General features: G+C 68.7%; 49 protein-coding genes (2 of these 49 running past the window's edge). 14 read left to right on the top strand and 35 right to left on the bottom strand.

All coding sequences use genetic code 11. From position 1 onward, the window contains the following. The 9 genes from ACFQ0E_RS05560 to arfB form a co-directional block, all read right to left on the bottom strand. On the bottom strand, positions 1-139 hold the beginning of the coding sequence (locus tag ACFQ0E_RS05560; protein ID WP_386822685.1) for an ATP-binding protein. Its footprint begins 1,682 nt before the window's first position; only the first 139 of its 1,821 coding nucleotides appear in the window; its start codon is at positions 137-139; the stop codon falls past the left edge of the window. A 178-nt stretch (positions 140-317) separates the two neighbouring features. Beyond that, positions 318-1,016: a PspA/IM30 family protein gene (locus ACFQ0E_RS05555; RefSeq protein ID WP_386822684.1), complete on the bottom strand. Its 699-nt coding sequence runs from the start codon at positions 1,014-1,016 to the stop codon at positions 318-320. 52 nt (positions 1,017-1,068) lie between these two features. After that, positions 1,069-1,953 carry a hypothetical protein gene (locus ACFQ0E_RS05550; RefSeq protein ID WP_386822683.1) on the bottom strand — a complete coding sequence of 295 codons (885 nt, stop codon included), beginning with the start codon at positions 1,951-1,953 and terminating at the stop codon, positions 1,069-1,071. A gap of 3 nt (positions 1,954-1,956) precedes the next feature. After that, a complete protein-coding gene (locus ACFQ0E_RS05545; RefSeq protein WP_386822682.1) occupies positions 1,957-2,811 on the bottom strand; it encodes an ABC transporter ATP-binding protein in 855 nt (284 codons plus the stop codon). Next, the gene (locus tag ACFQ0E_RS05540) at positions 2,808-3,605 is read right to left on the bottom strand and encodes an ABC transporter permease (RefSeq protein ID WP_386822681.1); all 798 of its coding nucleotides are present in this window, start codon (positions 3,603-3,605) and stop codon (positions 2,808-2,810) included. Before ACFQ0E_RS05540 ends, ACFQ0E_RS05545 begins: the two co-directional genes overlap by 4 nt. Positions 3,606-3,624: 19 nt before the next feature. Then, positions 3,625-5,292 (bottom strand): OmpA family protein, encoded by a 1,668-nt coding sequence (locus ACFQ0E_RS05535; protein ID WP_386822680.1) that lies wholly within the window; start codon positions 5,290-5,292, stop codon positions 3,625-3,627. A gap of 79 nt (positions 5,293-5,371) precedes the next feature. Then, complete coding sequence (locus ACFQ0E_RS05530; RefSeq protein WP_386822679.1) at positions 5,372-6,079, bottom strand: hypothetical protein; 708 nt, start codon at positions 6,077-6,079, stop codon at positions 5,372-5,374. Positions 6,080-6,193: 114 nt separating this feature from the next. Then, the gene (locus tag ACFQ0E_RS05525) at positions 6,194-6,820 is read right to left on the bottom strand and encodes a lysophospholipid acyltransferase family protein (protein ID WP_386822678.1); all 627 of its coding nucleotides are present in this window, start codon (positions 6,818-6,820) and stop codon (positions 6,194-6,196) included. Then, positions 6,820-7,230, bottom strand: a complete 411-nt coding sequence (arfB, locus tag ACFQ0E_RS05520; RefSeq protein WP_386822677.1) for an alternative ribosome rescue aminoacyl-tRNA hydrolase ArfB — start codon at positions 7,228-7,230, stop codon at positions 6,820-6,822. The genes ACFQ0E_RS05525 and arfB overlap by 1 nt, the downstream gene beginning before the upstream one ends. Before the next feature lie 137 nt (positions 7,231-7,367). On the opposite strand from arfB, the gene ACFQ0E_RS05515 reads away from it, so the two are divergent. Beyond that, complete coding sequence (locus ACFQ0E_RS05515) at positions 7,368-7,940, top strand: hypothetical protein (RefSeq protein WP_386822676.1); 573 nt, start codon at positions 7,368-7,370, stop codon at positions 7,938-7,940. Between the two features lie 25 nt (positions 7,941-7,965). Then, positions 7,966-8,490, top strand: a complete 525-nt coding sequence (locus ACFQ0E_RS05510) for a DUF2059 domain-containing protein (protein WP_386822675.1) — start codon at positions 7,966-7,968, stop codon at positions 8,488-8,490. Here the strand turns inward: ACFQ0E_RS05510 and ACFQ0E_RS05505 are convergent, their stop codons facing one another. After that, positions 8,491-9,240 carry a pseudouridine synthase gene (locus ACFQ0E_RS05505; RefSeq protein WP_386824046.1) on the bottom strand — a complete coding sequence of 250 codons (750 nt, stop codon included), beginning with the start codon at positions 9,238-9,240 and terminating at the stop codon, positions 8,491-8,493. It abuts the gene before it with no gap. 131 nt (positions 9,241-9,371) lie between these two features. Here ACFQ0E_RS05505 and ACFQ0E_RS05500 point away from each other — a divergent pair, with 131 nt between their 5' ends. Continuing rightward, positions 9,372-12,182 (top strand): M16 family metallopeptidase, encoded by a 2,811-nt coding sequence (locus ACFQ0E_RS05500; RefSeq protein WP_386822674.1) that lies wholly within the window; start codon positions 9,372-9,374, stop codon positions 12,180-12,182. 45 nt (positions 12,183-12,227) lie between these two features. Here ACFQ0E_RS05500 and ubiB read toward each other — a convergent pair whose 3' ends face one another. From ubiB to oleD, 3 genes are all read right to left on the bottom strand, one after another. Then, positions 12,228-13,886 (bottom strand): ubiquinone biosynthesis regulatory protein kinase UbiB, encoded by a 1,659-nt coding sequence (gene ubiB / locus ACFQ0E_RS05495; protein ID WP_386822673.1) that lies wholly within the window; start codon positions 13,884-13,886, stop codon positions 12,228-12,230. Beyond that, positions 13,883-14,569 carry a ubiquinone biosynthesis accessory factor UbiJ gene (locus tag ACFQ0E_RS05490; protein ID WP_386822672.1) on the bottom strand — a complete coding sequence of 229 codons (687 nt, stop codon included), beginning with the start codon at positions 14,567-14,569 and terminating at the stop codon, positions 13,883-13,885. Before ACFQ0E_RS05490 ends, ubiB begins: the two co-directional genes overlap by 4 nt. Before the next feature lie 141 nt (positions 14,570-14,710). Continuing rightward, entirely contained in the window at positions 14,711-15,703 is a 993-nt protein-coding gene (gene oleD / locus ACFQ0E_RS05485) for a 2-alkyl-3-oxoalkanoate reductase (RefSeq protein WP_386822671.1), read from the bottom strand. A gap of 175 nt (positions 15,704-15,878) precedes the next feature. Between oleD and ACFQ0E_RS05480 the strand changes: the two genes are divergently transcribed. From ACFQ0E_RS05480 to ACFQ0E_RS05470, 3 genes are all read left to right on the top strand, one after another. Then, complete coding sequence (locus tag ACFQ0E_RS05480) at positions 15,879-18,032, top strand: TonB-dependent receptor family protein (RefSeq protein ID WP_386822670.1); 2,154 nt, start codon at positions 15,879-15,881, stop codon at positions 18,030-18,032. Between the two features lie 178 nt (positions 18,033-18,210). Continuing rightward, positions 18,211-18,966: a DUF4197 domain-containing protein gene (locus tag ACFQ0E_RS05475; protein WP_386822669.1), complete on the top strand. Its 756-nt coding sequence runs from the start codon at positions 18,211-18,213 to the stop codon at positions 18,964-18,966. 459 nt (positions 18,967-19,425) lie between these two features. Next, on the top strand, positions 19,426-20,595 hold the full coding sequence (locus ACFQ0E_RS05470; protein ID WP_386822668.1) for a trypsin-like serine protease: 1,170 nt from the start codon (positions 19,426-19,428) through the stop codon (positions 20,593-20,595). 218 nt (positions 20,596-20,813) lie between these two features. Here the strand turns inward: ACFQ0E_RS05470 and oleC are convergent, their stop codons facing one another. Continuing rightward, positions 20,814-22,484 (bottom strand): olefin beta-lactone synthetase, encoded by a 1,671-nt coding sequence (oleC, locus tag ACFQ0E_RS05465; RefSeq protein ID WP_386822667.1) that lies wholly within the window; start codon positions 22,482-22,484, stop codon positions 20,814-20,816. 101 nt (positions 22,485-22,585) lie between these two features. On the opposite strand from oleC, the gene ACFQ0E_RS05460 reads away from it, so the two are divergent. Next, a complete protein-coding gene (locus ACFQ0E_RS05460; RefSeq protein WP_386822666.1) occupies positions 22,586-22,945 on the top strand; it encodes a YkgJ family cysteine cluster protein in 360 nt (119 codons plus the stop codon). A 30-nt stretch (positions 22,946-22,975) separates the two neighbouring features. Here ACFQ0E_RS05460 and ACFQ0E_RS05455 read toward each other — a convergent pair whose 3' ends face one another. From ACFQ0E_RS05455 to ACFQ0E_RS05395, 13 genes are all read right to left on the bottom strand, one after another. Continuing rightward, positions 22,976-23,863, bottom strand: coding sequence for an alpha/beta fold hydrolase (locus ACFQ0E_RS05455; protein ID WP_386822665.1), 888 nt, complete (start codon positions 23,861-23,863; stop codon positions 22,976-22,978). 118 nt (positions 23,864-23,981) lie between these two features. Further along, positions 23,982-25,154 carry a Fic family protein gene (locus ACFQ0E_RS05450; RefSeq protein WP_386822664.1) on the bottom strand — a complete coding sequence of 391 codons (1,173 nt, stop codon included), beginning with the start codon at positions 25,152-25,154 and terminating at the stop codon, positions 23,982-23,984. 42 nt (positions 25,155-25,196) lie between these two features. Then, positions 25,197-25,931, bottom strand: a complete 735-nt coding sequence (locus tag ACFQ0E_RS05445; RefSeq protein WP_386822663.1) for a phospholipase D-like domain-containing protein — start codon at positions 25,929-25,931, stop codon at positions 25,197-25,199. Continuing rightward, positions 25,928-31,228, bottom strand: a complete 5,301-nt coding sequence (locus tag ACFQ0E_RS05440) for a DNA repair ATPase (protein ID WP_386822662.1) — start codon at positions 31,226-31,228, stop codon at positions 25,928-25,930. The genes ACFQ0E_RS05445 and ACFQ0E_RS05440 overlap by 4 nt, the downstream gene beginning before the upstream one ends. Positions 31,229-31,423: 195 nt before the next feature. After that, the gene (locus ACFQ0E_RS05435; RefSeq protein WP_386822661.1) at positions 31,424-32,011 is read right to left on the bottom strand and encodes a DUF4019 domain-containing protein; all 588 of its coding nucleotides are present in this window, start codon (positions 32,009-32,011) and stop codon (positions 31,424-31,426) included. 128 nt (positions 32,012-32,139) lie between these two features. After that, entirely contained in the window at positions 32,140-34,128 is a 1,989-nt protein-coding gene (locus ACFQ0E_RS05430; RefSeq protein WP_386822660.1) for a hypothetical protein, read from the bottom strand. A 76-nt stretch (positions 34,129-34,204) separates the two neighbouring features. Next, positions 34,205-34,891 (bottom strand): hypothetical protein, encoded by a 687-nt coding sequence (locus tag ACFQ0E_RS05425; RefSeq protein ID WP_386822659.1) that lies wholly within the window; start codon positions 34,889-34,891, stop codon positions 34,205-34,207. A gap of 73 nt (positions 34,892-34,964) precedes the next feature. After that, a complete protein-coding gene (locus tag ACFQ0E_RS05420; RefSeq protein ID WP_386822658.1) occupies positions 34,965-35,726 on the bottom strand; it encodes a PspA/IM30 family protein in 762 nt (253 codons plus the stop codon). After that, the gene (bacA, locus tag ACFQ0E_RS05415; RefSeq protein ID WP_386822657.1) at positions 35,723-36,355 is read right to left on the bottom strand and encodes a biofilm formation regulator BacA; all 633 of its coding nucleotides are present in this window, start codon (positions 36,353-36,355) and stop codon (positions 35,723-35,725) included. The genes ACFQ0E_RS05420 and bacA overlap by 4 nt, the downstream gene beginning before the upstream one ends. Before the next feature lie 246 nt (positions 36,356-36,601). Further along, entirely contained in the window at positions 36,602-37,456 is an 855-nt protein-coding gene (locus tag ACFQ0E_RS05410) for a right-handed parallel beta-helix repeat-containing protein (protein ID WP_386822656.1), read from the bottom strand. A 310-nt stretch (positions 37,457-37,766) separates the two neighbouring features. After that, positions 37,767-38,783: a 3-oxoacyl-ACP synthase III gene (locus tag ACFQ0E_RS05405; RefSeq protein WP_137850430.1), complete on the bottom strand. Its 1,017-nt coding sequence runs from the start codon at positions 38,781-38,783 to the stop codon at positions 37,767-37,769. Between the two features lie 147 nt (positions 38,784-38,930). After that, the gene (locus ACFQ0E_RS05400) at positions 38,931-39,260 is read right to left on the bottom strand and encodes a DUF4156 domain-containing protein (protein ID WP_386822655.1); all 330 of its coding nucleotides are present in this window, start codon (positions 39,258-39,260) and stop codon (positions 38,931-38,933) included. Positions 39,261-39,406: 146 nt separating this feature from the next. Beyond that, positions 39,407-42,262: a M16 family metallopeptidase gene (locus ACFQ0E_RS05395; RefSeq protein WP_386824045.1), complete on the bottom strand. Its 2,856-nt coding sequence runs from the start codon at positions 42,260-42,262 to the stop codon at positions 39,407-39,409. 268 nt (positions 42,263-42,530) lie between these two features. Between ACFQ0E_RS05395 and ACFQ0E_RS05390 the strand changes: the two genes are divergently transcribed. The 3 genes from ACFQ0E_RS05390 to ACFQ0E_RS05380 all read left to right on the top strand — a co-directional run bounded on the left by ACFQ0E_RS05390 (position 42,531) and on the right by ACFQ0E_RS05380 (position 44,557). After that, a complete protein-coding gene (locus ACFQ0E_RS05390; protein WP_386822654.1) occupies positions 42,531-43,226 on the top strand; it encodes an SDR family oxidoreductase in 696 nt (231 codons plus the stop codon). Positions 43,227-43,263: 37 nt separating this feature from the next. Continuing rightward, on the top strand, positions 43,264-44,016 hold the full coding sequence (locus ACFQ0E_RS05385) for a hypothetical protein (protein ID WP_386822653.1): 753 nt from the start codon (positions 43,264-43,266) through the stop codon (positions 44,014-44,016). A 73-nt stretch (positions 44,017-44,089) separates the two neighbouring features. Further along, positions 44,090-44,557 (top strand): tRNA (cytidine(34)-2'-O)-methyltransferase, encoded by a 468-nt coding sequence (locus ACFQ0E_RS05380; protein WP_386822652.1) that lies wholly within the window; start codon positions 44,090-44,092, stop codon positions 44,555-44,557. A 186-nt stretch (positions 44,558-44,743) separates the two neighbouring features. Here the strand turns inward: ACFQ0E_RS05380 and ACFQ0E_RS05375 are convergent, their stop codons facing one another. The 3 genes from ACFQ0E_RS05375 to ACFQ0E_RS05365 all read right to left on the bottom strand — a co-directional run bounded on the left by ACFQ0E_RS05375 (position 44,744) and on the right by ACFQ0E_RS05365 (position 47,217). After that, a complete protein-coding gene (locus tag ACFQ0E_RS05375) occupies positions 44,744-45,100 on the bottom strand; it encodes an EF-hand domain-containing protein (protein WP_386822651.1) in 357 nt (118 codons plus the stop codon). 246 nt (positions 45,101-45,346) lie between these two features. Next, positions 45,347-45,670: a thioredoxin family protein gene (locus ACFQ0E_RS05370; RefSeq protein WP_386822650.1), complete on the bottom strand. Its 324-nt coding sequence runs from the start codon at positions 45,668-45,670 to the stop codon at positions 45,347-45,349. Between the two features lie 50 nt (positions 45,671-45,720). Next, entirely contained in the window at positions 45,721-47,217 is a 1,497-nt protein-coding gene (locus ACFQ0E_RS05365; protein WP_386822649.1) for a hypothetical protein, read from the bottom strand. A 154-nt stretch (positions 47,218-47,371) separates the two neighbouring features. Between ACFQ0E_RS05365 and ACFQ0E_RS05360 the strand changes: the two genes are divergently transcribed. From ACFQ0E_RS05360 to ACFQ0E_RS05350, 3 genes are all read left to right on the top strand, one after another. Next, positions 47,372-47,797 carry a SpoIIAA family protein gene (locus ACFQ0E_RS05360; protein WP_386822648.1) on the top strand — a complete coding sequence of 142 codons (426 nt, stop codon included), beginning with the start codon at positions 47,372-47,374 and terminating at the stop codon, positions 47,795-47,797. 149 nt (positions 47,798-47,946) lie between these two features. Beyond that, the gene (locus ACFQ0E_RS05355) at positions 47,947-48,828 is read left to right on the top strand and encodes an ABC transporter ATP-binding protein (protein ID WP_386822647.1); all 882 of its coding nucleotides are present in this window, start codon (positions 47,947-47,949) and stop codon (positions 48,826-48,828) included. Between the two features lies 1 nt (position 48,829). Further along, positions 48,830-50,407, top strand: a complete 1,578-nt coding sequence (locus ACFQ0E_RS05350; RefSeq protein WP_386822646.1) for an ABC transporter permease — start codon at positions 48,830-48,832, stop codon at positions 50,405-50,407. Between the two features lie 16 nt (positions 50,408-50,423). Here ACFQ0E_RS05350 and cueR read toward each other — a convergent pair whose 3' ends face one another. Together cueR and ACFQ0E_RS05340 are read right to left on the bottom strand one after the other, a co-directional pair. Continuing rightward, the gene (gene cueR / locus ACFQ0E_RS05345) at positions 50,424-50,891 is read right to left on the bottom strand and encodes a Cu(I)-responsive transcriptional regulator (RefSeq protein WP_386822645.1); all 468 of its coding nucleotides are present in this window, start codon (positions 50,889-50,891) and stop codon (positions 50,424-50,426) included. Positions 50,892-50,901: 10 nt separating this feature from the next. Next, the gene (locus tag ACFQ0E_RS05340) at positions 50,902-53,370 is read right to left on the bottom strand and encodes a heavy metal translocating P-type ATPase (RefSeq protein WP_386822644.1); all 2,469 of its coding nucleotides are present in this window, start codon (positions 53,368-53,370) and stop codon (positions 50,902-50,904) included. A gap of 155 nt (positions 53,371-53,525) precedes the next feature. Between ACFQ0E_RS05340 and ACFQ0E_RS05335 the strand changes: the two genes are divergently transcribed. Beyond that, positions 53,526-53,729 (top strand): heavy-metal-associated domain-containing protein, encoded by a 204-nt coding sequence (locus ACFQ0E_RS05335; RefSeq protein ID WP_386822643.1) that lies wholly within the window; start codon positions 53,526-53,528, stop codon positions 53,727-53,729. Between the two features lie 19 nt (positions 53,730-53,748). Here ACFQ0E_RS05335 and ACFQ0E_RS05330 read toward each other — a convergent pair whose 3' ends face one another. The 3 genes from ACFQ0E_RS05330 to hemN form a co-directional block, all read right to left on the bottom strand. Then, a complete protein-coding gene (locus tag ACFQ0E_RS05330) occupies positions 53,749-54,165 on the bottom strand; it encodes a SirB2 family protein (protein ID WP_386822642.1) in 417 nt (138 codons plus the stop codon). A 55-nt stretch (positions 54,166-54,220) separates the two neighbouring features. Further along, positions 54,221-55,453: a GGDEF domain-containing protein gene (locus tag ACFQ0E_RS05325; protein WP_386822641.1), complete on the bottom strand. Its 1,233-nt coding sequence runs from the start codon at positions 55,451-55,453 to the stop codon at positions 54,221-54,223. Between the two features lie 185 nt (positions 55,454-55,638). Continuing rightward, positions 55,639-56,341, bottom strand: partial view of an oxygen-independent coproporphyrinogen III oxidase gene (gene hemN, locus ACFQ0E_RS05320; RefSeq protein WP_386822640.1) — the 3' portion only. It continues 689 nt past the right edge of the window; 703 of the gene's 1,392 nt are visible here — the last part of the coding sequence; its start codon lies off the right edge, out of view — the gene reads right to left on this strand; the stop codon is at positions 55,639-55,641.

Genomic DNA, 56,341 nt, shown 5'->3' with positions numbered 1-56,341 from the left:
CCTCGTGCGGCACGCCGTCATGGACATTGCCGTGCAGGATGAACAGCCCGGCCTCGCCGGCGAGGTAGCGACGCTTGAGTTCGTCGGCCCAGTGCGGAAGCGGGGAGCCGCTGGACGGCGTGCCGTTGAGGGTGGTCATGGTGGCTAACTCCTTGGAACGGCAGATGGCGCGGGCCGTGCTTCTCCCTCCCCTTCAAGGGGAGGGCCGGGGTGGGGATGGGTTCCGCTGACGCGTAGCGACTGTGCGCATGAGAACCTTCGACCCCATCCCCACCCAAACCCTCCCCTTGAAGGGGAGGGCTTCAAAACGCTTGCGATCAGATCGTCCGGTTCGCGTCCGATGCCGCAGCGCGATCCTTTTTCATCGCTTCGAGCTTGGCGCGCGCGGTGGCCTTGCTGCTGCTGGCCTTGAGCGCGTTCAGGCGGGTGTCGAGGTCCGACTCGCGCAGTTCGTCGCCGAGCTTGGCCTTGGCGATGGTGTCCTTGATGCCGGTGCGGACGTTCTCCAGCGCGCGCAGTTCGGCGTCGACGGACAGGCCTTCGAGCTGGTCGTTGATGCGGGTGCGCGCCTGCGCGCTCTGCATCTTGGCGAGCATGCGGTCCTTCTCGGCCTTGAGCTTGCCGATCTCGCCCTTCACGTCGGTCAGCGCGGTCTTGGCGGTGTCGACGTCCTTCTCGGCGGCCTCGAGTTCGGCCTGCAGCGAAGCGATGTCGGCGTCGACGGCGTCCTTGCGCTCGATCAGTTCGACCGCGAGGTCGTCCTGACCGGTCGCCATCGCCTGTTCGAGCATCGCGCTCAGCTCCTTCTGCTGCGCCTGCGCCTTCTGCAGGCGATCGGCAGCGTCCTCGCGCAGGCGGATCAGGCCGGCAGTGGCGTTCTTGAGCTTGTTGTACTTCTCGATCATGGTGTTGATCGCGTTCTCGTACGCGATCTCGGGGTGCTGCTGCTCCAGCCCGGTGACGAAGAGCGAGAAGAAGCCGCGCACGAGGTTGGCGAGTCGGCTGAAGAGGTTCATGAGTGTCTCCTGGTTGCAGCTTGGTGTGTTCGGGGGATGGAATGGACGCGGATCATTTCGCCGCCCTCGCCGCCTGGCGGGCGGCCATGGATTTGGCACCGGCGGCGCCGGTCTTGAAGTAGTCGCTGTCGAGGTCGTTCTGCGACAGCTCCAGCTCGATGTCTTCCTCCAGCTGCAGGCGCGACAGCGATTCGCCGAGCTTCGAGCCGAGCGTGCTGGAGTACGGGCTGGCGACGACGAGCTGGTAGACCTCTTCGACCTGGTCGGGCAGCGAGACCAGCGCGGCATCGATCGACATGCGTCGCGCGGCGAGCTTGTCGTGGCGCAGCTTGATCGCGGCGTAGTCGTCGCGCGCCATCTTCAGGTGGCGGTAGCGCGGATCCTGCGCATCGACCTGAGCCAGCGCCTGTTCGGCCTCGCGCAGGCGGCGATCGATGGTGGCTTCCTCGCCACTGCGCAGGCGTTCCTTGATCGTCATCTGCGCAAGCCAGAGCGCGAGGAAGTCGACCGACGCCTTGTCGACGCGCTCGGCGTCGTCGTAGGAGAGCTGGCTCTGCGCTTCGCCGGCGATGCGGTACAGCACGTCGGAACGCTCGACGATGGCCAGGTATTTCTGCCACATGCCCATGCCGACCACGCGCTCCATGCCGCCATGCAGGGAAAAGAGCTCCTGCTGCAATTGCGCGCGGCGCTGGTCGATGGCGCCGCGTCGCGCGTTTCTGTCCACCTTGCTGCGGAACTTCGGCAGGTCCGGGATGACCAGGGCGAGCAGGGTCTGCACCGCGCCGAGCACGACCAGTGCGCCAAGTGCGCCGGCGCCACCGGCCGGGATGGACGCGATGGCGGCGGCCAGGCCGCCGCCGAGCAGGGTCATGACGTTGGCCTGGCTGGTGAGCCAGGCGCGGAGGTAGCTCACGGGCTTCGGCGTGGCTGACATGCGTTACACGCTCACCCGCACGTTGCCCTTGCCGGTGGCCTGGTGCAGGCGGCTGAGGATGCGCTGCTCCAGCGCGGCGGCTTCGGGCATGCGCAGCCAGCCGCTGTCGCGCGGCTTGGGCGTGGCGATGGTGAAGTCGTCGGCGACGCGCGCCGGCTGCGTCGACAGGACGACCACGCGGTCGCCGAGCAGCAGCGCCTCGGTCACGTCGTGGGTGACGAACACGATCAGGCAGGGATGTTCCTGGAACAGCTTCACCAGCAGCTGCTGCATGTCTTCGCGGGTCTGCGCGTCGAGCGCGCCGAAGGGTTCGTCCATCAGCAGGATGCGTGGCTTGAGCACCAGCGCGCGCGCCAGGGCGATGCGCTGGTTCTGCCCGCCGGACAGCTGGCTGGGATGCAGCTTCGCCTTGTCGGCCAGGCCCACTGCTTCGAGCATGTGCATCACGCGGTCGCGACGTTCGGCCGCCGGGACGCGATCGCGCCACAGGCCGAGCCGGAACGGAAACGCGACGTTGTCGTGGACGCTCAGGTCCGGACGGTTGGCGTAGCGCTGGAACACCATCACCGCATCGTCGTGGGCATCGGTGCAGGGTTCGCCGTCGATGTTCACGCTGCCGCTGGTGGGCACCGGGACGTTCATCGGCCGCACGCCGCCCATCATGTACAGCAGCGTGCTCTTGCCGCAGCCGGACGGGCCGAGCAGCATGTTGATGCTCGGACCCTCGAAGCGCAGGCTCAGGTCGTCGACGACGCGGTTCACGCCGCCTTCGGGACGCGGGTATTCCTGGACGATGTGTTCGAGCGAAATGATGGCTGCAGGCTTGGCGGCCGCGCCCTTGCCCTGCGTGGCGGTCATGCCTGGGTCTCCCACGGATAGAAGCGGCGCTTGGCCAGGCGCATCAGCTGGTACGTCAGCAGCGCGAGGGCCATGATCACGATGATCCCGGCGAACACCTGGTCCATCGCGCTGAAGCGCTTGGAGTTCTGGATCAGCTGACCGAGGCCGGACTGCGCGTTCACGTATTCGGCGACGGTGATGTAGGTCCACATCACCGAGACGCTGACGATGATGGCGTCGGCGATGCGCGGCATCGCGATCGGCACCACCGCGTGGCGGATGCATTCCCACGGCGTGGCGCCGAGGTCGCGGGCGCCGACCCAGTGGCTCTGCGGCACGGCCTGGATCGCGTCGCGCACCATCGGCACCAGGTAGACCGCCGCGCCGAGGAACAGGAACGCGATCTTCACCTCCTCGTCGATGCCCAGCCACATCACGAGGATGGGCAGCAGCGCGACCACCGGCGCGGAGCGGAAGGGATCCACCAGCGGCGAGAGGAAGGCGTTCACCTTCGGCGAGGCGCCCATGAGGATGCCGAGCGGCACGCCGATCAGCACCACCAGCAGGCCAGCGATGGCCACGCGACCGACCGAGGACAGGATCGCCGGCAGCAGCAGGCTCTTGCCGTCGCTCCAAGCCAGGTAGCTCAGGGCGTCGAACACCGCGATCGGCGAAGGCAGCTTGTTGCGGCTGATCCAGCCGCTGGCGCTGAGCGCGAACCACGCCAGCAGCACGACCGCGACACCGGCGAAGCCGAGCTGCCGCCGCGTGCCGGCGGACAGCGCGGCGTAGGGATTCCAGGGGCTGGCCATGGTTCCGTGGCTCCCGTGCTTACGGACGCGCGCCGTAGACCGCGATGCGGGTCGAACGGTTCATCTCGCGGCAACCGTCCAGGCCCACGCCTTCGGACTGCGGGTTGTTCTCGTCGCACAGCGGCTTGCTCGAACCGTTGCCGACGATCTTGAAGCGCTCGCGCGGGAACTCCCACTGCCTGGTCAGGTAGTCAACCACGGCCTCGGCGCGCGCGCGCGACAGGCGATCGTTGACGGCCGCGTTGCCGGTGCTGTCGGTGTTGCCGCTGATCTCGAAATAGGCACCGCCGTTGTTCTCGATGAACGGCACCATCTCGGTGTCGATTGTGCGCTCGGCGCGCTTGGTCAGCCCCGCCTGGCCACTGGCAAAGTTCACGGTCACCGGCTTGGTGACTTCGGCCGGCGCGGCCTGCACGGCTTCCTCGCGCGCGGCTTCTGTGAAGACCTCTTCCTTCTTCGCTTCGACCTGCGCGGCGGTGCTGGCGTCGTAGAGCTTGCGGATGAAGCGGGTGTCGAAGCTGTCGGCCGGATTGATCACCGGCGACTTCGGGTTGGCCAGAGCGCCGGCGGCACGGTAGATCTGGTCGAAGCGCTGGTACACGCGGGCGTAGTGGTTGGTGTCGCCGGCCAGGCCGAGGATGCGCGCGTTGTCGGCCACGCCGGTCCACAGCAGGTTGTCGAACAGCTTCTTCACGAAGCCCTTGCCTTCGTCCTTGGCGAGCAGGGTGAAGAATTCCTCGGTTTTCACCAGTGCGTCGACCGCGCCGTCGGGGTTGGCCTTGGCGGCTTCGACACCGGCCATCCAGCCGTTCACCAGCTTCTGCACGGCGGCGGCGCCTTCCTCGCTGTCGAGGACGCGCTTGTCGCAGACGATCACGTCGAAGATGAGGTTGGACGCGGTGCGGGTGGAATAGACCACGTGGCCCCGGGTCGCGCGCAGCGCGAGCGAGAGGTCGGGATCCCACAGCGCGGCGGCGTCGACGTTGCCCGATTCCAGCGCGGCGCGGACGCCGGCGGTGCCTTCCTCGGCGCCGATGAACACGTATTCGATGCTCTGCTTCTTCCGCGCGGACAGCGAGGAGTTGTCGACCGCGTCGATGGTCATGCCGTGCGACGGCGTGAACTGCAGCATCGCGACCTTCTTCCCGGCGAGATCCTCGACGGTGCGGATGGACGGATCCTTGGCGATGATCGCGTCGGCGCCGCGGGTGTTGTCGACGATCATGACGGCGCGGCCGTCGTGGCCGCTGTTGCGCAGGTTCGGCTGCTCCTGCGCCCAGAAATCGGAGGTGCGCCAGACGCACTGCGCGGTGCCGGCCTCGAAGATGGTCGACAACGTCGGAATGTCGTCCTGGATGACGAATTCGACGTTAAGGCCTTCCTTGTCGAAGAGCGAGCCCGGCTTCGTGGTCAGGCTCTGGCCGTTGGCGACCAGCGCCGGGGCATAGCCGTGGAAACTGACGATGCTGACCTTCAGCGGGTTGCCGGACGAGCCCAGCGGACCGTCGCCCTTGCTGCTGTAGGCGGCGGCGCTGGCCGGCTTGCCGTCGGCCTGCGCGGTCACGGCCGGCGCGTCGCCGCCTTCGGCCTTGCGGTTCTTGTAGAGGTTCCAGACGACCGAGCCGGAACCGACGACGACGATCGCGCCGATCAGGATCTTGGCGAAGGGGGTGAGCTTGACGGCCATGTGGCGCTCCTGGGGGACGAAAACGGAGTGGAGACGGAAGTCTGGATGGAGTACGGGATGGAGGCAGGTCGGGACGGCGTCACTTCGCCGGTGCGCGGAACTGGGCGGCCAGTTCCTCCAGGCTCAGCACCTGCGCATCCAGGCGCTGGGTCTCGCGGGCCAGCGCGGCCTTGTTCGATTCGGATTCGGACTGCAGCCGCGCGATGTCGGCCGCAGTGGCGCCGACCGCATCCTGGATCTGCGCCTCCAGGACGGCGATCTGCTGGCGCAGGTCGGCCAGGCGGGCGTCGCGGCCGCTTTCGAGCTCGGCGATCCGCGCCTGGTTCGCGCGCACCAGGGCGTCGGCATTGCCCTGCAGGTGGCGCTGGTGGCCGCGCAGGGCGGCGATCTTGGCGTCGGCGTCGGCCAGCACCTGGTCCATCGACCAGGTTTCGTCGGCGACGTCCATCGCGGTGATGGCGGCGCGGCGGGTGGTGGGGTCCAGGGCCTTCAGGCCGTCGACCAGCTTGATCAGGCGCTCGACCGGGAATCCGGCATCGACCACGCCCTGGCGGGCGAAGATCTCGGCGAAGTCCAGGCCCTCCTCCACGCCGGGGGTGGCGGGCGCGGCGGCGTCATCGGCGGCGGGCATCGGTGGCGGCGACCCCGTGGCGCGGCTCTCGGCCTCGGCGGCGCGGCGGATGATCGCGTCGATGTCGCTGTCCTCGGCCGCTGGCGCCGGCGGGGCCGGCGGCTCGCTCGATTCGATCAGGCGTGCGGCTTCCAGGATCTTCTTCAGTGTCGCCATGCGGTCCCCGGGGAATCTGAATTGCGCGAATGCGTCCAACGCAAGAATAAGGTACCGGGGGGACAAATCCAGCGGTGACGGATGTCACACCTCCGGATGCGCGCGCTGCCGGGCTCAGACCCCGCGATGCTTGCCCCGCCACGGCGCGTACCAGGCGCGGATGCGGGCCATGTCGGCATCCATGTCGCCGGTCAGGTGGAAGGGTTCGCCGATGCCGATGATCTTCTCGGGGTAGTGGAAGTAGGCCGGCAGCACCGGCACGCCGGCGGCGCTGGCGATCTTCCAGAAGCCCGGCTTCCAGCGTTCGACGCGCTTGCGCGTGCCTTCGGGCGCGATGCCCAGCCAGAAGCGGTCCTCGCGCTCGAAGCGTTCCAGCATCTGCTCGATCAGTCCGCGCGCGGCGGTGCGGTCGACCGGAATCACGCCGAGGCCGCGCAGGATCGGGCCCAGCGGCCACCAGAACAGCTCGCGCTTGGCGAAGATGCGGATGTCCAGGCCCAGGGCGACTTTCACCAGCATCCCCCAGATGCCGTCCCAGTTCGAGGTGTGCGGCGCGCCGATCAGGACCAGCTTCGGGATATCCGGGAAGCTGCCGGCCATGCGCCAGCCGCCCAGGCGCAGCAGGCTGCGCGCGATCCAGCGCAACGCCCGGCCCGACCGGACGCGCGGCACCTGCGGCGGCAGCGGGAGGACGACGGGGCGGTCCGCCCCCTGCGAGGGCGCTGCCTCGGGGGCGGCCATCAGTCCCAGTCCTTCGTCGCGCGCTGGCGCTTCACGCCGGATCGCTGGCGCTTGTCGTCCAGCCGCCGCTTCTTGGCGGCCTTCGACGGCTTGGTGGCGATGCGCGGCGTCGGCGCCTTCAGCCCGGCGGCGACGAACGCGGCCAGGCGTTCGCGCGCGTCCTGGCGGTTGCGCTCCTGGGTGCGGAACCGCTGCGCGTTGATGACCAGCACGCCCTCGGCGGTCATGCGCCGGTCGCGACGGGCGAGGAGGCGCTCGCGCACGGGCTCGGGCAGCACCGCCGACTGGGCCACGTCGAAACGCAGCTCCACCGCCGTCGCCACCTTGTTCACGTTCTGCCCACCCGGCCCGGACGACCGCACGAAGCGTTCGATCAGTTCCGATTCGGGGATTTCGATGCCTGCGTCCACATGGCCCTCCGCGGCCGATTGTAACGAGCGCGTGCCATCGTGGCGGCCCGGCGCCGGTTCGATGCCCGCATACCGCACACGTTGACCGTCCGCGCGCGCCTGCCGGATGATGCCAGTCCGCCATGGAGGACCCCCGCATGCTTCGTTCCGCCCTGCCCTGCGTACTCTTGCTGCTGGCCGCCCTGCCGGGCCATGCCCAGGACCCGGCCGCGATCGGCAGCGGCTACGACCCCGCCTTCGTCGGGGGTCGTGCGCGCCCAGCCCCGGCACCGGTCCGCGAAGAGCGCCCGACCTCGATCGCGGCGATGGAGCGCGCCACCGCCGCCGAGGAAATCGAAGCGCTGCTGCGCCAGGTGCGCACCCAGCAGGACGGCAGCCGCGATCCGGGCGACGGCGACGACGGCGACGCCATGGCCGCGATCCAGCTGCGCAACCAGGCCGAGGGGCTCGTCCGCCGCCACTGGAACCAGCTCGGCCCGCTGTCGCGGGACCTGTACGGCTCGACCTTCGACCGCAGCCATCCCGACGAACAGCGCGGCGTCTCGCGCTACAACACCAGCGACGCCAACGACCCCGAGACGCGCCTGCGCACCGGGATGCGCGATGCCGAGCAGGAGATGCGCAACCTCGAATCCCTGCTGCTGCCGATGCTCAAGGACCTGAAGCAGGCCACCGACACGGCGATCGAGCAGGGCGTGCGCCGCCGCTGACCCGACCGTCCCGGAACGATTCCAGATGACCTCTGTCCGCACACGCGCCGCCGCGCTGCTGCTCGCCGTGGCCGGTGCCTTCGCCGCGCCTTCCGCCTTCGCCACCGAACCCAGCGATGCCCAGGTCGATCGCCTGATCGAAGTGATGGACATGCGCCGCGTGCTGGACGAGATGTTCGTGCAGGTCGACACCATGGCTACACAGATGGGCGAACGGATGCTCGGCGAGGACGCCACGCCCGCGCAGCGCACGGTGATGGGCGACGCGATGAAGCAGCAGAACGCATCGCTGCGCAGGCTCATGTCCTGGGAGAACATGGGACCCATCTACCGCAGGATCTATCGTCGGCTTTTTACGGCTGACGAAGTCGACGCAATGATCGCCTTCTACGGCAGCGAGACCGGGCGCGGGATCATGCGCAAGATGCCGCAGGCGATGGAACTGGGCATGCAGGAAATGCAGCCCCTGCTGCAGGCGCATCTCGCGCAGATGCAGAAGGAGCTGGAAGCCGCGAAGCAGGACGCCGAAGCCAGCCCGAAGAAGGACTGATCACGCCGGCGACGCATCGCCGAACAGTGCCAGCGCCTTCGCGAATTCCGCGTCCAGCGGCGCCAGCGCGTCGACCCGTTCGCCGCTGTGCGGATGGATGAAGCGCAGGCGCTCGGCATGCAGCAGCATGCGGTGGATGCCCATCATCCGGAACGCGCGGTTGTGGCGGCCGTCGCCATGGCTGGTGTCGCCGATCAGATGATGCGACAGATGCTTGAGGTGCCGGCGGATCTGCCGGAAACGACCGGTCTGCGGCTGCGCGCGCAGCAGCGCGTAGCGCGAAGTCGGGAATTCGGTGCCCGCCGCCGCCGCCGAGGGCAGGGCCAGCTCGCACGTCGCCAGCCTGCGGAAACGCGTCACGGCCGGTTTCTTCTGCGGCTTGCCCGGGCCGCCGTCGAGCGGATGATCCACCTCGAATGTTTCCTCGGCCGGCCAGCCGCGACAGACCGCGAGGTAGTCCTTCTCGAAGGCATGCGACATCAGCACCTTGCCCAGCGCCGAGGCGGTGTCGCGGTCGAAGGCCAGCAGCAGGCAGCCGCTGGTCGCGCGATCGAGGCGATGCACCAGGAAGATCGGACGCCCGAACTGCTCGCGCAGGCGATCGGCGGCGAAGTCGGTCTCGCCGCGCGCCAGGGCGCTGTCGTGGACCATCAGCCCCGCCGGCTTGTCGACCACCGCCAGCCAGTCGTCGCGATGCAGCACGGCCAGTTCGGCCGGGACCACCGGATCGGGCATCGCCTCTGAGGGCATCGCACCCGAGGACGGGGCATCGGGGAACTCGGGAGACGACTTCTGGGTCATGGCGTGGGCGGTGCGATCTGCAAGCATCCGCCATTGTCCCCCGAAAGCTGCCCCCGAAAGCCCGAACCCAAGGAGTTCCGATGTCGAGCCTGTCCCCCGTCCGTCGCTATGTCCGGCCGCTCGCGCTGGCCTGCGCACTCGCGCTGGCGGCGCCGCTGGCCCTGGCCGGCGACGGCATCGCGCCGCCGAAGGGCGTGGCCGCGGGCCCCTGCGTCGAAGGCATCTGCGAATACACGCTGGGCAACGGCCTGCGCGTGCTGCTGTTCCCCGACGCGAGCAAGCCGACGGTCACCGTCAACATCGCGTACGGTGTCGGCTCGGTGCACGAGAACTACGGCGAGACCGGCATGGCGCACCTGCTGGAACACCTGCTGTTCAAGGGCACGCCGACCCACGGGGACATTCCCGGCGCGCTGAAGGCGCGCGGCATCCAGTCGAACGCCACGACCTCGCTCGATCGCACCAACTACTACGGCTCGTTCCCGGCCAACGACGAGACGCTCGACTGGCTGCTCGCGCTGGAAGCGGACCGGATGCTGAATTCCTTCGTCGCGAAGAAGGATCTCGACAGCGAGATGACCGTCGTCCGCAACGAGATGGAGCGCAACGAGAACAACCCGTCCGGGATCATGTTCCAGCGCCTGCGTTCCACTGCGTACCTGTGGCACAACTACGGCAACAGCACGATCGGCGCGCGTTCGGACGTGGAAAACGTGCCGATCGAGCGGCTGCAGGGCTTCTATCGCACCTGGTACCGGCCGGACAACGCCACGCTGATCGTCGCCGGCCGCATCGATCCCGCGAAGACGCTGGCGCGCGTGCAGGCCCGCTTCGGCACGCTCAAGCGACCGGCGAACGCGCTGCCGAGGCTCTACACCGTCGAGCCCACCCAGGATGGCGAACGCGAGGTGATGGTGCGCCGCTCCGGCGACACCCGCGTCGTCGGCATCGGCTACCGCACCCCCGGGTATACGCATCCGGACAACGCCGCGCTGGACGTGCTGATGGATGCGCTGGGCGACGCGCCCGGCGGTCGACTGCACAAGGCCCTCGTGGAGACCAAGCTGGCGGCGTATGCCGGCGGCGGCAACGGCGACCTGCGCGACGGTGGCCTGCTCAGCCTGGTGGCGGTCACGCCGAAGGACGGCGACCTCGCCCGCGCCGAGGCCGAACTGCTGCGCCAGGTCGAAAGCCGCCTCGCCGCCGAGCCGATCACCGCGGACGAGGTGGCCAAGGCCAAGCAGCGCATCGCCAACGGCTACGAGAACACGCTCAATAACGTCAACGCGATCGCGATGTCGCTGACCGAATCCGTCGCGGCCGGCGACTGGCGGCTGTTCTTCCTGCGCCGCGACCAGGTCGCGAACGTCAGCGTCGACGACGTCAACCGCGTCGCGCGCACCTACTTCAAGCCGAGCAACCGCACTATCGGCCGGTTCATCCCCACCGAAGCGCCAGAGCGGGTGGACATCGCCGCCGCCCCCGCGCCCGTGGAGGCGCTGAAGGGTTACGTGGGCAAGGCCGCCGTCGCCGCCGGCGAAACCTTCGACCCGAGTCCGGCGAACATCGATGCGCGCACCACCACCTTCACCCTCGGCGACGGGCTGAAGGTCTCGCTGCTGCCGAAGGACACGCGCGGCGACACCGTGTCGGTCAGCGCCTGGTTCCGCTTCGGCGATGTCGACGCGCAGCGTCGCTTCCCGCGCGCGGCGACATACGCCATCGGCGAAATGCTGATGCGCGGCACGCAGACTCAGACCCGCGAACAGATCGCCCAGCGGCTCGAAACGCTGAAAACGACGGCGAACGTCCTCGGCTTCGGAGAGCTGGCCGTCGTGTCGCTGCAGTCGCGCCGCGAGCACCTGCCCGATGCCCTGTCCCTGATCGCCGATGTGCTGCGCTCACCGTCGTTCCCGGAATCGGAATTCGAGCAGTTCCGGCTCCAGACCATCACGGGACTGGAAAACAGAAGGAAGGAGCCCTCTTCCATCGCCAACCTCGCGCTCGCCATGCACTTCGATCCCTGGCCGGCGGATCATCCCTACCGTGTACGAAGCATCGAGGAGCAACTGGCCGACCTGCGTGCGCTCAAGCGCGAGGACATGGCGGCCTACCACCGCGAGGTCTACGGCACCGCACGCGGCGAGATCGCGATCGTCGGCGATTTCGATCCGGCGACGATGCGCGCGCAACTGGATTCGCTGTTCGCCGGCTGGCGCAGTCCGGCGCCGTACGAGCGCGTGCCGATGTCCTACAGCGAGGTGCCGGCGCGCACGGCGCGCTTCGAGACTCCCGACAAGGCGAACGCGACGCTGATCGCACGCAGCAATCTCGCGTTGAACGAGAACGACCCTGACTACCCCGCATTGCTGGTCGCCAACGACATCCTGGGCGGTGGCGCAATGAGTTCGCGGCTGGGCGACCGCCTGCGCCAGAAGGACGGCCTGAGTTATTCCGTCAGCAGTTCCGTGTCGGCAGGCAGCGCGCCGGGACGCCGCGACGACAATGGCAGCCTGGTCCTGCAGGCGATCGCCGCGCCGCAGAACATCGACAAGGCCGAGGCGGCGATGCGCGAGGAACTGGCGCGCTTCGTCCGCGACGGCGTCACCGAACAGGAGTTGAAGAAGACGGTCACGGATCTGCTGACCCAGCGCCAACAGAGACGCGCCAGCGACGGCAGCGTCGCCGGCACGCTGGCGCGCAATGCCTACATGGACCGCACGATGGCCTGGACCGCGCAGTTCGAGGCGAAGCTGCAGGCGCTGACGGTCGACGAAGTCAACGCGGCGATCCGCAAGCACATCCGTCCGGAGGCCCTCAGCGTGTTCGCGGCGGGCGATTTCGCGAAGGCGAAGGCCGCAAGCGCGACCGGCGCGCCTGCTGCGAAGTGATCAGCACGGTCAGCCATGCCTCCCGCGCGCGGGAGGCATGGCCCATCAGCGCCTCGGCCAGGCCGCGACGAGCGCCCAGAGACCGCCGACACCGGCGATCCACGCGGCGGCGGGAATGCTGAACATCGACGGCCCGCCGGCTTCCAGCGCATAGAGCACCGCCGCGACGATCAGCAGGCCGGTGCCGAGGATTGCCGAGACGATGCGTCGCTGCATCGCGCGCAGCGTGGTGGCGAGATCGGAGAGGTCGTGCGAACGCATCGACAGCTCGTGGCGGCCGTCGACCTGCTGGCTCAGCCAGGCGTGCAGCAGCTGCGGCATGTCCGGCGCGCGCGTCACCAGCTCGGGCAGGCGCTTGCGGAAGTCGCGCACCAGCCGCTGCGGGCTGTAGCGCTCGACCAGGATCTGCTCCAGCACCGGTTTGGCGACGGCCCAGATGTCGAGCTCCGGATCGAGCTGTCGGCCGACGCCTTCGATGTTCAGCAGGGTCTTCTGCAGCAGGATCAGCTGCGGCTGCAGGGTCAGTTCGTACTTCTGCGCGGTGCGGAACAGCTTGACCAGCACCTCGGCGAGCGAGATCTCCGACAGCGGGCGCGTGAAGTACGGTTCGCAGACCGCGCGCGCGGCGGCTTCCAGTTCGTCGATGCGGATCGTCGCCGGCATCCAGCCGGCCTGCACGTGCAGCTCGGCGATGCGGCGGTAGTCGCGGTTGAAGATCGCCATGAAGTTCTCGGCGAGGTAGTACTGGTCCTCGGTCGAGAGCTGGCCGACGATGCCGAAGTCGATCGCGATGAAGCGCGGGTCCGCCTTGCGCGCCGGGTCGATGTCGACCCAGATGTTGCCGGCGTGCGCATCGGCGTGGAAGAAGTTGTCGCGGAACACCTGGGTGTAGAACACGCGCACGCCCTTCGCGGCGAGCGCCTTGCGGTCGATGCCGGCGGCGTCCAGCGCGGCGACGTCGTCGCTGGGAATGCCGTGCACGCGTTCGAGCGTGAGCGCGCGCTCGGCGGTGTGGCTCCAGATCACCTCGGGCACGTACAGGTCGGGCGAATCCTTCCAGAACCGGCGGATCACCGAGGCGTTCGCGCCCTCGCGCTGCAGGTCGAGTTCGGCGGCGAGCGTGGTCTCGACCTCGCGCACCACTTCGCGCGGACGGATCTTGTCGGCGTTCGGGTGCGCGCGCTCGACCAGCGTCGCAACGCTGTTGAGCAGGGCGATGTCGCCGGCGATCTGCTTCTCGATGTCCGGCCGCAGCACCTTCACCACGACCTCGCGTCCGCCGGGCAGGCGCGCGGCGTGGACCTGCGCGATCGAGGCCGAGGCCAGCGGCGTGGTGTCGAAATGTTCGAACGCCTCGCGGATGTCCTGGCCCAGCGCCTGCTCGACGATGCGCCGCGCGGCCTCGCCGTCGAACGGTGCGACGCGATCCTGCAGCAGCGACAGCTCGGCGGCGATGTCCGGCGGCATCAGGTCGCGGCGCGTGGAGAGGATCTGCCCGAACTTGACGAAGATCGGCCCCAGCTCCTGCAGCGCCAGGCGCAGACGCGCGCCGCGCGGCTGCGCGGCGACCTCGGCCGAGGCGCGCGGCACGAACGGGCGGGCGAGCTTGAGCCAGCGTTCGGCCGGCGTGCCGTCGAGCAGGTCGTCGAGGCGGTAGCGGATCAGGACGCGGCCGATGCGCGCCGCACGCAGGACGGCGCTCATGCGCCGACCCGCTTGTGCAGGCGCGTCACGCGCGCGGCGAGGCGCTCGGCATCGTCGCGCAGGGTGTCGACGTCGTCGAAGAAGGCGTCGAGTTCGGCGCGCGGCACGACATCGCGCGATTCCTCGGTCAGGTATTCGGCGGTGGTCTCGGCGAGCTTGCGCCCGCCCTGCTGCGCCCCGCGCAGCGCAGCGGCTGTGGCATTTGCGATCTGCACGCCGATCACATCGCCGAACACGCGGGTGAAGGGCAATTGCCAGTCGGGGTCGAAGCGTTCGGCGAGGCGCTGCAGGCGCCGCGCGAGTTCGGCATCGCCCTCGATGCGCAGGCGCCCGACCGGCATCGCGTCGGCCTCGTCGGCCGGCGTGCCGAGCAGGCGCGGCAGCAGCGTCCGCATGCCCAGCGACACCACGCTGCCGAGCGTGCTGCGCACCGCGAGGTCGGGCTGCGCCGCGCCTTCGCTGGCGGCCGGGCCCACCTGCAGCCGCGCGCCGGCGACGGTCATGCGCAACGCCAGCGGCTCGGCCTCCCGCCCGGCGGGTGCGTCCAGCGCCAGCACCACGCTGCGGCCATCCAGCGGCTGCAATGCGGCGCGGGTGTCGGGATCGAGGTCGATGGCGCGATTCAACGCCGCTTCTAGCGCGCGGCCGGCCAGCGGTTTCCAGTCGAGGGGGAAGGTACTCATGCGGGCATTCTAGCGGGGATGGCCGGATGCGCCGGGGACGGCTGCATTCGGGCAAATTGCCTCACCTCGCCCTTTCCCCGCACGCGGCGAGGGCGCCTGTAGAGCGGGTCGAAGGCCCGCTGCCCCGTCTCCGGCCTGCGCCTACCGCGCGTACGACGCCGCCAGCCGCTTCAGCCCTTCCTCGATGCTCACCTTCGGCACGTAGCCGAAATCCCGTCGCGCCGGTTCCATGCTGTACCAGTGGGTGGTGCTGAGCTGCTCGGCGAGGAAACGCGTCATCGGTGGCTCGCCCTTCAGCGGCAGCACGGTCCACAGGCCCTCGCAGACCGCACCGATCGCGTATGCGGCGCCGAAAGGCAGGGTCTTGTCGATCTGCGGCGCGCCGGCGGCGTGGAGCAGGGCATTGACGATCTCGCGCACCGGCTTCGGTTCGCCGTTGCTGATGAAGTAGGCCTTGCCGGCGCAGGCCGCGCCCGGCGCGAGGTGGTCGAAGGCGTCGAAATGCGCCTGCGCGGCATTGTCGATGAAGGTCGTGTCGATGACGTTGTCGCCGCCGCCGACGAAGCGCAGGCGGCCGGCGCGGGCGCGGTCGACCAGGCGCGGGACGAGCTGCTGGTCCCCTGGCCCCCAGATCAGGCGCGGACGCAGGGCGACCACCGCCAGGTCCGGGCCGTTGGCGGCGAGGACGGCCTTCTCGGCGATCGTCTTGGTGGTCGCGTACGGCGCCTTGAAGCCTTCGCCGTAGGGCACGGTCTCGGCGGTACCGCCTTCCACCGGATGGGTGGCGCGGTGGGTCACGCTGGGCGTGGAGGTGTAGACGAGCCTGCCGATGCCGTGGGCCCGGCAGGCGGCCAGCACGTTCTCCGTGCCGACGACGTTGGCCTGGTGGTAGCTGTCGTAGCTGCCCCAGGCCCCGGCCTTCGCGGCGTTGTGGAAGATCGCCTCCATGCCGGCGCAGGCCGCGAGCACGGCCTCGCGGTCGGCCAGGTCGCCGCGCACCTGGCGCACGCCGATGGCGGCCAAGTCGGCGTAGTGGCCGCGGTTGTAGCTGGTCACGTCATGGCCGCGCGCCACCAGTCCCCGGCACAGCGCATGCCCGAGGAAGCCGCCGCCACCGGTCACCAGGATCTTCATGCCATCGCTCCGCCCGCAGGCGCCATCGTCATCGGGCGGCCATGATCCCGGATCGGCGCCCCCGGCGACCAGCCCCGCCACAGCACGCGACCCGGATGAAAATGAGAACTTGTTGCATTTGAGAACGCAATTCTTACAATTGAGAACAATTCCTATTCCCTTTGTCTGGCTCGTCATGCCCCCTGTCCGTCACCCCCTGACCCTCGGCATCGCCCTGGCCGTCGCCCTGTCGCCCCTGGCCGTGCGTGCCGACGACACCCCGAAGGACGCCCCGGTCGACGATGCCGGCCGCACCCTCGCCACCATCGAGGTCGTCGGCAACCACCAGGAGAAGAAGACCGCCGAGGGCACCGCGTCGGTGCTGGACCAGAGCGTGATCGTCTCGGGCCGCGCGCTGACCGTGAACGAGGCGCTGCGCAAGGTGCCGGGCGTGACCGTCCGCGACGAGGAAGGCTTCGGCCTGCGCCCGAACATCGGCATCCGCGGCAGCAACCCGACGCGTTCGACCAAGGTGCTGCTGCTGGAGGACGGCCTGCCGGCGATGTACGCGCCCTACGGCGACAACGCCAGCTACTACCACGCGCCGATCCAGCGCTACGATCGCGTCGAGGTGCTCAAGGGCGCCGGCCTGCTGCGCTTCGGCCCGCAGACCATCCACGGCGCGATCAACTACATCACGCCGACGCCGCCGGACGACTTCGCCGGCCATGTCGAGGTCTCGGCCGGCACGCGCGGCTTCGGCGCGGTGCACGCCAGCGTCGGTGCCAACGGCCTGCTGGTCGATTTCGGCTACAAGGGCGGCGACGGCGCGCGCGACAACACCGACCTGGAGCAGGGCGACCTGTTCGCGAAGTACCAGGTCCGGATCAACGACCAGCACGCGCTGGCGATCCGCGGCAACCTGCTGCGCGAGCGCTCGCAGGTCGGCTATTCGGGCATCACCGATGCGGAATACGCGAACTTCGGCGCCGGGTACTACCCGTTCGAGAACGACCTGTTCGACATCCGCCACACCGCGTTCTCGGTGAGCCACGACTGGACGCCGAACGAAACGCTGAAGCTGCACACCTCGGCCTACTACACCGACTTCATGCGCGACTGGTGGCGCCAGTCCAGCACCACCACCGACACCCAGTGCGGCGCCGCCTTCGCCACCGCGCGCCGGCTCGGCCAGCGCGTGAATCCGAACGCCTGCGCGTCCACCCAGGGCCGCCTGCGCAACTACTACACCTGGGGCGTGGATTCGCGCTTCTCGTTGGAGCGCAGCCTGTTCGGCACCGCAGGCAGCAGCGAGGTCGGCCTGCGCTGGCACGAAGAGAAGCAGATCCGCTACCAGCGCAACGGCAGCAGCGCCACCGCGCGCACCGGCACCCTGGTCGAAGACAACCTGCGCACCGCCGAGGCGCTGTCGGCCTTCGCCACCACCACCTTCGATTTCGGCACGGTGCAGCTGACGCCCAGCGTGCGCCACGAGCGCGTCGATTTCGGCCGTACCAACCGCCTGCCCGGCGGCGCGACCGGCAGCGACGACATCCGCGAAACCACCTGGGGCCTGGCCGCGAACTGGCAGGTCAGCGACACGCTGTCGCTGTACGCCTCCGCGCACGAGGGCTTCGCGCCGCCGCGCGTGGAAGACCTGATCGCCGGCAACGGCACCAGCACCGCCGTCGACGCCGAGCGCAGCCGCAACCTCGAAGCCGGCCTGCGCACGCGCTGGCTCGGCATGATCGACCTCGACGCCGCCACGTTCCGCGCCGATTTCGACAACCAGATCGTCGTCGGCTCGATTGCAGGCGGCAGCACGCCGCTGGCCCAGGGCGAAACCGCCTACCGAGGCTTCGAATTCGCGATCGGGGTGAACCGCGACGCGCTGCGCACCCGCGAAGGCGAGGTCTACGCCAACCTCGCCGTCACCTGGCTCGCCGATGCGGAGCAGTCCACCGTGCTGCGCCGCATCGATACCGGCGCCGCCGCCAACGGTAGCCGCGCCGGCAACCGCCTGCCCTACGCACCGGACCTCGCCTCGACCTTCCGCATCGGTTACGTGAAGGGCGCGTGGGACGGCTCGGTGGAAGTGCAGCATGTCGGCCGCCAGTACGCCGATTTCGCGAACAATCGCTACCCCACCGACGGCAGCGGCCAGTTCGGCCAGCTCGACGGCTACGCGGTGTGGAGCGCGACCCTGAACTGGGAGCCGGAGATCACCGGCTGGAGCGCCTACCTCACGGTGAAGAACCTCACCGACCGCGAATACATCGTCGACCGCACCCGCGGCATCCTGCTCGGCAATCCGCGCCAGATCGTGATCGGCGCGCGCTACGCCTGGTAAGGACCGGGCATCGGGAAAAGGCCTGTCATCCCGAGCGAACGCGAGGGACCTGCTTTTCCGCTGCCAGTCGCCTGCTCCCGCGTGCAGTTGCCTCGAACGGCGCCCGACGGGGCGCCGTTCGCATTTCCGCAGTCCCGCGCGACGTATGCTGTGGCGCACCGCCACCGGGAGCCGCGCCATGCGTCGCCATCTCTGCCTCTTCGCCATCGCCGCCGCACTAGGCATCGCCAGCGGCGCGCACGCGCAGTCGCTGGAAGACCAGATCAAGGAGCGCCTGCTCGGCAGCCGCAACGGCGACGCTTCGCTGAGCGAGCGCGATGCCGCCGGCGGCATCCGCGAGGCGCTGGCGCAGGGCGTCGATCGCGCGGTCCGCCAGCTCGGCACGCAGGACGGGTTCTTCCGCGACCAGGCGGTGAAGATCCTCGTGCCCGGGAAGATGCGCAAGGCGGCCGACACCCTGCGCAAGGTCGGCGCAGGCAAGCATGTCGACGCCTTCGAGCTGTCGATGAACCGCGCCGCCGAACAGGCCGTGCCTGCGGCTGCCGGCATCCTCTCCGATGCGGTGCGCCAGATGACGCTGCGCGACGCCATCGGCCTCGTGCGCGGCGGCGAGACCTCCGCCACCGATTTCTTCCGCCGCACCAGCGAGCAGAAGCTGTTCGACGCCTTCCGCCCGATCGTCGCGAAGCAGACGCAGGCCACCGGCGTGACCCGCAAGTACAAGGACTTCACGAAGAAGAACGGCGGCACCATGGCGCTGCTGCTCGGCGGCGATGCCGACGGCGCGAACACGGCCGGCAACCTCGACCTGGACGATTACGTGACCCGCGAAGCGATCGACGGCCTGTTCCACGTCATCGCAGAACAGGAACGCCGCATCCGCCAGGACCCCGCCGCGCGCACGTCCGAACTGCTGCGCCGCGTGTTCCGCTGAGCCGCTGCGGCGCCGGGGCGGAAAGACGCGCGTTTTTCGCACATCGCAAAGCGTCTGTCGGCGATTCGCCGACGACCAAGATGGCACTCGGCACAACGACGTACGCGTCCGTATATATTGCGCTGCACAAATGAGAAATGGTCATGTGGAATGCGCAAAAGTGTGCTCCCGATCCTATTTCGCGGCATTTTCGTCGGTAGGATTCATTCGCGCCTGGCACCGGCCGGCCACGCACCCATGACGTGAATCACATTATGTGACCCTACGCTCGATGGGCGTCTCATCGCACCGACGGCCGATACGCTTCAACGGCACCGCGCCTCTCATTCCGGGGGGAACGACGCGCGGACCGCCGCGTTTCACGGACGGAAGGACATCCGAGACATCGGATTCGAACCATCCGGCATGCACCGCAGTTCCCTTCAACACACAAACGAAAGAGAACAAGGAATCCGCACAATGCAGAAACGTATCAAGATCGCTGCCGGCACGATGGCAGTCGCCCTTCTGGCCGCCAGCTCCATCGCGATGGCCGCCGGTCCGCAGACCAAGGCCAAGCCGGGCACCTGGAAGACCAGCGCCGCCTTCGGCAAGCAGCCGACGGGCCGCATCGTCGGCGGCATCGCCGCCGTGGGCGACCGTTCGTTCACCGTCCGTACGTCGGGCTGTGGCGGCACGATCATCGCCGACAGCTGGGTCCTGACCGCCGCCCATTGCGGCCGCCAGACCACCGTCTACGCCGGCTCGAACAACACCGGCAGCCAGACCGCCTACTCGGTCGCGCAGTACGTCCAGCACCCGAACTACGCCGTCAGCTCCACCGCCGGCAGCTATGCGAACGACTACGCGCTGATCCGCATCAACGGCACGTTCCCGGCCAACCTGATCCGCGCCAAGCTGCCCGACGCCACCGTCATGGGCGCCGTGGCCAAGGCCGGCGATCCGGTCACCGTGCTGGGCTGGGGCGCGACGTCGCAGGGCGGCAGCGGCACCAGCAGCCTGCGCGAAGTGACCGTGCCGGTCGTGTCCGACAGCACCTGCGCCGCGTCCTACAACGGCAGCACCGCCGCCAGCGGCCTGAAGCTCGTCCCGAGCGTGCAGATCTGCGCCGGCCTCGCCGCCGGTGGCAAGGACTCCTGCCAGGGCGACAGCGGCGGTCCGCTGATCGCGCCGTACAACGGCTCGATCTACAGCATCGGCGTGGTCAGCTACGGCAAGGGCTGCGCACTGCCCAACTACTACGGCGTCTATTCCGAAACCGTCGCCATGGTCAACTGGATCACCTCCACCATCGGTGGCGGCGGCGGTGGCACCGGCACGGTCGTGCACAACGTCAACCTGCCGTCGGTCGCGACCGGCGCCTGGTCGTCGTTCTACACCGTCAGCATCCCGGCCGGCACCACCAGCCTGGTCGTCAACATCTCCGGCGGTACCGGCGATGCCGACCTCTACGTCCGCGCCGGCGCTGCGCCGACCACCTCCAGCTACAACTGCCGTCCGTACCTCAGCGGCAACACCGAGACCTGCACGATCAACAACCCGACCGCCGGCACCACGTACTACATCGGCGTGCGCGCATACAGCGCGTTCTCGGGCGTCAACATGAAGGCGACGCGTTCGCCGAACTGAGACACGACACCATAACAACGACTTGCTGATCGGACGGGCCACGGCCTCGATGATCATTTCAGCCGCGGATCGCAAGGTCCGCGGCTTTTTTGCATCCGCAGGAACCACGCAAGCCGCGAGGCATTGCTTCCTGCAGGATCGACGCAAGTCACGAGGCCCGATCCCTTACAGACAGCCACCGTCGCGATTTGCGTCGCTCCCACAAAAGCCGGCTTCGTTCAACGGCTCCGCTTCGCCGCCCAGGCCGCCAGCTTCTCACGGCCGATCTTCGCGTTGTGGCGGATGTCGACCGGGAAGGGCTTCGGATGGTGCAGGAAAGCATCGATCTTCGCGGTATGCACGAAACCCTCGCCGAGGTGGCGCAGCTCGGCCTCGATGCGCGGCCAGTGCGTCGCCGCCACGCCTTCGCGCAGCTCCACGCACAGCACGGCGCGCTGCGCGCCGAAGGCGCCGATGCCGACCAGCGCGGTGCGACGCACGTCGCGATGGGTGTTGAACACCGGCTCGACCTGCTCGGTGCACAGCGTCGTCGATGCCGTGACCACGCGCTGCGACTTGCGTCCGCAGAACCACAGCCGACCTTCCGCGTCGAAATACCCCAGGTCACCCATGCGGTGCACGATGCGCTCGCTGCCATCGGCGAGTGTCTCGCGGATCTTCGCCAGGCGGGTCTGCGCCTCGCGGTTGAAATACAGGTCGGTCGCGCTGGGGCCGGCCACCGTGATCTCGCCGACGATGCCGCCCTTCACCACCAGGTCGTCGGACCAGCCTTCGATCGCCTCGTCGGTAACGCGGATCAGGCGCACCTCGTTCGGCGGCACCGCGCGGCCGACGCAGGTACCGGCACCCTGCTCGGTGCGCTGGCGCAGGGTCAGCAGCTCGCGGCCCTCGATGATCGCCACCGGCAGGCATTCGGTCGCGCCGTAGGGCGTCCAGAAGCGGGCATCGGGCGGCAGCAGCGACTGGATCTTCGCGACCACGTCCGCCGGCACCGGTGCGCCGGCCGACATCACCGTCTTCACCGTCTTCAGCGGCACGCCGTGGTCGGCGAGCACGCGCATCAGCGCCGGCGAACCGAACAGCTGGTCGACGCCAAACCGGTCGATCGCCGCATGCAGCTTGCGCGGGTTCGCCTTCGCCGGCCGCGTCGGGTCCATGTCGGGGATGATCGAGGTCGTGCCCAGCGCCGGATCGAACAGCGCGAACGGCGGGAAGGTCGGCAGGTTCACGCCGCCGGGCACGATGCCGAAGGCCTCGCCCATCATCGCGATCTGCGCGACGAAATGCCGGTGGCGATAGACCACGCCCTTGGGAATGCCGGTCGAGCCGCTGGTGAACAGGATCGCGGCCACGTCGTCGGGCTGCGTGTCCGCGAGCTGCGGCCCGGCGCCGACACCGGCCGCCTCGATGTCCGCCAGTGTCGCATCGGCGAGGAACGCCCGCGTCCCGGTGGTCACGCGGATCCGCGCACTGCGCGCCCAGCGCAGCAGCACGCGCGCGAACTGCGCGAGCGGGATGCCGATGAAGGCCTGGGGCTTCGCCTCGTCCAGGCACTGCCGCAGCGCGCGCCTGTCGATGCCCGGGTCCACCAGCACCGGCACGGCGCCGGCCTTGAACAGCGCGAACATCAGCAGGAAGAACTCCGGCGTCGGCCGCACCATCACCACCGTGCGCGTGCCGCGCGTGATGCCGCGCTTCGCCAGCCCGGCGGCGATGGCGTCGCTGCGCGCATCGAGTTGGGCATAGGTCAGGGCCACGTCGTAGCGGCCGGACGGGCCCGGGCAGCGCATCGCGACCTGGTCGGGGCGCTCGCGCGCCAAACGCGGCAGGCTGGCGGCGATGTTGCAGGCGGTCGGGGACGGGTCGGACGGGCTGGGCGATGCGTTCATGCCGGCATTGTCTCGCGACCGGCGCGGTGCTTGCCAATCGCGGCCGGTCGCGCAGAATCCTCCCACCCTCCCGACGTCCCAGCCGTCCTGGTTTCCCGCGCATGTCGCATCCCTGCCTCACCTGCGGCGCCTGCTGCGCCGCCTACCGCGTCAGCTTCCACTGGTCCGAAGCCGAACCGGACCTCGGCGGCGCGGTCCCCGTGGCGCTGACCGAAACCCTCGGCGCGCACCAGCGCTGCATGCGCGGCACCTGGTCGGACCAGCCGCACTGCGTGGCACTGGCCGGCATCGTCGGCCAGGAAGTGACCTGCACGATCTACGACGCACGCCCGTCGCCCTGCCGCGAGCTGCGGATGTCCTGGGAAGACGGCACGCCGAATCCGCAGTGCGACCGCGCCCGCGCGCGTTACGGCCTGCCGCCGCTGACGCCGGAGGATGCCGCAAGGGCGATCGCGCACTGATGCGGCCGAATCAACCGCGCCAGGCCAGGCTCAGAGCGGATTCGCGTCCAGGAAGCGGCGGATCGCAGGCACCAGCACCTCGTGCTTGTCTTCCAGCACGTAGTGGTGCGCGTCGTGGAAGGCATGCACCTCGGCGTTCGGCAGCGCGCGCTGGAAGCCGTCGAGGAAATGCTGATCGAACACGAAATCCTGCAGGCCCCAGGCGATGAACGCCGGGCGGTCCGCATACGACGGCAGGCGCTGTTCGGACGCCTTCAGCAGCGCCCAGGCCGGATCGCCTTCGGCGAGCGGGATGTCCTGCACGAAGCGCAGCGTGGAAATGCGGTTCGCCCATGAGTCGTAGGGCGCCACGTAACCGCGGTACACGTCCTTCGACAGCTTGCGCGACACGCAGTCGCGCGCAGTGCCGGCGGCGAAGGCGTTGAACGCGCGGATCAGGAACGCGCCGAGCATCGTGTTGCGGCACAGGTTCAGCTGCCACGGCATCGGCTTGGCCGCCGGCAGCGGGAACGCGGCGGTGTTGGTGATCACCAGCCGGCGCACCTGCGCCTGGTGCGACAGCGCCCAGCCGAAGCCGATCATCCCGCCCCAATCGTGCACCGCCAGCGTCACCGGGCCGTCGATGCCCAGGTGTTCCAGCAACCGCGTCACGTCGTCCACGCGCGACTGCAGCGTGTAGGTGTAGCGGTCATCGCCAGGCTTGTCCGACAGGCCCATGCCCACCTGGTCCGGCACGATGCAGCGGTATTGATCACTCAGTCCCAGCACCAGGTGCCGCCACAGGAAGCTCCACGAGGGATTGCCGTGCAGCATGACGACCACCTCGCCGTCGCGCGGGCCCTCGTCGAGATAGGACATCGCGATGCCGGGACGCACCTCGAAACGGTTCGGGGTGAAGGGGTAGTCGGGGTAGTTCATGCGAAACGCAACCGGTCGATGGTGAAGGGAGTTTTGGGCTGCAGGTGGCACTGCAGCTCGCGAAGATGGAATGAATCGGAATTCACGAAGCAAGAGCATCTGGAATCGACGCACCGTTTCATCGCACTTCCTCGCCATCGGCACGCGCGAGCAGATCGAACAGTGGTTGATTGATGTAGTAGTTGTTGCGTCCGACACGGATCTTGCGCAGCACGCCGTCCTCGGCCAGGGCGTCGAGATACCGGGTTGCGGTCAGCCGCGAGACCCCGAGCTCGCGCTGCAGGAACTCGACCCGCGTGTACGGGTGGTTGAACAGGTTGTTGATCAGGTCCTGGCTGTAGAACCGGTAATGGTCGCGGATGCGCAGCTTGGTCCGCTGCAGCAGTGCCTTGATCGCCTGGATGGTGTCGACAGTCTCGGAAGCCGTGATCGCGACTGCCTGCAACATGTACAGCACCCAGCTCTCCCAGTCGTCCTCATCGCGCACCGCCTGCAGCAGCCGATAGTAGTCGGGCTTCGTGCGGACGATGTGCCGACTCAGGTACAGCACCGGGATGTCCAGAAGACCTTCCTTCACCAGATACAGCACGTTGATGATGCGGCCGGTGCGTCCGTTGCCGTCGTAAAACGGATGGATGCTTTCGAATTGATGGTGAATCAGCGCCATCTTCACCAAGGGATCGGCCTCGAATGGCGGCTGATCGTGCATGAAGGACTCCAGATCGCCCATCAACCTCTGCACGTCGTTGGCGTCCTGCGGTGGCTCGTACACCACCTGGCCCTGAGGGTCGCGCAGTGTGGTGCCCGGCAGCTTGCGCAGGCCGGCACGATTGCATTCGAGGCGCTCTTGTACTTCGAGGAGGGTATTGAGCGTCAACAGTCCGGTGTCGCTGACTCGATCGAAGCCGGTCCGCAGGGCCTGGCGATAGCGCAGGACTTCCTTGATGGCGGTGCCGGTGGTCTCGGCAGGCTCTTCTTCGCGGTAGAGATCGTCCTGAGTAGTGACGATGTTCTCGATGGCGGAACTGTCGCGCGCTTCCTGCAAGGTCAAGGTGTTGATCAGGATGCGCTGGTTCGGAATGCTCGCGGCGACGCCCTTGAGTTCGGCCAGACTGCGGCTGGCCCGGTTCAGGGCCTTGAGAATCGGGGCGGTTTCGAAGCGTTCGGGGTCAAGCGCGTGCAGCGGCCGCATCGGCCCACCTGAATATGTATAGAAATCAGCGATATTTATACACGTCGAACGGAAAATGTTCAATTTCGGCGCATTTGTATATGCGCGGTCGGAGGGCATCCGCTGTCGACTCGACAAGCCACCGCAACAGGGGAAACAGGGCTACGCCTGCGTCCCATACCGCCCCCACAGCCGCTCGAACCGCTCGGAGAACGCCCGGACCAGACGGACGTCGTCGGTCACGATCAGGTTCTCCTCGTTCCCTTCCGTGGCGCTGCGGGTCCAGTTGAAGCTGCCGGTGGCGAGGCGGCGGGCGTCGAACAGGGCGAACTTGTGGTGCATGTGGAAATGGCTGGCGTCGAGGCGCACGGGCAGGCCGTGGTCGCGCAGGCGGAGCATGTCGCTGCCGGCGTCGTGGACCTTGTGGTCGTCGCCGATGATGCGGACCGCGACGCCGCGCGCGTGGGCATCGGTGAGCGCGTCGGTGAGCCTGTCGTCGGAGACGGTGTAGACGCAGACGTCGATGCTGCGTTTCGCGCCGAGGCACAGCTCACGCAGCTTGCGCAGGCAGTCCTCGCCGGGCGAGAACCAGGCCTGGGCCTCCACCGGCGGCGGGTCGGCGACGGCGTCGAGCGTGCGCACGACCTGCTCCAGCCAGCGCAGCAGGTCGATCGGCAGGGATGTCGGCGCGAACGCGGGATCGGACCAGCGCTCGCGCACGAGATCGAAGGCACGGTTGCGCAGGTAGCGCACGCGGTCGCGGGCGAGGCCGGCGCCGAGTTCGCGCAGTTCCAGCTTCTCGTCGTCGTCGAGCTGCGCATCGGCCGCGCTCTCGCGCAGCAGGCGATCGAGTTCGGCGAAATCGACGCGATGAGCGTTGCTCAGTGCATCGCTCATCGCGGCGTGCGGCCAAGCAGACGGTCGGAGAATTCCTCCAGCGCCTTCTGCAGCTGCACTTCGCGCTCGTCCGGCGGGACCTGCGTCTCTTCGCCCTGCGCGCGGCGACGACGCGGCGCGGCGACCGGGGTGGCCTTCATCGCCTCGGTCTGCGTGGTGATCCGCTCGGCGATGAGTGCCAGCACCTGCTGCAACTGCACCTGCTGTTCGGCATGGCGTTCGAACCAGTCCGGCGCGGGCGACGGGGGCGTCGGGAGAGACTCGACAGACTGCGCTGCCACGCTGGCGACGCGCGGCGCGGCCATCGCTTCGGCCAGGCGCTCCAGCGAGGCGAGCAGCTGCGGCCACGGTGCCGGCTCAGCCTGCACGACCGGCGTTTCAGGCGCGCGTTCGCCGAGCTTCTCCAGTCCGCGCACGCCGTCGACCAGGTCGGCCAGCTGCGCGACGACGCGCGGACCGACCTCGGCATCGTCCGAGCCCATGGCCTTGTTGCGCAGGAAGTCGCGCTTGATCTGCGCCCAGCGGGCGACCTGCGCCTCGCTCATGACCTCGCGCAGTTCGGCGAGCTTGAGCAGGTTTTCCTCGGCGCCGGTGGTGAGCAGCTGCGACTCGCCTTGGTAGTGGTCGGCGATCAGCTGCTGCAGCTCGGCGGCGTTCATCACCGGCGAGATTTTCTCGGCCAGCTTGTTCATGTTGCGGTAGCTGCCCTGCAGCTTGAACGCCGGCTCCGTACGGTATTTGTCGGCCTGCGCGGCGCTGGCGATGTACTGCTGGTTGACGCGGTAGACGACCTCGCGCACCTGGATCAGGCGCTCCAGCGTCGCGGTGATCTCGTTGATCTCGGCGGCGCTGTAGGCGTGGCTGAGGCTGTTTGCGGAGAAGGGCTTGCCGGCGATCTTGTCGACCAGCTTGTACAGGTCGCTGAGGTCGCGCGTGGCCAGCGGCGCGAGCACCGGGTTGGACGTGAGGCAGTTCTCGACATAGCTGAGCTTGAACGCGTCCTCCATGCCGCCGAGCACGTCGCCGAGGTTGTAGATATCGGCGCGGTTGGCGAGCATGTCCGGAATCTTGAAGACTTCGCCGGACTCGGTGTACGGGTTGCCGGCCATCACCACGCAGAACTTCTTGCCGCGCAGGTCGTAGGTGCGCGTGCGGCCCTGCCACACGCCTTCGATGCGCCGCGTGCCGTCGCACAGCGAGATGAACTTCTGCAGGAATTCAGGATGGGTGTGCTGGATGTCGTCGACGTACAGCATCACGTTGCTGCCCATCTCCAGCGCGAGGTTGAGCTTCTCCAGCTCCTGCTTCGCGGTGGCATCCGGCGCCTGCGCAGGATCGAGCGAACGCACCTCATGGCCCAGCGCCGGGCCGTTGATCTTCATGAAGATCAGACCCAGCCGGTGCGCGACGTATTCCATCAGCGTGGTCTTGCCGTAGCCGGGCGGCGAGATCAGCATCAGCATGCCCATCAGGTCGCTACGCTTGCTCTCGCCGACCGTGCCCATCTGCTTGGCGAGATTGTCGCCGATCACACCGAGATAGACATCGTTGATCAGCTTGTTGCGCACGAACGAGCTCAGCGGACGTGCCTTGAACTCCGACAGCCGCAACGCTTCGCGCTCGCGCGCGACCAGCGCCTGGCGCAGCGCATGGCAGCGACGGAACTTCGGCAGGAACTCCGCGCGATGGCGGCGCAGGCGTTCGGCGAGATCGTCGACGCCGATCTGCAGCGTGCCCGCGGCGATGCGCGAATGCTCGCCGAGCAGGCCGGTCACGCTGGCACGCAGGTCGACCTCGACCACCTTCGACAGCGCCTCGTCGCCGAACAGCAGCAGGGCGACCGCTTCCGGCAGGTAGTCGACCAGCGATGCATGCGCAGGATCCTGGCCCATGGCCTCGAACCAGTGGCGCGCGAGCAGCCAGCGTGCGGCGGGTTGCTCGCGCAGGGACTGCAGCGAAACCTGCAGCGCATCCCACAGACGCTCGGCGACCAGGCGCTGGCGCAGCGCCTCGTGCAACTGACGCGCATAGCGGCTGAACACGAAGGCAGGATGCGTGGCGGCGATCACCGCGACCAGATAGTCGGCCGCCGGATCGCACAGCGCGGCCTCGACCGGAAGCGCATGCGCTTCCGCTTCGGCGCGCATCGCCTGTGCGATCTCGTCGCGCAGGCTCGACAGGCCGCCGCGATGCGCGAACACGCGATCGATGCCCTGCGCGTTGCGCGCACGATCGGCCCACAGCGCGGCCTCGGCGCGGTCGCGCACACGCGTCCAGAACAGGCTGGCCCAGGCGCGCGCGGCGGGCGCATGCGCGAGCAGGCCGGCGCTGTCGCGGAGCGGCAGCAGCGCAGCGAGCAGCAGCGCGGCATCGTGGTCGTGGATGCCCTTCTCGTAACCATCGCGATAGCGCGACGCGGCGAACTCGCGGATCGTCTTCGCCAGCAGCTCCGGCTGCTTCGCCTGCTGGCGCAGCAGGTCGAGGGTCAAACCCTCGCGGCCCGCCTCGGCCGCATCGAGCACTTCGCCGAGCAGGTATTCGGCGCGGTACAGCTGCGGCGACTCGGATTCCAGGCCGAGCGACCAGAAGTCGCGCAGGGCGTCCAGTTCGGGATCGCGCACCGGCGCGAAGAACTCGGTGCCGGTCAGGTGCAGGGCCAGGCCGTCCCCGCGCGGCAGCACGGTCAGGTCGAGTTCCTGAGTGTTGACGCTGAAGCGATGGCGCGGGCCGAGCTTGATGACGTTGCCGCCTTCCTCGAACAGCTCGGTGCGGTCGCGCAGCGCGCGCACGGCCTGGTCGCGCACACTCTTGAGGCGCGCGTCGATGTCGTCGGCCTTCACCGAATCCTTGAGCGCGCGCAGGCGTTCGGCGAGGTCGCGCAGCTTGAGGATCAGCGCATCGCCGGCGAAGAACGCATTCAGCTCGTCCATGCCCGACAGCCGCGCGGTGCGTCGGGTGAGGCCGTCGAGGATTCGCGAGGCCGCATCGGCCAGCGACTGCGTCTTGCGCTGACGCTCGTCGAGCAGCGACTGCTTGTGCGCCTCGAAGGTATCCAGCAGTTCGTCGCGCTTGGCGACGATGTCGCCGAGGAACTGTTCGTGCTCGCCGAACTGGCTCTCCAGTTCCTCCAGCTGGATCAGCAGCCGCGACAGCTCCTGGTCGCAGCGTTCCGGATCGCGGGCCGACGCCAGCGCGCTGGCGATGCTCTGCCCGAACAGGGTGAACTGCGCGCCGAACTGGGCCACGGCTTCGCTCGAACCCAGCGACTTGCGCCGCTGGTCGGCGCGCGCCTTGGCCTGGTTGAGCTTCGCGTAGATCTCGGAGATGGTCTCGACGATCCGCGTGCGCCGCGTCGCATCGTCCACCTTCAGTGTGGCCATCAGCTCGGACAGCACGTCGAGGTCGGTGGACAGCGCCTGCATGCCCTGCAGCGGCGCCTGCAGCGCGGTCACGCTGGCCGCCTTCTGCGCCTCGGCATCCAGCGCCTGCACGCGTTCGGCGAAGGGATGCAGGGCCTTGTCGCCGGCGAGGAAGCCGCTGGTGGCCTCGCCGACGTTCGCCTGCGCGGCGAGCAGCTCGGCCTCCATCGCATCGACCGCCGCCACGTCGACATAGCGCTGCTCGCGCAGGGTCAGCAGGCGCCCGCGCTGCGCGGTGATCGCATTCAGGGCATCGACGCAGTCCTGGACCTTCTCCCAGCTGTCGGGATGCAGGCCGCCGAGCAGCGCCCGCTGGCGTTCCGAAGCGTCGCGCATGGCATCGCCGGACTGGCGGCGGATGCTTTCGACCTTCTCGTACTCGTCGAGCACGGCCTCGCTGCTGGCGACGATCTCGCGCAGCAGTGGCGCCAGTCCGCCGCAATGCCGGTCCTCGATCCAGTGATACTGGTCGAAGAGGCGTCGCGTGGTCTGGGTCAGCAGCTGGTAGCGCTGCGCCGAGACATCGGCAGTGTCGATCTCGCGCGACAGGCTGAGCAGGTCGGAGATGCCGCGCACCAGCTCGGGATTGCCGATGCGGCCCATGAAGGTGTTCGACGGCGGCACCTTCGCGACGTGGTCGTCGAAGGCGAAAGGCGTCTGCCAGACCTGCATCGGGTGGATCTTGGTCGGCTCGTTGTTCTGCGCGGTGAAGATCACCATCCGCCCGTCTTCGAGCCGCGCATAGCCGTGGCCGATCACCGGCGGCTGCATGCCGCGCTGGATCGTGTTGTACACGAACAGCGCGATGCGGCCGTCCTGCGGCTCGTAGAACAGATAGAGCACGTCCTCGCCGTTCGGCGAGCGGATCGTGCGCTTGTAGCGCATGCCTTCCACGGCCTGGTCGAACGTGCGCGTCTCGCCGTTCTGCAGCATGTAGCCGCCCGGGAAGACGATGCCGTGGTCGTCGGGCAGCTGCACGCAGGCCTGGCCGATCGCGTCGATGCGATGGACCTTGCCGGTGATCGTGTTGTACGCCAGGTGCCGCCACGCCTGCTCGCGATACGGCAGGATGCGCAGCAGAACGAGGCTGCCGACTCGCGCGAACTCGATCTGCGCGTCGTCGAGCGACTGTGTCTGGTCCTCCACCGGTTCGCGGTAGATGCCCAGGCCGTCCTCGGTGTTGTTCTCGACCTTGATGGTCAGGTCGCCGTTGACGGTCTCGACGAACAGCGTGTCGAGAATGTTCAGGTGCGGATGCCGGCCGTTGACCGCCATGTCGCGGGTCGCGCGGATCCACTCGAAGTCGTAGGGTGCCGGCAGCGCGATGTCGCGTTCGCCGCGATTGTCGATGTAGCGCACCGCGCCGCCGTCGATCTGCCAGCGGAACACGCGCATGTCCTCGATGCGCTCGCCGATCTGGAACGCGGCCAGCAGCTTGCCGTCGCGCACCACCAGCTGCAGAAGGCGGGTGTTCTTGTAGTAGGCATGCAGCTCGGTGAAGTCCTTCACGAACGCGGCTTCGCCGAGGAAGCTCGACGCCATCGCGACCGGCGTGACGTCGTAGCCGTCGGCACCTTCGACCAGCCGGTACAGCGAGAACACGTCCTCGATCCGCGTCTCCTTCTTCAGCCCGATGAAGACGTTGTAGCCGAACAGCAGGCAATCGCCGACCTGGACGATGTCACGCGCGACGCAGTTGTGCTCGGTGCGGATGCGCAGCCGGCCTACGACCTCCATCCGGGTGCCGCCGAATTCCTCCAGCCGCTGCGCGTTCAGGCCATCGGCCAAGGCGCGCAGCTGCGCGCCCTGGTCGCCCAGCCGCCTGCGCAGCACCTCATAGGCGCCGCCTTCGGCGACGGCCTTGTCGACTTGCGACACAGCGACCGCTGCACCGTCCGTATTCGCACTTGTCGTGGTGTTGTCCGCCATGTCTTCCGATCGTCGCTGTCAGTGGCGCGGCGGCTGCGACCCCGCGCCGATTTCAAGGGAAATGCTTGTTGCCTGCCGGAACTGCAACCATGACCGGTTCGAACGCCATCGGCTTCCACCGTCTACGACGGCAATGCCGGCACGTCACGCCCCCGTGCCGGCCGCTGCCATTTTGTCGCATGGCCCGGACACACCCTGCTTCCGCCTGATCTCATCCGGCCCCATGGCCGCTGCCGTGCCTGATTTGTGGGACGCGGGAACCCATTCGCGCACCTTCTGCTCTTTCAAGACAACGGCATCGACGTACGTGCCGGCTTTCGATTTCGTACAGATGATCACGAGTGCGAATCGCCCGCCACCCATGCCCAGCGCACTGGCATCCATCGCTTCTGCAGATCCGACCTTGCGGACGTCGACCGAGCCTATCGCATCCTTCCTGGCAGCAAGGCGTGCTTCGAAGTCCCGGTACTCGTTCGAGTCTCGATAGGCTTTCAGCATTCCGGTCCAGAGCTGCTCGTACATGGCCTGGTCGGCTGTCTCCACGAAGCGCATCGCCGCGAGTGTCGCGCCTTCCCGCTCGACTGCTCTCAGTGCGACCACCGTTCCTTCGAAGTCAAGCGATTCTTCCTGTCCTGCAGAGACTTCGCCTGCATGGACTTCGCCTGCATCGCCACATCCCGTGACCAACATCGTCGATCCCAGCATCATCGCCAGCATTGCGGTACGAATCATGTTTACCAATTCCTCATGAGATCTGTTCAACGGGGGACGCAGCGGTCAAGACGGATCTCGACCGAATCATCGCCGCGCTCGGCGACGACGATCCGAGCGGAGCGTCGCATCGACCGCCGGGAGCCGGATCAAGCCTCTTCCGGCTCCACGGCCTTCTTCCCGCCGACCTGCATCGACAGCAGCTTCTGCAGCACTTCCTGCACGATCGGGCTCTTGCCGGCGACGCCTTCCACCGCCTTGCCGACCGACAGCGCCTTGGCGAACGAATCGAAGAACGCGCCTTCGCCGCCGACGATATCGATGTTCGCCTTGGCCAGCGCGGTGGACAGGACCTCGGCCTGCTCGCGGGCGATCTCCTTGTTCGCTTCGATCGACGCCAGCGCCTGCTCGAAGTTCTTCTCCAGCTGCATGCGGAACTCTTCGTGCGCACGCGCCTGGTCGCTGAGCGAACCCAGCGCACCGAACTTCTCGGTCAAGCCCTCGGCCTCGGAGCGGTACTTCTCGCGCATGACCTCGGCTTCGCTGAAACCGACGTCCTTGGTGACCTTGGCCTGCGCCTCGCCGAGCTGGGTTTCGCCGCGCGCCTTCGCCGCCAGGTTCTCTTCCAGCACCTTCGCCTCGGCCAGGCCCTTGTCCTGCGTGCCGCGCGCTTCGGCGGCCAGGGTTTCCGCGACCACGCGCGCCTTCGCCAGACCTTCCTTCTCCAGCGCGGCCGCGGTGATCTCGCGCACGCGCGCATCCGCCAGGCCCGGCGCGGCGCGCTCGGCCTCGATGCCTTCGGCCATGCGCTTCTTCGCCTCCGCCTGCTTCGCGGCCGCTTCGAGTTCGGCCTGCGCGATCACGGTCAGCTCCACCGCCTTGTGCTTGGAGGCCTGCTCGTCGGCCTCGGCCTGCTTGACCTGGCGCACCAGCTCCTCTTCGGCCTTGGCCTGCGCGGCGAGGATCGTGACCTGCTTCCTGCGGTCCGCTTCGGACACTTCGCGGACTTCCTTGATGCGTTCCTGCTCCATCGCCACGGTCTTGTCCACGGCGATGCGTTCGCGCACGACGTTGGCGATGTCCTTGCGCTGCAGTTCCAGCGCTTTTTCCTTGTCGATCTTCTGCAGCTCGACCTCGCGCTCGCGGGAGACGATCTCCAGCTCCTTCGCGCGGTTGACCTTCTCGACCTCGATGACCACAGCGCGCTGGCGGTTCTGCTCGGCGACTTCGACCTCGCGCATGCGGTTCTGCTCGCGGATGTCCAGCGCTTCCTGGGTCGTGATCCTGGCCTGCTCGGCCTTCAGGCGCTCTTCTTCCTGCACCTTGTGGGTCTCGGCTTCCTCGCGCGCGCGGATCGTGGCGATCTCCCGCTTCTGGCGGGCCTCGGCATCGGCCTGCTGGCGTTCGAGCGCGAGCATCGCCTCGCGGGTCTCGACGTTCTTCTTGGTGATCGCCAGCTCCTCGTTGCGCGCCAGTTCGTTGGTGATGACGTTCTGCGCAGCGGTCAGCTCGGTGATCTTGCGGATGCCTTCGGCATCGAGGATGTTGCTCGGGTCGAGCGAGTTCTTCGGCGTCTGTTCGAGGTAGTCGATCGCGACGTCTTCGAGCACGTAGCCGTTGAGGTCGTTGCCGATCACCTGGATGATGCGGTCGCGGAATTCCTGGCGGTTCTCGAACAGCTTCACGAAGTCGATCTGCTTGCCGACCGTCTTCAGCGCCTCGGAGAACTTGGCGTTGAACAGCTCGTTGACCGCGACCTTGTCCGAGGCGCGATCCACGCCGATCGCCTTGGCGACCTTCAGCACGTCCTGCGCGGTCTCGTTGACGCGCAGGTAGAAGGCGACGGTGATGTCCGCGCGCATGTTGTCCTGGCAGATCAGGCCATCCTTGCCGCGGCGATCCACTTCGAGGGTGATCAGCGAGATCCGCATGAACTCCTTCTTGTAGATCACCGGATAGACCAGCGCACCGGTGAAATGCACCTTCGGCGTCGACGACATGTCGTTGACGATCAGCGCGGTGCCCTGCGGCACCTTGATGTAGAAGGCCTTGAACAGGCCGACGATGCCGAGCAGCATCACGATGATGACGCCCGTGATCGTCAGCAGCCCTATGAGGTTCGGACCCAGTTCGTTCATTGCGTTTTCTCCTGATCTTTCATCACATTGTTCGTTGCTTGGATGGTCCGCAGAATCCCGGCTTGCGGACTGGGTGTCATATCTCTTCGAATTCCGCCGGCGACGTCACCCGGTAGGCGTTCTGCTCATCCAGGTATTCGATCAGCACGACGCGGTCGCCGCGCACGAAACGGCCGGACACGTCGCAGCGCACCTGCAGGATCAGTCCGGCCCCGCCATCGTCGACCCAGGCGGTGCCGTGCGTCTGCGTGATCTCCGGGCTGCGCACTTCGGCGTAGCGGCCGAGCAGCGGACGCTGCGTCACCGGTTCATAGCGGCGCAGCAGGCGACGCACCGGCGTCAACACCATCCGTGCGACCGGGATCGACAGCAGCAGCCCGCCGATCATCGTCGCGATCCCGGCCAGCATCGCGCCGATACCTTCGGGCATCGCGCTGATCACGTGCAGATCGACCAGAAAGCAGAACGACCAGCCGACGATGGCGATGATCGTGAACACCACCATCACCGGCACGCCATGCAGGCCGAACTTCATCAGGAAACCGCCGAAGCTGCCGTGGTCGCCATGCGAACCGTGCGAACCATGGGCGCCATGCGCACCATGCAGGCCGTCCGTGCCGATGTCGTCGGGCAACAGGCCATCGAGGGCATCGAGTTCGAGAATGCCCATGGCCGAGAGCAACCAGTGCACGGTCACCACCAGCAGCAGCACGCTGTACACGACGGTCGGGAACGATGTCACGACCCTCAGGAACACTTCCATTCCGCCTCCCCTTTCGTTGCGGCGCCGTTCGGCGCCAGCCGCCCCATGCCCTTCTTCGTCCTCGTCTTCACCGTCATTCGTCGCGGCGATCCTTCAGGCGTGACAGCACCGCCTCGGTGCGATCTTCCTCCGCGATGATGCCGGCGCGTCGCAGCCGCGCCTCCAGCGAGGCATCGAGCGCCTCGCCGTCCTCGATCCTGGCGGCGTCCAGCCGGATGTCGCGCTCGGCCTGGCGCCGCTTGATCCGTTCCAGCGAATCCAGCGCGGTGCGCACGCGCCCATCGGCATCGCGTCGGCGCGAGGCCATCGCCGCCTGCGCGCGCTGCACGGTCTCGGTGGCGCGCACGGTGTCGACCTGCTGCTTGAGGCGGCCGATGGTCGCCTCGAACTGCACCACGACCTTGCGCAGATGCGCGACGCCCTCGGTCAGTTCGCCGACCTGGCGGGCATGACCGTCGCGTTCGATCTCGAGCAGGGCGATGTGCCCCGCGACGTCGCGCGCCAGCTGCTCTTCGCCCGACTTCAGCGCCTTCAGCGCGTAGCCTTCGTACTCGGCGAGCTTGGCGTTCGCCGCAGCCAGCCGCTCCTGCGCGACCTTGCAGCGCGCCATGGTCTCGGCCAGCGTGGCGCGCACGCGGCGCAGCTCGGCGTCGTTGTCGCGGATTTCCTCGTCGAGGATGCGCAGCGCCTGGCTGTCGGCGATCGCCTCGCCCAGCCCGGTGACGCCGCCGCGCACGGCGGTGACCAGGCGCCGCCACAGCGCGGACGGCTCCGGCGCGGCAGCGGTATCGGCTTGCGGCTGCGCCTTGCGGCGCCCTTGCGGCTTCGTGCTCACGCAGCCTCCCGCAGATGCCATTCGTATGCTTCGGTGGCGCGGATGACATTGTCGGCTAGGGTTTCGGCTTCGAACAGCACGTCGGCGAGCGAAGACGCGGAACTCAGCGCGCCGAACATGATGTAGACCGCTTCGCCGTCGATGGTTTCGATGCCCAGCGTCGACAGCGGGAACAGCTTGTGGGTGCGCAGCAGCTCTTCGTTGAAACCGACGGGATCGCGGACCTGCGACACCGGCCACAGCATCGCTTCGACGATGATCTGCCGGCCGACCACGGCCATGTACAGCGGCAGGTCGCCGTAGTCGTGCATGGTCAGGTAGAGGCCGGGCTCGGCGCCTTCGATCAGTTCGACGCTGATCGCACCCAGGCGCACGCGGTCGCTGGCCGCGAGGGCGTCGCACAGGGCCGTCGCTGTCCACAGGGTCTTGTCGGGCATCGCTCCGCCTCCTTCCGCTTGCATCGTCGCCACGACGGCCGCCGGACCCCGGGGCTGCCGCATCCGGCGCTCCACCGCCGCCAGTTCGTCGGCGTATTCAGGCAACACCCACAGTTCCTTCTTCACCAGCCCCTGCTCGCGCAGTCGGTCGCGGTGTCGGCGCTGGTAGAAGGCGGAGCTGCGGCGTTCCATGGACGGATCATGAATGTCACATGTGATATCTGTCAATTCATCACATGTGATGTTCCGGACGAACGGCGGCAGCCCGGCCAGCGGCAACGGGGCCAGGTGCGCTTCCGTGGAGGGAAGCGACACCGATCCCGGGTTCGGAAAGGTTTCTCGCCGTCAACGACGCGGCCAGCAGGGCGCACGCCTGCGCTCGCGATACCGCCGACGGAACGAGGGCGCCGCCGGCGAACCGGCGACGCCCTCCATGGCTCACGGCTGCTCGATGTCGTTGACCGACCGGACGCAGGACGCGAAGCCCGCGCTGGTCATGCCGAGCGCGATGTTGCGCGTGCAGAGCGCGGGCGCACCGGCGATGCCGAACTGGGTGCCTTCGCCGCCGCTCATCACGTTGTTGCTCACCTGCGCATCGCTGCCGTCGATCTGGATGGCGACCGCGAAACCGCCTGCGTTCGGCCTGAGCCCGACGATCTCGTTGCCATGCACCACCGCGCCGTTGGAGAAGTCGACGCGGATGCCCCAGATGCGGCCGTTGTCGGCGCCGCCGGACACCAGGTTGTTGCTGATGACGTTGCCGGTGGACGGCGTGCCGGGCTGGAACGCGGACACCGTGATGTTGCGCGCGTAGTCCAGGCCCGTGGCGGCGCGACCTTCGAGGATGCGGTTGCCGATGATCTTCGAATCCCTGCCCCACAGGCTGATGCCGTCGTAGCGGGCGCGCACGATGTCGTTGTTGACGATCTGCACGCGCTCGCTGCCCGGCGAGAACACGATGCCGGTGGCGAAACCGATCAGTTTGCAGTTGCGCACCGTCACGTCGGTCACCGGCCCGAAACCACCGGCGACAATGCCGAAGGCATCGTTGTCGGCATCGACATGACGCACGCCGCGACCGCGGCAATCCAGCGTGACGCCGCTGGCGTTGATGTTGAAGGCCCCGCCGGCCAGGCCGGTGTCGATGCTGTTGCGCAGGCAGTAATGGCCGGGCGCGTTGATGTCGACGGGCAGCGTGTCGATCCACTGCGTACAGGATGCGCCCTGCGCCTGGGCGGGCAGCGCGGACGAGGCGAGAAGTGCGAGGAGGCCGCTGAAGACGATCTTGGTCATGAAATTCCCTGCGATGTGAAAACGTCCGAAAGTGGTCCTGCCGAACCCTCGCGGCCGAGCCGACGACGGCGCCATCGTCGGCATCGGAAGCGGGGCGGGCAGGACATCGGCACGCGATTGCGTCCTGCAGGAACGGGCCTCATGGCCCTCGCGTGCCGATGCGCCATTGTCCCGGGGCGCCGTGTCACAGCCTGGGACTGGGCGGTTTCTCCGCGCTGCAGAAGACGCGCGGTCGTCGTGGGCCCACAAACGAAAACCCCGGCCGGAGCCGGGGTTTCGTGGGGCGCTTGGGCGCAGGCAGCGGGTGCGCTTACCAGACGACTTCCGCCATCGAGCAGTTCAGGCCGGAGCCGATGCCGAGCAGGGCGACGCGATCGCCCTTCTTCAGGCGGCCCATCTCGCGCAGCTTGCTCAGCACGATCGGCACCGAGGCCGGGCCGATGTTGCCGTGCTCGCCGAAGATGGTCAGGACCTTCTTGGGGTCGATGCCGAAGGCCTGGATGAAGGCCTGGGTGTGGACCTTGCTGACCTGGTGGATGACGAATTCGTCCATCTCGTCGACGGCCCAGCCCAGCGCCTGCTTGGCGGCGATGAAGGTCTTCTGCGCCAGCTTCAGGCCTTCGGTGAGCAGCATCTTGGTGTCGGTGACCATGCGATCGAGGTTGCCGCGGCAGAGGGTGTTCCACTGCGTGGCGGCGCGGGTGACGCCGCCGCGGTAGCGCGGTGCGCCCGGGGCCAGCTCGGCGCGGGCCAGGACCATGGCGGCGGCGCCGCAGCCGAGGGTCAGGGTGGCCATTTCGTTGCGGAACTCTTCCTCGGTCGCATCCGGGCGGGTCATGCGCTCGATGGTCTTCTCGTAGGCGAGGTTCGCGGTTTCGCCATCGACGATCAGGGCATAGTCGATCTCGCCGCGTTCGATCATCCGGCTGGCGATGTCCATGCCGTTGAGGAACGCGAGGCAGGCATTGGCCACGTCGAAGTTCTGGCAGGTGTCGGGCAGGCCGAGGTTGCCGCTGACGATGCTGGCCGTGGACGGCTCCAGGTAGTCGCGGCTGACCGAGGTGTTGACCAGCAGGCCGATCCGCGAGGGGTCGATGCCGGCGTCGGCCAGGGCTTTCACACCCGCGAGGGTCGCGGCGTCGGACGCCTGCACGTCGTCGTCCCAGAGGCGACGGGCGTGGATGCCGGCGACGTCTTCCAGGACATTGGCCTTGATGCCGAGACGATCCAGCGTCGGCTTGAGACGGGCGTTGATCTCGGCACTGGTGAGCTGACGCGGAGCGTCGATGTGGGCCAGGCCGGCGATGGCGACGTGTTGGAACAGCATGGGCGAAGGGCCATGAGACAGTCAGGAACCGTATAGGTTACCGCCTTCGATACCCGGGCGCATGCAAAAAAGGCTCCGGCTGTCGCATTTTTGGCCACCGGCAGCGGATTTCGCCCCGGAAAGCAAGCTGCGGGAGGCGGGCAGGGCCTATTTCCGGCAGCGCCAGGCCGCGAAGCGCTGGGCCCCATCGACCGGCGGGGCGAGCGGCTGGACGGTGTCGGCGCCGATGCCGGGGGCTTCGTTGCGGGCCAGGGTCTCCAGCTCGTCGCGGACGCGGAGCGGGTTGCGTTCGTAGGGGCCGAGGCCGTCCTTCACCGAGACTTCGACCTCGCCGCGCTTCTCGCAGCCGGATGGCGGCTGGGCCAGGACCCGCACCTGGCTGGCGCCCGGTGCCATGTGCACCCAGGTGCAGCCGCCGAGGAGCAGGCCGAGGGAGAGGATCGAAGAGGCACGGCACGACGCACGGAACAGGGACATCGGGGACTCCGGGCAGGCGACGGAAACGCGATGCCCGCCATGATGGCGGGCATCGCGTGAACGTCACAAGGCGGGAAGCGATCAAAGCACTATCGATTCACTCATATCAGCCGCCCGCGCGGCCCTGAAGCCGTAGGCGCTCATGGTCACTTGCGGGCGGGCTTGCCGTCGGCGTCGATGATCGAGACCTCGCCGAACTTGAGGTCGCGGACCGGCTTCTCGATCTGCTTGAGATCGCCGACCACCACCCAGGTCAGGGCCTCGGGGTCGATCGTCGCGGCGGCGGCCTTGATCTGGTCGACGGTGAGGCCTTCGACCTCGGCCTTGCGCTGGAAGACGTAGTCGTCGGGACGGTCGAAGCGGACGATGCCGCCCAGGGTGCCGAGCACGGCGCTGGCGGTCTCGTACGAACCCGGCAGGCCACGGATCTCGGTGGCCTGGATCTTCGCCACTTCCTCCGGCTTCGGCGGCGCCTTGCCGGTGGCGTACTCGGTGATCTCGCGACGCAGTTCCTTCAGCGAATCGGCGGTCTTGTCGATCTGCACCGCGGCGAAGGCCATCCACGGACGCTGGCCCAGCGCGCTGCTGGCCGAGCTGTACGAGCCGTAGGCCCAGTGCTTGTCCTCGCGCAGGTTCATGTTCAGGCGCGAGGAGAACTCGCCGCCGAGCACCGAATTGGCGATGTCGAACTTCACCGCGCCCGGGTCCTTGCTGGACGGGGCGAGCTGGCCGACGTAGATGTTGGCCTGCACCGCGCCGGGCTGGTCGATCAGGAACACGCGGGGCTTCTTCGGCAGGGCCACCGTGGGGATGGCGGCATTGCTGCGGCCTTCACCCTCGCCCTTCCAGTCGCCGAAGTGCTTTTCCAGCACCGGGACGATCTCGGCGAGCGTGGTGTCGCCGACGACGACCAGCGTCGCGCCTTCCGGACGCACCCAGCGGGCGTGGTAGGCGCGCAGGTCGGCGGCGGTGAGCGAGGCGATCGAGGCCTCGGTGCCGGTGCCGCTGAACGGGATGGCGTAGGGATGGCCTTCACCGTAGAGCAGCGGCGGCAGGACGCGCATCGCGGCACCGTTGGGACGGGCCTTTTCCTGGGCGATGCCGGCGATCCACGTCGCCTTCACGCGGTCCATTTCGGCCTGGTCGAAGCGCGGACGGCGCAGCATGTCGGCGAACAGCGCGACCGAACCGTCGAGATTCTTCTTCAGTGCGGACAGGCCGGCGCTGGTGCCGTCGAGGCTGGCGCCGGCGCCGAGGTTGGCGCCCAGCACTTCGGCGCGGTTGCCGAAGGCGATGGCGTCGTACTCGCCCGCGCCCTCGTCGAGCATGCCCATGGCGAAGCCCGAGGTGCCCAGCTTGCCGCCCTGGTCGGCGACGTAGCCGCCACCGAAGAGGTAGCTCATCTGCACCACCGGCACGCCGGGGCGTTCGGCGAGGATCACCTGCGTGCCGTTCTTCAGCGTGGCGCGCTGCAGCGAGGGGAATTTCAGGTCGGGGAATTCGCTGGGCACCTGCACGCCCTTCGAGCGGTCCACGCCGGTCTCGACCGTGCGGTACTTCTTGTCGACCGCCGGCAGGGCGAAGGGCTTGGGCGTGGCCGCCGGGTCTTCGGCCAGCGGGGTGCGCTCGCCCGGGAGGACGGTGAGGGTGTGGCTGCCCTTGCCGGTGCCCAGCCAGGTATTGCCGACAGCCTTCACCTGCGCCGCCGTGGTGGTCTCGATGGTCCGCAGGCTGGTGCGGAAGCAACCGGGGTTGCCCGTGTAGACGGTGCACTCGGCCAGCACGTCGGCCTTGCCGCCGAAGCCGCCGATGCGCTCGACGCCACGGATGAAGCCGGCCTCGACCACGGCGCGGGCCTGGTCGAGTTCGACCTGGGTCGGACCTTCGGCGAGCAGCTTCTTCAGCTCCTCGTCGATCGCGGCCTCGACCTTCGCCGGGTCCACGCCCTTCTTCACGGTCGCGACGATCACGAAGTTCGAGCTCAGCTGCGAGTAGTCGGCGCTGGCCGAGACGCTGTCGACCAGCTTGTCGTTGAAGAACAGGCGCTGGTCCAGGCGCGAGGCGCGGCTGCCGCCGAGCACCTGCGCGAACAGCGACAGGCGGTCGATGTCGACGGTGCCGGCCTGGGCCACGTTCCAGACGCGGTAGATGCGGGTCTGCGGCACCTTGTCGGTGAGGGTGGCGCGCGAATCGGCCTTCAGGGGCGCCACGTCGACCTTCGGCTGGGCCATGGTCGGGCCGGCCGGGATGTGGCCGAAGTACTTCGTGACCTTTTCCTTCGCGGTCGCCAGATCGATGTCGCCGGCGAGCACCAGCACGGCGTTGTTCGGGCCGTACCAGGCGCGGAACCAGGTCTTCACGTCATCCAGCGAGGCCGCGTTGAGGTCGGCCATCGAGCCGATGACGCTGTGGCCGTAGGGATGGGTCTTGGGGTACATCGCCTTGCCGAGGAGGTCCCAGACCTGGCCATAGGGCTGGTTCTCGCCCTGGCGCTTCTCGTTCTGGACCACGCCGCGCTGCTCGTCCAGGGTCTTCTGGTCGATCGCGCCGAGCAGGTGGCCCATGCGGTCGGACTCCATCCACAGCGCCATGTCCAGCGCGGTGGTCGGCACGTTCTGGAAGTAGTTGGTGCGGTCCTGGTTGGTGGTGCCGTTCTGGTCGGTCGCGCCGACCAGTTCGAAGGGCTCGAAGAACTCGCCCGGATGGTTCTCGGAGCCGTTGAACATCAGGTGTTCGAACAGGTGCGCGAAGCCGCTGCGGCCTTCCGGCTCGTCCTTGCTGCCCACGTGATACCAGACGTTCACCGCCACGATCGGCGCCTTGCGGTCGGTGTGGACCACCACGCGCAGACCGTTGGGCAGGGTGAAGCTTTCGTACGGGATGTCGACGCGCGGGCCGGCGGCGGTCTTGGCCAGGGCCGGGGCGGACATCAGCGAGGCGGTGCCGCCGAGGGCGGTGGCGAGCGCGAAGGCGAGCAGGCCGGCGCGGAACGTGCGGGCCATGCCGAGGCGGGCCGTACGGGCGCCGGTCTTGGATGCCGGCTTGATGGAGCGGGCGAGGGACATGCGGATCTCCTGCGAACGTGATCTGGGCAGCCGCGTGGTCCGGACAGGGCAGGCGGCGGCAACGGACAAACGCCGGCCTGCGGCCGCCCGGGCGGGCTTTGGACACAGGTCAGCGAGCGTTGCATGCTAGCGATCCGGCCCCGGGCTGGCACTAGGCCACAAGTCCCGGCTGCCACGCCCGACCGCCCACGCCCAGGAGCCCCGCATGGCACGACACGCCCTCGTCACCGGCGCGAACCGCGGCATCGGCCTTGAATGCGTCCGCCAGCTGCTGGCGCGCGGCGACCGCGTCGTCGCCACCTGCCGCCACCCCGGCAAGGCCACGGCCCTGAACACCCTGGCCGGCGAGTATCCGGGCCGCCTGCGCGTGCTGCCGCTGGACGTGGCCGTGGAGAAGTCGCGCGCCGAGCTGGTCCGCGAGCTGCCGCTGGTCTGCGAGCGCCTGGACCTGCTGGTCAACAACGCCGGCGTGCTGCACTCGGGCGAGCGTTTCGGCCACCTGTCGCAGGCGCTGCTGGAAGACAGCCTGCGCGTGAACGCCCTCGGCCCGCTGCTGCTGACCGAGGCCCTGGCGCCGGTCCTGGCCGACGGCGCGCGCGTGGCCAACATCTCTTCGATGATGTCCTCGCTGGCCACCCGCAGCGAATTCCGTTCGCCGGGCTACTGCATGGGCAAGGCCGCGCAGAACATGGCCACCGTGCAGCTGGCGCACGCCCTGCGGCCCCGCAGCATCGTCGTGCTGGCGCTGTGCCCGGGCTGGGTGCAGACCGACATGGGCGGCCCGGGCGCGCAGATCACCGCGACGCAGTCGGTCGAGGGCCTGCTGCGGGTGATCGACGCCGCCGGCATCGAGGACAGCGGCCGGTTCATCGACTGGCGCGGCGAAGCGATGGCCTGGTAGCGCATCCGCCGGCACCGGACGGCCCGTACCCACGGGCATGATCCGGACACTTCTCCTCGCCCTGCCCTGCCTGCTCGCCGTCCTGCCCGCCCACGCCACCCTGCTGGCCGTGGACGGCGATGCACGATCGCCCGACCGGTCCCGCCTGCTGTACCGGGAGAGCCACCTGATCCGCAAGGACGGCGACCGGCCGGTCGAACGACTGGTGCTGTATCGCTGCCCCGACGGCCGCGCCTTCGCGCGCAAGCGGATCGATTACCGCCGCTCCACGCTGGCCCCGGACTTCGAACTGGTCGATGCGCGCGGCCATCGCGAGGGCCTGCGCCGGCAGGGCGATCGCATCCTGGTGTGGAGCGGCGACGACGCGCCACGCGCGCTGTCGCCGCCGGGCGGGCCGCTGGTCGCGGATGCGGGATTCGACGAATACCTGCGCCGGCACTGGACCGCCGCGACTTCGGGCAAGCCGCAGGTGATCGCGTTCGCGGTGCCGTCCTACGGCCGCAGCCTGTCGTTCAAGGTGCGCGGCCAGCCGGCGCGCGATGCCGGCGACCCGCATCGCTTCGAACTGCGGCTGGACGGCCTGCTCGGACGACTCGCACCGCCGATCCGCGTCGAGTACGACGACCAGCGCCAGCTGCGCCGCTTCATCGGCCTGACCAACATCCGCGACGCGCGCGGGGACCAGATCGAAGCCGAGATCGTGTTTCCTTCGGCGCCACGCGCGGCCGATCCGCGCGAATGGCAGACCGCGTCCGGGGTGCCGTTGGCGACCTGCGCGCTGGGCGGCTGAGCGTCGCGGCGCACGGCACGGCCTGTAGCATGTCGCCACCCGTCGCCACGAATCGCGCACGCTCGACGCCGCCATGTTCCATGTCCTGCTGTACCAGCCCGAGATCCCGCCGAACACCGGCAACGTCATCCGCCTGTGCGCGAACACCGGCGCGCGCCTGCACCTGATCCGCCCGCTCGGATTCGAGATCGACGACAAGCACCTGCGTCGCGCCGGCCTGGACTACCACGAATACGCCTCGATGCAGGTGCACGATTCGCTCGACGAGGCGCTGGCGACGATCGCGCCGACGCGGCTGTTCGCGCTGAGCACGCGCAATTCGACGCGCTACGACCGCGTCGCGTTTGCGGCCGGCGACGCCTTCCTCTTCGGCCGCGAGACCAGCGGCCTGCCGGATGCCGTCCTCGCGACGATCCCGGACGAGCACCGCCTGCGCCTGCCGATGCAGCCGGGCAATCGCAGCCTCAACCTGTCGAACGCGGTGGCGGTGGTGGTGTTCGAAGCCTGGCGACAGGCAGGGTTCGCCGGCGCGTCGAGCTGAATCCCCGTTTCCATCCCGCGATCGCGACCACGTGATCCATGCCCCCTGAATGCACAACGGGCGGGCACCCGTCCCGGTGCCCGCCCGTTTTTCCCGGACCTCGCAGCGGCGAGGCCGTGACGTCACCTTCCGTGACGCCCGACGGTGCGCGCTTCGCCCGCCGGTGATGCCTTCAGCGCCGCTGGATCAGCGCTGGGTGTCGGACTTCGCCTGGCCCTTGCCATTCGATGCGAGGTAGGTCTTGTACTCCTCGCCGGTCAGGGCGCCGTCGGCATTGCTGTCAGCCTGGTCGAACACGGCCTGCAGCGACGGGATGTTGCTGGCCTCGTCCTTGCTCAGCGAACCGTTCTTGTCCACATCGAGATCGGACCAGGACTTCTTCGCCGGTGCTGCAGCCGGGGTGGCGGCGTCGGTGCTCTGCTGCGGCTGTGCTCCGGTCTCGCTGGTCGGCGGGGTCGTCTGCTGCGCGAACGCCAGCGGCATGGCGCAGGCGGCGGACAGGATGAGCAGGGCGGACAGGGATGCGCGGTTGCTACGGGTCATGTCGTTTCTCCAGTCAGGGGTCATGTCGAGCGGTTCGTGGATCGGGGGAAGAACCGTTCGGGACACACCATGCGAGCGACGCGATGAATCGATTCCACGCCGCGAACATGAACGCAACGCGCGCTTAACCAACACGCCGCCGTTTCGTGCGAAGCGAAGCGCGAAATCGTGATGTTCCGCAGGAAAAACCGCGCCATCGACGCGTTCATCACGCTGAATCGAACACAACCTTCACAGGTGATCGCGTCAACCTGCAGCTGCGATCACCGCATCGACCTCCGCCTGCACCGTCGGCCGCACCACGCGCGCGACTTCGACGCCGTCGCGCAGCAGCACCAGCGTGGGCCACAGCTTGATGCGGAACGAGCGGCCGAGCGGACGACCTGGGCCGTCCTCGATCTTGAGGTGACGGATGTCGGCCCGCGCGGCGAGCGTGGCTTCGAACAGCGGCTGCGCATCGATGCAGTGCGGGCACCACGGCGCGCCGAATTCGATCGCGGTCAGACCGGGCCAGGCATCGACCTCGACACGCGAGGGTTCGGCTGCGGCGAATTCTGCTGAATAGGGCATCGATGCGCGCTCCTGCTTGACCAGGCGCGCATGATGACCTGTCGCCGCCGTCAACGCGACGGCGCGGTGCGCGGTGGCCGCGCCTGCGGCACGGGCCGCGTCAGTGTCGCCGGTGACGTCGCGGACGGACGCGGGCGCAGCAGCGGCGCGGAGCCGGGCAGCTCGAACGGGCCGATCAGGCTGTCGATGTCGACCTCCTCCAGAGCGCCGATGTCCATCGTGAAATAGCCCTGCGGGATGCGCGCGCGACGATCGCCCGGCGCCAGCTTCGCGCGCGGTGGCGCGTCGTAGCGCACCGCCGGCAGCGGCCACGGCATCGGGAAGGCCTGCGGCGACGGCGGCCTGTTCGCGCCGGCGTTGCGCAGCGGGCTGTTCGGCGACGGACGCAGGTTGCGCTGGGCGACATCGCGGAACAGCGGATCGGTGCCGGTGACAGTGGATGTCCATTCCGGCGGGACGAAGGTCGCGGTCGACTGCACCCAGTTGCGCGTGCCGGACACGCTGCGCGCACCGCTCCAGGGCGTGGTGACGTACGGCGCGCATACCGGCGTCGAGGCCGTGGTGTTCTCGCGCAGGATCGCCGGCGCCGCACCGCCGGTCTGGAAGATCGCGTTGTTGTGCATCTCAACGCTGCCTGCGCCGAGCTGCACGTACACGGCGGTGGCCGCGCCGGGACGGTCGAAGAGGAAGGTGTTGCCGACCATGCGCACGCGGCCGTCGCTGGCACCGTTGAGGTCGCCGCCGATACGGATCGCGTGCGGCCAGCTGGTCGAGGTGTGGACGATGACGTTGTCGAGCAGCTCGGCGTCCTCGCGTCTCGTCGCGCGCGTCCAGCCGCTCGCCTGGGTCTCGCAATCGGGGCCGATCAGTTCGATTTCCTGGTAGACCGAACCCTCGAACCAGTTGGAATGGATCTCGGCGCGCTCGTGGCGGTTCTTCAGCAGGTTGCCGCCGTTGCCGCTGTGCACGTAGTTGTAGCGCATGCGGAACACCGAGCCCGGGTACGCCATCTCGTCGGACTGCATGTAGATCGGATGGCGCGTGCTGCCGCTGCCGGCGTCGTAGACCTCGCTGTATTCCAGCGTGAACGAACCCGAGTTGAGGTCCGCGCCGAGGATGCCGTGGCCCGGGCAGGCGTGGATCACGGCGTCGCGCACGGTGATGTCGTGGGCCTCGCTGAGGACGCAGGTGCTGGTGCCGCCGCGTACTTCGAAGCCTTCGAACACGACATGGTTCGAGCGCTGGAACTTGATGCTGTGCGTGCCGCCCGCAATCACCGGCCGGCTGGCGCCGGCGACGCGTCGCCAGCGGATGATCACCGGATTGCCGGACGCGCCGCCGTCGTCCTCGCCGACGATCACGCTGGTGTAGGTCGCGTTGCCGTCGACCTCGACGATGTCGCCCGGCGCGAGGTCGTTGCCGTTGAACACCGCCGACAGCTGCGTGTATTCGCGGCCCGCCGGGCCGACGGTGTAGGTGCGCGCCGACACCTGCGACGCGATGCACGCCAGGGCGAGGAACGACACTGCGGCGAGGGGATTGGACATGAGCGCTCCGTGACGCAGCCTGCGGACGATGTGCGGACCGTCGACGCCCCCCGCGCCAACGCCCGCAAGCATGGCACAGGCGATCCGGGCGTCCGTGAAGCGGATCACGCGACGGGCGGCGTATCCTGTGCGCCGACGACGGAAGGAAGCCCGCATGGACAAGGAACAGCCCGGAGACGCGTCCCGCGCGCAGGCACCGGCCTATCGGCTGTCGTTCGCGCATGCGGACGGCTTCCTGCGGGTCCAGGTTTCCGGCGACATCGACGCGCAGGACGTGCGCATCGCCTACTGGCGCGAGATCGTCGCGACCGCGCGCGAACGCGGCGAGCGCAGGCTGCTGGTGCTGGATCGCAAGAAGGGCACGCCGGCCACTCCGGACGAGCTCGCCGAGATGGCCGGCCTGTTCAGCGCCGATGCCGCGCATTTCGAGCGGATCGCGGTGATCGAGCCCACCACGGCCTTCCTGCCGGCGATGGAGCACGCCGAGATCCAGGGCCGCAGCGTCGGCATCAATGTCCGCATCTTCGGCGACGAAGCCAACGCCGAGCGCTGGCTGCTGTTCGGCACCGCCGACGATTGAGCCCGGCCCGGGTCCGGCCCTGCGCGCCTCCCCACGCCCCGCCCCCTGCCTTTCGGCCCATGTGACTAGGTGTTGTAGTTAACTACATTACCTGTGCACTTGGGGATGAAGGCCTGCCGTCGGCGGGTCGTCCGCATGGGGATGGGCTCATGACGCACTGCGCGCTTTCATTGGAATCAGTTACTTATCGTTATTCGAGCCGCCAGGCCGCCGTGAACGGCCTGGACCTGGACCTGGGGCCGGGCATCCTCGGCCTGCTCGGTCCGAACGGCGCCGGCAAGTCCACGCTGATGCGGATGCTGGCGACAATGACCCGGCCCAGCGCCGGGCGGATCACCTGGAACGGCATCGACATCGCCCGCGAACCCGACGCCCTGCGCACCAGTCTGGGCTACCTGCCGCAGGATTTCGGGGTCTACCCGGCGCTGAGCGCGCGCGAGTTCCTCGGCTTCCTCGCCGCGGTGAAGGGCCTGTCCGGGGCGAAGGCGCGCGACCGCGTCGACGCCTGCCTGTCGATGGTCGGCCTGGGCGACGCCGCCGACCGCCGCCTCGGCGATTTCTCCGGCGGCATGCGCCAGCGCGTCGGCATCGCCCAGGCGCTGCTGAACGATCCGGCCCTGTTGATCGTCGACGAACCCACGGTCGGCCTCGATCCGGAAGAACGCATGCGCTTCCGCCACCTGCTCACCGACCTGGCCGGCGAACGCCTGGTCATCCTCTCGACGCACATCGTCTCCGACGTGGAGGCCAGCGCGACCAGCATCGCGGTGATGACCACCGGCGAACTGCGCTTCCACGGCACGCCGGAACAGCTGATCGCCCGCGCCGAGGGCCATGTGTGGGAATGGACGATCGCACCGGAACGCCTGGCCGAGGTACGCCAGCGCTTCAAGCTCTGCGCATCGCTGCGCCGCCCGGACGGCATCCGCGTGCGCGTGCTGGCGGATCACGCACCCGATGCCGACGCGCAGTGCGTCGCGCCGGAACTGGAGGACGCCTACACCTGGCTGACCGGCGCGGAGGCGCACTGACATGGGCATGCTCGACATGAGCGCCTTCCAGCGCGTGTTCGCGATCCTGCTCGCCGACCTGCGCGAGCGGATGCGCACGCCGCGCTTCTGGGTGGTGCTCGCGGTGATGACCGCCGCGACCTGGTGGTGTTTTCCGCCGGTCGACGCGGGTTACAGCACGCTGTCGCTCGTCGACGGTTCGCGCGGCCGTTACTCCAGCGGCTGGATGGGCATGGGCCTGGGCCTGATCTACAGCAGCCTGCTGCTCAACCTCGTCGGCTTCTACCTGGTGCGCGGCACGCTGACCCGCGATTTCGAGACCCGCGTGTGGCAGCTGCTGGTCGCCACGCCAATGACGCGCGGCGGCTACCTGCTCGCGAAGTGGGCCAGCCACATGGTGGTGTTCGGCGCGATCATGTTGACCGGCGTGGTCGTCGCGCTGGTCGCGCAGTGGGTGCGCGCCGAAGACCGCCACATCGATCTCCTCGAACTGGTGAAACCGCTGCTGCTGCTCAGCGTGCCCAGCCTCGCGCTGACCGCGATGTTCGCGATCTGGTTCGACCTGGTGCCATGGCTGCGACGCACCGGCGGCAACGTGCTGTTCTTCATCGTGTGGACGACGATGCTGACGCTGTCGGTGGCCGGCCAGGACGGCAAGGGCCGACCCCAGCCGCAGGGCTGGACCAGCGATCCCAGCGGCATGATCGTCGCCGCGCGCGAGTTCAGCCGCGTGCGCGAGGCACAGACCGGCAAGGCGCTGCCGTTCGGGTTCAACCTCGGCGGGGATCGCGTCACCGAGACGTCCGAATTCTTCGACTGGCCAACGTGGCATCCCGAGGGCAAGCTCGTCGCGAGCCGCGCGCTGTGGCTGCTGCTCGCGATGCTGGGCACGCTGGCGGCAGCGCCGCTGCTGGACTGGGCCGCCGCGCGCGGTCTGGGCAAGACGAAGGCGCGCAGCGGGGGCGGACGCGCGCTGCGCTGGCTGCACCGCCTCTTCGACCGCGCGCTCGATCCCTTCGCGCGCGGACCGCTGGGCATCCTCGCCGTCGCCGAACTCAAGCTCGTCCTGCGCCAGCGCGCGTGGTGGTGGTGGCTCGCGGCGCTGGGCGTGATGGGTGCGCAATTCGGCGCACCCGAGGGCATGCGCGTCGGCCTGCTGCTCGCCTGGGTACTGCCGCTGGACGTGCTGGCGCGCGGTGTGCTGCGCGAACGCGACCACGGCACCGGTGCGCTGGTGTTCACCGCACCGAACGCGCTGCCGCGGCTGCTCGCCGCGCGCTTCCTCGTCGGCTTCGCGATGCTGCTCGCGCTGAGCCTGCCGGCGATGCTGCGGCTGGTCGCCAGCGAACCGCTGTCCGCACTCGCCGCGCTGGCCGCGATGCTGTCGATCACCAGCTGGGGCCTCTGCCTCGGCGCCCTGTGCCGCAACCCCCGCCCGTTCGAACTGCTGATGCTGTGCGTGGCCTATGTCTGCCTGCAGGGCGCGGCACTGCTCGCGGTGACCACGCAGCCGGCGTGGACCCTCACCGTGCACGCCATCGGCCTGCTGCCGGCCTGGCTGCTGCTGGCCTGGGCCTGGCCGCGACTGGCGCGACGTTGACGCTGCCGCCTGCGGATCAGTCCTTCGATGCCGGCCCGTCGGCCAGGTCGTCGAGGATCGGGCAGTCGGGGCGATCGTCGCCGTGGCAGCGCGTTGCCAGCGCATCGAGCGTGCGCTGCATCGCCTGCATCTGCGCGATCTTCTCGCCCAGCTCGCGCGAATGCGCGCGGGCCATCGCCTTCACCTCGGCGCTGGCCCGCGAGCGGTCGTCCCACAGACCGAGCAGCGCTTCGATCTGTTTGATCGAAAAGCCGAGATCGCGCGCCCGCTTGATGAAGCGCAACCGGTGCAGGTCCGCCTCGGCGTAGAGGCGATAGCCGGCGAAGGTGCGGCCGACCTCGGGCAGCAGGCCGATGCGTTCGTAGTGACGGATCATCTTCTGGCTGACGCCGGTGGACGCAGCGGCCTCGCCGATGTTGTGCAGGCCCTGGCCGCGCGCTTCGGCGAGTTCCGGACGTGGGCTGCGGGTGGTGCGTGCAGGCATGGCGACGACCTCAGGCGATGCGCCGCGGCGACCAGCGCCGCAGCAGCAGGGTGTTGGACACGACGCTGACCGACGAGAACGCCATGGCCGCGCCGGCGACCACCGGATCGAGCAGGCCCAGCGCGGCCAGCGGAATGCCGACGACGTTGTAGGCGAAGGCCCAGAACAGGTTCTGGCGGATCTTGCGCACCGTACGCCGCGACACGTCCAGCGCGTCGGCGACCAGGCCGGGCTCCGGGCGCATCAGGGTGATGCCGGCGGCGTGCATCGCCACGTCGGTGCCGGTACCCATCGCGATGCCGACATCGGCCGCCGCCAGCGCCGGCGCATCGTTGATGCCGTCGCCGACCATCGCCACGCGGCCATCGCGGGCCAGTGCGCGCACCGCATCGGCCTTCTGTTCCGGCAGCACGTCGGCGCGCACGTCGTCGATGCCCAGCGCGCGCGCGACCGCGCCGGCGGCACCGGCGTTGTCGCCGGAGATCATCACCGTGCGCACGCCGAGTCGGCGCAGTTCGGCGATGGCCTGCGCGGCGTGCGCGCGCGGCGGGTCGCGGAACGCGAGCAGGCCGTGCAGCTGCGGCGCGCTCTCGCCCGCCTCGCCAAGACCAGCCTCGCCCAGCCAGGACACCGTGCAGCCCTCGTGCGCCAACGCATCGGCGCGCGCGGCGAGCGGCGCGATGTCGATGCCGGCCTCGGCCATCATCCGCCGGCTGCCGAGCAGCAGCGCGCGGCCGTCGACCGTGCCGCGCAGGCCGCGACCGGCCACCGCGCGCACGTCGCGCGCCGTCGGCGCAGCGCCGTCACCCTCGCTGCATGCCGCGAACGCGGCCAGCACCGCCTTCGCCAGCGGATGTTCGCTGCCTTGCTGCAGCGACGCTGACCGCATCAGCAGGGCGTCGTCATCGCCATCCACCGCGACCTGCGCGACCAGCACTGGCCGGCCTTCGGTCAGCGTGCCGGTCTTGTCGAAGGCGACGGTACGCACCGCATGCGCGACTTCCAGCGCCTCGGCGTCCTTGATCAGGATGCCGGCGCGCGCGGCCACGCCGGTGCCGGCCATCACCGCGGTCGGCGTGGCCAGGCCCAGCGCGCACGGACAGGCGATGACCAGCACCGCCACCGCGTTGAGGATCGCCGTGTTCCAGTCGCCGGCGAACAGGCCCCAGCCGAGCAGGGTCAGCAGCGCCAGCACGACCACGACCGGCACGAACACCGCGCTCACGCGATCGACGAGCTTCTGGATCGGCGCCTTCGCCGCCTGCGCGTCCTCGACCAGCCGCACGATGCGCGCCAGTGCGCTTTCCGTGCCGACCGCCGTGGTGGTCACCGCGATCAAGCCCTCGCCGTTCACCGCACCACCGGTCACGCGGTCACCCACGCCCTTCGCCACCGGCAGCGATTCACCGGTGATCAGCGATTCGTCGGCATGCGTATCGCCTTCGAGCACGGTGCCATCGACCGGGATGCGTTCGCCCGGCCGCACGACCACCACATCGCCGACCACCACCTCGGCCGCGCGCACCTCGATCTCGCGACCGTCGCGACGCACGCGCGCATGCGTCGGACGCAGCGCCTGCAGCGCGCGGATCGCCTTGGTGGTCTGGCGCTTGGCGCGCGCCTCCAGCCACTTGCCCAGCAGCACCAGCGCGATCACCACGGCCGAGGCCTCGAAATACAGCGGCCGTTCGCCGTGGTGCGCAGGCCCCTGCCACAGGTGGAAGACGCTCAGCCCGTACGCGGCGGTCGTACCCAGCGCGACCAGCAGGTCCATGTTGCCGCTGCGTGCCTTCAGCGCGCCCCAGGCCGCACGGTAGAAGCGCGCGCCCAGCCAGAACTGCACCGGCGTCGCCAGCAGCAGCTGCAGCCAGCCCGGCAGCATCCAGTGCTTGCCGAACGGCAGCGCCAGCATCGGCAGCACCAGCGGCAGGGTCAGCACGATCGCGATGATCAGGTGCAGGCGTTCGCGATCCATGCGGCGCGGCGCATGCGCGGTATCGCTGGATGATGATGTTTCTGCCGCATCGTCCGGCAGCGACGCGACATAGCCGGCATCGGCGACGGCGGCGATCAGGCGCGCGATCAAGGCTTCGTCGTCACCGGCCGGCACGACCACCCGCGCGCGCTCGGTCGCGAGGTTCACGCTGGCATCGATCACCCCGGGCACCGCGCGCAGCGCACGCTCGACGCGCCCGACGCAGGATGCGCAGGTCATGCCGTCGATGCACAGCGCGATCTCGCCGCGCGTCACCGAGTAACCGGCGGCCTCGACGGCTTCGGCGAGCGTGCGGGCATCCACGGTGACGGGCCGCACGTCGGCGACATGGGTGACCGGATTGACGACGACGGCCTCGACGCCCGGCACGGCGCGCAGCGCGCGGTCGACGCGCCCGGCGCAGCTCGCGCAGGTCATGCCCTCGATCGACAAGCGCAGCGACGCCGCAGCGGGGGTGGAAGGAGGCAAGGATGCGGTGGACATGGCGGTCTCCGGTTCGGGTCCGCGACCAGCGTCGACCCTGCCATCATGGCAAGGTCAAGCCCGGCACGCGACCGCTTGACCCTGACACGGGGGCAAGCCCGACGCTGCACGGGCCGGCGACGCGCCGGCCCATTCACTCCCCCAGCGAGGACCCCATGAAATTCGAAGTCGAAGGCATGACCTGCGGACACTGCGCCCGCGCCATCACCCGCGCGATCCACACCCTCGACCCCGACGCCCGCGTCGATGTCGATCTCCCGCAGGGCATCGTCACCGTCGAAGGCGCGATCCTCGTCGACGCCGCTGCCGACGCGATCACGCACGCGGGCTACACGGTGCGGGAGCGGGGTGCGGGGTGAGCGCTCTACCCTGAGGGATTCAGCCCATCCACCCCGCGAACACCCCCAGCGGATGATGCGCGCGGGCGACGGAGATCATGAACAGAAAGACGGCGACCGCGCCGGCGAAGCACAGCGCTTTCGCACGTTGCGTGCGGGCGCGCTTGAGCGCGAAGGTGCCGAGGGCGATGTAGACGAACAGCAGCACGATCTTCGCGGTGAGCCAGCCGTTGGCGAACATCGCAACCGGCAGGATGGCGGCGAGCGCGAGCGCGGCGGCGAGCAGCACGCTGTCGATGGCGTAGCTGGTCAGGCGCACGGGTTTGCGCATGGGCCAGGCCGCGCCGGCCAGCACGCTGGTGCCGCGTGCGAAGAACAATGCGCCGCTGAGCAGCACGCAGGCAATGTGCAGGGTGCGCAGTTGCGGGTACCAGGCCAGCAGTCCGGATGGATCCATGTTCGATGCCTCGCGGAAACGTCACGACGCCCGCACATGCGGGCGCTGCATGGTCTCACGTCGCGGCAGCGGCGACGATCCGGTTCGGCCCCATGCGCTTGGCCTCGTACATGGCATGGTCGGCGCGCGCCAGCAGCGCGTCGAAACCTTCGCCCGTGCCGCAGGCGATGCCGATGCTCAGGCAGACCGACACTTCCAGGCCGTCCAGCGGGACGGTGGTCTGCATCGCGAGCGCGCGGATCTTCTCCGCGACCGCATGCGCGGCTTCGGACGTGGCGTTCGGCAGCAGCACCGCGAATTCGTCGCCGCCCAGGCGCCCGCAGATGTCGGAGCGGCGCAGCGCGGCGCGCATCAGGTCGGCGACATGGGCGAGCATGGCGTCGCCGACCGAATGGCCGTGACCGTCGTTGATGTCCTTGAAGTGGTCCAGGTCGATGACCAGGATCGCGACGCGACTGTCCTCGCGCGCGGCGAGCTGCATCAACGCGCGCGCGGCGGCGGTGAAGGCTCGGCGGTTGTTCAGGCCAGTCAGCACGTCGGTTTCGGCATGCCATTGCGCGATGCGGTTGGCTTCGCGCAACCGGTGCGTCTGGCGCACGCTTTCGTCCATGCGCGCGCCATAGGCGAACACGCTGCGCGTGGTGCTGACCGCGAACAGCACGCCGGCGACGGCGGCCCAGCGCGCGACGCTGTCGTCGGAGAAGAACAGCACCACCTCGATCGGCAGCAGCAGCAGGCCGATCACCAGGAGGGTGAAGCGCGGGAACAGGCCGTACGCCACCAGTGACGCGCCGGCCAGGCCGATCAGGAAGGAAAAGGTCACCAGGACCTGCAGCAGCGGCGCGTTCAGCACCAGCAGCGGCGCGCCGAGTCCCCACATCAGCGAAGACGCCAGGACGGTGATCGCGTAGCCGCGGAACCAGCTGGCCATGGCCGCAGCATCCGACCTGCGACCACGGTAGTGCAGCACCAGCGACAAGCGCACCAGCATGACCAGCGCGAACGTCGCCAGCCATGCGACGAGCCAGGCGTGCGATGCGCTGCTCCAGACGGCAGAGACCCAGAGCACGCCTGCGACCAGCGAACCGGCGAAGCTGTGGCTGGCCTCGCGGTGGAGAACGCGGATCTTGTCGATCCCGACTTCGCGCTCGACATCGAGCCGCGACGGGGGCGGTCCGCAGGCCGGGGCCTCGCCGACAGGACCGCCGTCGACGGGCGCGCCCTGCGCGGCCGGCGGCGCGGCGCGCGGCTCCACGGGGGACGGCTCGTTGGCGAGCGAGGACGGCATGTCGGGGGATGGCGTGGACCTTGAACGGTCCACACGATCAAGCAAGAAGCAGGCCATCCGTCCTGCAAGCGCATGATTCGGGCTGCCGATCAATCACTTGCAGGCGTCGCAATGGCTCCGCGCGCCTGGATCGCGTCGTCCCGTTGCGACCGAATGCGACGCGAACGAGTGCCCTCCGACGAGGCTCAGATCGCTCGCGAAAACCGCGGACGTTCGACCGGACGCTGCAGGTAGTGGTCGAAGCACATCGCGATGTTGCGCAGCAGCAGGCGCCCGCGCGCGGTCACTTCGATGCGGTCCTCGCCGATCTGCACGAGGCCATCGCTCGCCAGCGGCGCCAGCTGGGCCAGCGCATCCGCGAAATACGCGCGGAAGTCGATGCCGTAGCGACGTTCCAGCGCCGACGCCGGGATCTCGCCCTGGCACATCAGACGCTGGATCAGGTCGGCGCGCAGTTGGTCGTCCTCGGACATGAACATGCCGCGGAACACCGGCAGGCGACCTTCGTCCAGCGCGGTCTGCCAGCCCGGCAGGTCGCGCGGGTTCTGGCTGAAGCTGGTGCCGATATGGCTGATCGCGCTTACGCCCAGGCCGATCAGGTCGCTGTCGGCATGGGTGGTGTAGCCCATGAAGTTGCGATGCAGCCCGCCGCGCGCCTGAGCCTGCGCCAGTTCGTCGTCGGGCAGCGCGAAATGATCCATGCCGATGTACTCGTAACCGGCGGCGGTCAGCGTCTCGATGGCCAGCTGCAGCAGTGCGAGCTTGGTCTCGGCATCGGGCAGCAGGCGCGCGTCGAGCTGGCGCTGCGCCTTGAACATGTCCGGCAGGTGCGCGTAGCTGTACACCGCCAGGCGGTCCGGACGCATTGCGATCACCGTGTCCAGCGTG

Origin of the sequence: Lysobacter brunescens, assembly GCF_042677005.1 — a bacterium.
GTDB lineage: Bacteria > Pseudomonadota > Gammaproteobacteria > Xanthomonadales > Xanthomonadaceae > Lysobacter_I > Lysobacter_I brunescens.
Note: the sequence above shows the minus strand (reverse complement) of the source record. Positions and strands in the feature narration are given on the sequence as shown.

What these genes read in the sequence shown, in the direction of transcription:
- ACFQ0E_RS05555 (WP_386822684.1), bottom strand. Translation starts at nt 1,016, where the DNA reads ATGAACCTCTTCAGCCGACTCGCCAACCTCGTGCGCGGCTTCTTCTCG.
- ACFQ0E_RS05550 (WP_386822683.1), bottom strand. Translation starts at nt 1,953, where the DNA reads ATGTCAGCCACGCCGAAGCCCGTGAGCTACCTCCGCGCCTGGCTCACC.
- ACFQ0E_RS05545 (WP_386822682.1), bottom strand. Translation starts at nt 2,811, where the DNA reads ATGACCGCCACGCAGGGCAAGGGCGCGGCCGCCAAGCCTGCAGCCATC.
- ACFQ0E_RS05540 (WP_386822681.1), bottom strand. Translation starts at nt 3,605, where the DNA reads ATGGCCAGCCCCTGGAATCCCTACGCCGCGCTGTCCGCCGGCACGCGG.
- ACFQ0E_RS05535 (WP_386822680.1), bottom strand. Translation starts at nt 5,292, where the DNA reads ATGGCCGTCAAGCTCACCCCCTTCGCCAAGATCCTGATCGGCGCGATC.
- ACFQ0E_RS05530 (WP_386822679.1), bottom strand. Translation starts at nt 6,079, where the DNA reads ATGGCGACACTGAAGAAGATCCTGGAAGCCGCACGCCTGATCGAATCG.
- ACFQ0E_RS05525 (WP_386822678.1), bottom strand. Translation starts at nt 6,820, where the DNA reads ATGGCCGCCCCCGAGGCAGCGCCCTCGCAGGGGGCGGACCGCCCCGTC.
- ACFQ0E_RS05515 (WP_386822676.1), top strand. Translation starts at nt 7,368, where the DNA reads ATGCTTCGTTCCGCCCTGCCCTGCGTACTCTTGCTGCTGGCCGCCCTG.
- ACFQ0E_RS05510 (WP_386822675.1), top strand. Translation starts at nt 7,966, where the DNA reads ATGACCTCTGTCCGCACACGCGCCGCCGCGCTGCTGCTCGCCGTGGCC.
- ACFQ0E_RS05505 (WP_386824046.1), bottom strand. Translation starts at nt 9,240, where the DNA reads ATGCCCTCAGAGGCGATGCCCGATCCGGTGGTCCCGGCCGAACTGGCC.
- ACFQ0E_RS05500 (WP_386822674.1), top strand. Translation starts at nt 9,372, where the DNA reads ATGTCGAGCCTGTCCCCCGTCCGTCGCTATGTCCGGCCGCTCGCGCTG.
- ubiB (WP_386822673.1), bottom strand. Translation starts at nt 13,886, where the DNA reads ATGAGCGCCGTCCTGCGTGCGGCGCGCATCGGCCGCGTCCTGATCCGC.
- ACFQ0E_RS05490 (WP_386822672.1), bottom strand. Translation starts at nt 14,569, where the DNA reads ATGAGTACCTTCCCCCTCGACTGGAAACCGCTGGCCGGCCGCGCGCTA.
- oleD (WP_386822671.1), bottom strand. Translation starts at nt 15,703, where the DNA reads ATGAAGATCCTGGTGACCGGTGGCGGCGGCTTCCTCGGGCATGCGCTG.
- ACFQ0E_RS05480 (WP_386822670.1), top strand. Translation starts at nt 15,879, where the DNA reads ATGCCCCCTGTCCGTCACCCCCTGACCCTCGGCATCGCCCTGGCCGTC.
- ACFQ0E_RS05475 (WP_386822669.1), top strand. Translation starts at nt 18,211, where the DNA reads ATGCGTCGCCATCTCTGCCTCTTCGCCATCGCCGCCGCACTAGGCATC.
- ACFQ0E_RS05470 (WP_386822668.1), top strand. Translation starts at nt 19,426, where the DNA reads ATGCAGAAACGTATCAAGATCGCTGCCGGCACGATGGCAGTCGCCCTT.
- oleC (WP_386822667.1), bottom strand. Translation starts at nt 22,484, where the DNA reads ATGAACGCATCGCCCAGCCCGTCCGACCCGTCCCCGACCGCCTGCAAC.
- ACFQ0E_RS05460 (WP_386822666.1), top strand. Translation starts at nt 22,586, where the DNA reads ATGTCGCATCCCTGCCTCACCTGCGGCGCCTGCTGCGCCGCCTACCGC.
- ACFQ0E_RS05455 (WP_386822665.1), bottom strand. Translation starts at nt 23,863, where the DNA reads ATGAACTACCCCGACTACCCCTTCACCCCGAACCGTTTCGAGGTGCGT.
- ACFQ0E_RS05450 (WP_386822664.1), bottom strand. Translation starts at nt 25,154, where the DNA reads ATGCCCTCCGACCGCGCATATACAAATGCGCCGAAATTGAACATTTTC.
- ACFQ0E_RS05445 (WP_386822663.1), bottom strand. Translation starts at nt 25,931, where the DNA reads ATGAGCGATGCACTGAGCAACGCTCATCGCGTCGATTTCGCCGAACTC.
- ACFQ0E_RS05435 (WP_386822661.1), bottom strand. Translation starts at nt 32,011, where the DNA reads ATGATTCGTACCGCAATGCTGGCGATGATGCTGGGATCGACGATGTTG.
- ACFQ0E_RS05430 (WP_386822660.1), bottom strand. Translation starts at nt 34,128, where the DNA reads ATGAACGAACTGGGTCCGAACCTCATAGGGCTGCTGACGATCACGGGC.
- ACFQ0E_RS05425 (WP_386822659.1), bottom strand. Translation starts at nt 34,891, where the DNA reads ATGGAAGTGTTCCTGAGGGTCGTGACATCGTTCCCGACCGTCGTGTAC.
- bacA (WP_386822657.1), bottom strand. Translation starts at nt 36,355, where the DNA reads ATGGAACGCCGCAGCTCCGCCTTCTACCAGCGCCGACACCGCGACCGA.
- ACFQ0E_RS05410 (WP_386822656.1), bottom strand. Translation starts at nt 37,456, where the DNA reads ATGACCAAGATCGTCTTCAGCGGCCTCCTCGCACTTCTCGCCTCGTCC.
- ACFQ0E_RS05405 (WP_137850430.1), bottom strand. Translation starts at nt 38,783, where the DNA reads ATGCTGTTCCAACACGTCGCCATCGCCGGCCTGGCCCACATCGACGCT.
- ACFQ0E_RS05400 (WP_386822655.1), bottom strand. Translation starts at nt 39,260, where the DNA reads ATGTCCCTGTTCCGTGCGTCGTGCCGTGCCTCTTCGATCCTCTCCCTC.
- ACFQ0E_RS05395 (WP_386824045.1), bottom strand. Translation starts at nt 42,262, where the DNA reads ATGGCCCGCACGTTCCGCGCCGGCCTGCTCGCCTTCGCGCTCGCCACC.
- ACFQ0E_RS05390 (WP_386822654.1), top strand. Translation starts at nt 42,531, where the DNA reads ATGGCACGACACGCCCTCGTCACCGGCGCGAACCGCGGCATCGGCCTT.
- ACFQ0E_RS05385 (WP_386822653.1), top strand. Translation starts at nt 43,264, where the DNA reads ATGATCCGGACACTTCTCCTCGCCCTGCCCTGCCTGCTCGCCGTCCTG.
- ACFQ0E_RS05380 (WP_386822652.1), top strand. Translation starts at nt 44,090, where the DNA reads ATGTTCCATGTCCTGCTGTACCAGCCCGAGATCCCGCCGAACACCGGC.
- ACFQ0E_RS05375 (WP_386822651.1), bottom strand. Translation starts at nt 45,100, where the DNA reads ATGACCCGTAGCAACCGCGCATCCCTGTCCGCCCTGCTCATCCTGTCC.
- ACFQ0E_RS05370 (WP_386822650.1), bottom strand. Translation starts at nt 45,670, where the DNA reads ATGCCCTATTCAGCAGAATTCGCCGCAGCCGAACCCTCGCGTGTCGAG.
- ACFQ0E_RS05365 (WP_386822649.1), bottom strand. Translation starts at nt 47,217, where the DNA reads ATGTCCAATCCCCTCGCCGCAGTGTCGTTCCTCGCCCTGGCGTGCATC.
- ACFQ0E_RS05360 (WP_386822648.1), top strand. Translation starts at nt 47,372, where the DNA reads ATGGACAAGGAACAGCCCGGAGACGCGTCCCGCGCGCAGGCACCGGCC.
- ACFQ0E_RS05355 (WP_386822647.1), top strand. Translation starts at nt 47,947, where the DNA reads ATGACGCACTGCGCGCTTTCATTGGAATCAGTTACTTATCGTTATTCG.
- ACFQ0E_RS05350 (WP_386822646.1), top strand. Translation starts at nt 48,830, where the DNA reads ATGGGCATGCTCGACATGAGCGCCTTCCAGCGCGTGTTCGCGATCCTG.
- cueR (WP_386822645.1), bottom strand. Translation starts at nt 50,891, where the DNA reads ATGCCTGCACGCACCACCCGCAGCCCACGTCCGGAACTCGCCGAAGCG.
- ACFQ0E_RS05340 (WP_386822644.1), bottom strand. Translation starts at nt 53,370, where the DNA reads ATGTCCACCGCATCCTTGCCTCCTTCCACCCCCGCTGCGGCGTCGCTG.
- ACFQ0E_RS05335 (WP_386822643.1), top strand. Translation starts at nt 53,526, where the DNA reads ATGAAATTCGAAGTCGAAGGCATGACCTGCGGACACTGCGCCCGCGCC.
- ACFQ0E_RS05330 (WP_386822642.1), bottom strand. Translation starts at nt 54,165, where the DNA reads ATGGATCCATCCGGACTGCTGGCCTGGTACCCGCAACTGCGCACCCTG.
- ACFQ0E_RS05325 (WP_386822641.1), bottom strand. Translation starts at nt 55,453, where the DNA reads ATGCCGTCCTCGCTCGCCAACGAGCCGTCCCCCGTGGAGCCGCGCGCC.